This window comes from Kribbella sandramycini (assembly GCF_013131805.1).
In the GTDB taxonomy this organism is placed as follows: Bacteria; Actinomycetota; Actinomycetes; order Propionibacteriales; family Kribbellaceae; genus Kribbella; species Kribbella sandramycini.
The window spans coordinates 1,599,372-1,653,955 of record NZ_JABJRC010000001.1 but is presented as its reverse complement, the minus strand read 5'-3'; the positions used below and the strand labels follow the sequence as shown (position 1 = coordinate 1,653,955).

Here is a 54,584-nt window from a genome sequence, read left to right as displayed (position 1 = left end):
CCCCTGCCCTGCAAACAACCTGAGCGGAAAGGGTCCGGCCTCGCGCAGGGGGGACTGGGGCGAGTCCGCCTGAGCGAGGCCGGGACGGCCGCGGGGCGGGGCGGCCGGCTCCGTGTGGGCCCGGGACAGGGCCCACACGAGGTTTCTAGCGGTTGCGGATCTGGTTGCGGATCCAGATGCCGGCTTCTTTGAGGTTGGCGGTGCCGGTGAAGGAGTTGCCGGCGCAGGTGCCTTCCTTGAAGACGGCGCCGCTGCGCCAGTCGTCGGAGAAGTTCCAGTTGGTCCAGCCGATCTTCTTACTGGCCAGGAAGTCCAGGTACTTCTTCGTCCAGGTGAAGTCGTTCGCGCCTTCGCCGAGGAAGTTCTGGGTGCCGAACTCGGTCACGAAGAGCGGGATCTTCGACGATGCGCGGGACAGGGCGTCGAAGTACTCCTGGTGGTGCGAGGCGGCGTAGAAGTGGAAGGTGTACATGATGTTCGTCGCGTTGATCTGGTTGTTGATCACGTCGGCCTCGGTGCGCTGCATCGAGATGCCGAGCGACGACCAGGCGTGCGTCCCGATGAAGACGACGCTGTCGGGGTCGTTGGCGCGGATGGTCGGGATGACCTGCTCGGCGTACGACTTGACCTCCGACCACTCGACGCCGTTCGGCTCGTTGGCGATGTCGTAGATGATGTTGGGCTTGTTCTTGTGCCGGGCGGCGATCTCGGCGAAGAACGTCTTGGCCTGCTCGGTGTAGATGTTCGGGTCGCCCGGGGTCAGCTGGTGCCAGTCGACCAGCGCGTACATGCCGCGTTTGGTCGCCTCTTCGATGTAGCCGTGCACCATGTCGGTGAACTTGCGCGGGTCGCTCTCGTACCCGCCGTCCTCGCCGGCGACGTACATCGAGATCCGGATGATGTCGGCCTTCCAGTCGTAGGCCAGCGCGTCCAGCGACGACTTCTTGATGCAGTTGGCGAACCAGTTGATGCCGTGCGTGCTCATCCCGCGCAGCTGCACGGGCTGGTTGTTCTTGTTGCACAGCTTCAAGCCGCACACCCGCAGCTGCCCGTTGCGCGACACCGGGGTGTCCGCGGCCGGAGCTGCCGTGGCGGGGGTCGAAGGAACTACCAGTGCGGCGGCCAGCAGAGCGCCGGCCATCAGGGAACGAATCATGTCAGGAGTCCTCTACGAAGCGTGGGCGGCGGGATCAGAGGTTGCGGTTGATGATCCGCTCGCGGATCCACACCCCGGCCGGCTTGAGCTTCGACGTACCGGTGAAGCTGCTCCCCGCGCAGGTGCCCTCTTTGAAGACCGCTCCGGACCGCTCGTCGTCGGAGAAGTTCCAGTTCGTCCAGCCGATCTGCTTGCTCTTGAGGAAGTCCAGGTACTTCTTCGACCAGGTGAAGTCGTTCGCGCCCTCGCCGGCGTAGTCCTGGGTGCCGAACTCGGTGACGAAGATCGGGATCTTCGCGGCCGCCCGGCTCAGGGCGTCGAAGTACTCCTGGTGGTGCGAGGCCGCGTAGAAGTGGAACGTGTACATGATGTTCGACGCGTTGATCTTGTTGTTCAGGACGTCGGCCTCGGTGCGCCCGTCGGAGACGCCGAGGGACGACCAGGCGTGGGTGCCGACGAAGATCACGCTGTCCGGGTCCTTGGCCCGAATCGTCGGGATCACCTGCTCGGCGTACGACTTCACCTTCGACCAGCTGACGCCGTTCGGCTCGTTGGCGATGTCGTAGATGATGTTGTTCTTGTCCTTGTGCCGCTCGGCAATCTCGGCGAAGAAGGTTTTCGCCTTGGCGGTGTAGAGGTTCGGGTCACCCGGGTCGAGCTGGTGCCAGTCGACCAGCGCGTACATCCCGCGCTTGGTGGCCTCCTCGATGTAGCCGTGCACCATGTCGGTGAACTTGCGCGGGTTGGTCTCGTAGCCGCCTTCCTTCTTGGCGACGTACATCGAGATCCGGAGGATGTCGGCCTTCCAGTCGGTCGCGAGGGCGTCCAGCGACGCCTTCTTGAGACAGCTGGAGTACCACTGGATGCCGTGCGTGCTCATCCCACGCAGTTGCACGGGCTGGTCGTTCTCGTTGCAGAGTTTCAGCCCACACACGTGGAGCTGCCCGTTCCGGGAAACGGGGGTGTCCGCAGTGGGCGCCGCCTGGACGGTGGCGACCGGGACCAAGGTAGCTGCGGCGATCATGGCGCCGGCCACAAGGGAGCGGATCAAGGTACTGCCTCCAACTGCGTCATGGCGGGGACGAAGTGGGATCCTGCGCGGGCCGGGCTGCGGCCCGCGCAGGAGTGATGCTATCTCACAGGTTGCGGTTGATGATGCGATCGCGGATCCAGACGCCGGCGGGCTTCAGGGGGCCCGTCCCGGTGAAGCTGTTCCCCGCGCAGGTGCCCTGCTTGAAGACCGCGCCGGAGCGGAAGTCGTCGGAGAAGTTCCAGTTGGTCCACCCGATCTGCTTGCTCTTCAGGAAGTCCAGGTACTTCTTCGACCAGGTGAAGTCGTTGCCGCCGTCACCGGTGTAGGTCTGGGTGCCGAACTCCGTGACGAAGATCGGGATCTGGTTCGAGGCCCGGGACAGGGCGTCGAAGTACTCCTGCTTGTGCGACGCGGCGTAGAAGTGGAACGTGTACATCAGGTTCGTCGCGTTGATCTTGTTGTTGATGATGTCGGACTCGTTGCGGCCGTCGGAGACGCCGAGCGAGGCCCAGCCGTGGGTGCCGACGAAGATCACCGAGTCGGCGTCCTTGGCCCGGATCACCGGCACCATCTGCTCGGCGTAGGACTTGATCCCGGCCCAGCTGACGCCGTTCGGCTCGTTGGCGATGTCGTAGATGATGTTGTTCTTGTTCTTGTGACGATCGGCGATCTCGGTGAAGAACGTCTTCGCCCTGGACAGGTTGGCGTTCGGGTCGCCCGGCGTGAGCTGGTGCCAGTCGACCAATGCGTACATACCGCGTTTGGTGGCTTCCTCGATGTACCCGTGCACCATGTCGGTGAACTTGCGCGGGTTCGTCTCGTAACCGCCTTCCTGTACGTACATCGAGATGCGCAGGATGTCGGCCTTCCAGTCGTACGCCAGCGCGTCGAGGGACGCCGTCTTCAGGCAGCTGGAGTACCACTGGATACCGTGGGTACTCATCCCGCGCAGTTGCACGGGCTGGTTGTTCTGGTTGCACAACTTCAAACCGCAGACGTGCAGTTGCCCATTGCGGGATACTGGGGTGTCGGCGGCCGGTGCTGCGGCCGGAGCCTCCGCGACGGGGGCGGCGGTTGCGGTCGTGGTCAGCACGGGGAACAGCGCGGCGGCGGCGAGAAGTGCGCCGGCCAAGGAGCGAATCTGCATTCGGAGACCTCCTACTGCGTCGGGGCGGGGACGAAGCAGACAACTATTAGGAAAGTTTCCTTATAGTTTCAGAGGAACCTAATGTTGGCGCAGAGGGTTGTCAACGGGTCGCGCAAGGTAATCACTTTCGATCATGCGGTGGCGCGTTCCGGCCAGGCCCGCTTCAGTGTCGACAACGTCACCGCGATGGCCGGCCGGCGGGACGTTATTTCCCGCCAGACCGCGTAAATCCGCCGGCTCGGCGCCGGCTGCAGCGGGACGACGACCACTTCGTCCGGCACCGGTCCGCGACCGAGTCGCGGAATCAGCGCGATGCCGATGCCCTCGGCAAGTAACGCCAATTGGGTCTGGTACTCAGCCACTGAACAAGCCACATCCGGCTCGACGCCGACCCGCCGCATCGTGCGCACCAGCCAGTCGTGACAGATCGAGCCCGGCACCTGGCAGATCCACCGTTCGCCGACCAGGTCCTGCGCGCGGACGAACTCCTTCCCCGCGAGCCGGTGGGTGCTGTGGACGAGGACGTCGGCCGGATCCGACCCGAGCTTCACCCGGGTCAGCCCCTCCGGCAGCGTCAGGGGCGTGTCCTGCCAGTCGTGCACGATCGCGATATCGCTCTCACCCCGGCTGACGGCCGCGACGGCGTCGTACGGATCGGTTTCGGTCAGCCGGACGTCGAGACCCGGGTGATCGGCGATCAGCCGGCCGAGTGCGGTCGGCAACAATCCGCGCGCGGAGGTCGCGAACGCGGCGATCCGGAGCGTGCCGATCGCCTCGCCGCGGTGTTCCTCGAGGGTGAGCTCGGCGTCCTCGACGAGCTCCAGGATGCGCGCCGCGGTCGCCGCGAGCTCGCGGGCGGCGTCCGTCAGCGCGATACCGCGGCCCTGCCGCTCGATCAGCGTCGTCCGGGTCTCGCGCTCGAGTTTCGCGAGCTGCTGGGAGACGGCGGACGGCGTGTACCCGAGAACGTCGGCCGCCCGGTTGATCGAGCCGTACTGCGCGACGGCGTACAGGGCTCGCAGTCGGCCGAGATCCATCATGTAGCACTCCTACATCGAAGGCGGTAGCAATCGGTGCTGGTGCTTAAGTCTAAACCCGGCTCAGACTGGCCGCATGAATCCTCGTGACCTCCTCCTCGCGCTCACCGTCGTCACGATCTGGGGCGTGAACTTCGTGGTGATCGAGGTCGGGCTGGAGGATTTCCCGCCGTTGCTGTTCACCGCGTTGCGGTTCTTCTTCGCGGCCGTCCCGGCGATGTTCCTGCTCGGCCGGCCGCGGGTCGCCTGGCGGTACGTCGTCGGCGTCGGCCTGGCGCTCGGGGTCGCGAAGTTCGGCTTGGTCTTCTTCGCGATGGACCGCGGCGTCCCGGCGGGCCTGGCCTCGCTCGTCCTGCAGTGCCAGGTGATCTTCACCGTCGTCTTCGCGATCGCCGTCCTCCGGGAGCGGCCCCGGCCGGCCCAGCTCGCCGGGATCGCGATCGCCTGCGCCGGGATGCTGGTGATCCTGCTCGACCGCGGTCTGTCGGCCCCGGTCGGCGCGGTCGCGCTGGTGATCCTGGCCGGCGCCTGCTGGGGCGTCTCGAACACGATCACGCGCTCCGCGAAGCCCCAGGACACCTTGCGGTTCATGGTCTGGGTGAGCGCGGTCGCCGTCGTACCGCTGCTCGTCCTCTCGCTGCTCACCGAGGGTCCGCAGGCCGACCTCGACGCCCTCCGCGGGATCGACCTGACCGGAGTCGGCGCGCTCGCCTTCCTGGCCTTCGTCGCCACGCTGTTCGGCTTCGGCGTCTGGGGCTACCTGCTCCGTCAGTACGACGCCAGCACGGTCGCGCCGTTCTCACTGCTCGTCCCGGTCGTCGGAATGGCCGCGGCCTGGCTGCTGCGCGGCGAGGCCGTCGGCGTCCAGCAGGCCATTGCCGCCGCGCTCATCATCGGCGGCATGGCCTGCACCGTCATCCGACCCGCAGCGGCGGCATCTGCCAGCCCCGAGCCAGTGACGACTCGTACGCCGGAGCTCCACCGGCAAAGTACTCGGTGAACTTCATGATCAGCGGATCCCAGCGGAGCGGGTCGACGTACCGATCGCCGAGCAGCAGATCCTCCCGGACCTGAACCTGCTCGACCTTCATCGCCAGCGCGCACAGGTGGTTGCCCGGGTCACCGATCGGATGGATGGCCTCGATCTGTCCTTCGAGGGTGATCGGGCTCTCCTCGACGGTGTCCAGGCCGGTCAGCTCGCCGGGGGAGCGGGTCAGGCCGGCCGCGGTGAACTTGTCCGGCTCGTAGCGGTAGCCGCGGGCGCGTTTGGACGCCGACATCTGCTCGGAGCCGGTCAGCAGCGCGATCCGGTCCAGGGCCGCGACCATCGCGGGGTCGACCAGGTTGAGGACGAGTTCGGGCCGGTCGGTGAGGTTCTGGACCGTCTGCGAGCTCGTCCCCATTCCGAGCATGGCGTGGTAGCCGAGCCACCAGGCCGACGACATCGGTGCGAGGTTCGTGGTGCCGTCGGGGTTGCGGCTGCTGATCAGGACGACCGGCGTGCCGAAGTACAGGACCTTGGGCTCGACTGTGCGCTTCATACCCAGGGAACGGCCTGGGGCGGAGTTGTGTGAGGGCTACTCGTACTGGTTGGCGGGCGTGGGGATCGGGCTGACCGACGTGACGGTGAGGGCGGCGACGTCGCCGTCCGCGCGCTTGGTCGGCTCGGCCCACTCGCCGGTGACCTTGACCCACTGGTTCTTGGCCGGGGCGGTGCTCTGGCCGCGGGCCTCGACCATGAACGCAGTCGCGTCGGCGACACAGCAGTTCAGGCCCATCCGGGTGATGTACCAGCTGCCGTTCTTGCCGGGGGTGACGAAACCGGACAGCTCGAAGGAGCGGCCCTTCATGCTCTCCTTCTCCCAGACCGCCCAGACGGAGTAGTCGCGGACGGGGAGCTGGACCGGGCCGCCGGACGGGTTGTCGGCCAGCCAGGAGTTGCTCTTCGGCTGGATCGGTTTCGAGGCGACCGGGGACTGGCGCTCCGCGGCGGCCGCGCCGAGGGCGGGCGGGTCGACGACGAGCAGCGCGAAGATCGGGATCAGCAGCAGCCAGGCTGCGCGGGGCAGGCCGTGGTGACCGTGGCCGTCGTCCGCGAGACCGTGGTCGTGTTCGTCCTTCTTGCGGGTGTCCGCGAGGACGTCGGCGACCGCGAGTGCGATCAGGATGATGCCGGCGGCCAGCAGCATCCAGCGCATCCCGGGTTTGACGTAGCGCAGGTAGGTGTTCGAGACCGCGAGCTGGACCACCGCGGCGCCGACGAACACGATCACGAGACCGGCAACGTTGCGCTTCACAGCAACCACCACCCCACTCCGAGACTGACCAAGATCGCGATCGCGAACGTGGCGGGCGCGAACCGGATTGCGAACTTCGGGCCGAACGTCCCGGCCTGCAGGGCGATCAGCTTCACGTCGACGATCGGGCCGACGACCATGAAGGCCAGCCGGGCGGTCATCGAGAACTGCGACAGGCTGGCCGCGACGAACGCGTCGGCCTCCGAGCAGATCGCCAGCAGGACGGCGAGCAGGCCCAGCACCAGCACCGACAGCAGCAGGTTACTGGCGACGTGGTCGAGCCAGGCGCGCGGGACGATCACGTTCAGCGTGGCGGCCGCGGCGGCGCCGACCACCAGGAACCCGCCGGCGTGCAGGAAGTCGTGCAGCATCGAGGAGCGGAACACCTCGAGTTTGCCGGTGCCCTCGGCGTGCCGGTTCTTCGGGATCCGCATCCACGAGCCGCCCTTGCCGGTCATCAGCCACAACCAGCCGATGATCATCGAGATCGCCATCGAGGCGACCGCTCGCGCGACCACGACCTTCGGCTGTCCCGGGAACGCGACCGCGGTCGACGCGAGCACCACCGGGTTGATCGCGGGCGCCGACAGCAGGAAGGCGATCGCCGCGGCCGGCGTCACGCCGCGGGCCATCAACGCCGCCGACACCGGCACCGACGCGCACTCGCACCCGGGCAGGATCACCCCGGACGCGCTGGCCACCGGCACCGCGAGCGCCGGATGCTTCGGCAGCGCCTTCGCGAAGAAGGACGCCGGGACGAACGCCGTCAGCGCCGCCGACAGCAACACCCCCAGCACCAGGAACGGCAGCGCCTGCACGGTCACGCCGACGAACATCGTCGCCCACGTCCGGATCGTCTCGTCGGTGAACGCCCCGGCGAAGATCCGCCGCCCGAACAGCGCCAGCCCGACCAGCAGCACCAACGTCAACGTGAACACGACCGACGAGCCAAGCGGCTCTTTCGGCGTCTTCTCGGCCTTTTCCGCGACCCCCACAGGCGCACTCATGGGCGGAATCCTGACACAACGCAGCGCGCCCGGACGAGTACTGACCGCGTCAATAAAATGAAAACCACCGTCATCCCGCCAAATACTCGTCGTCTCAGCCATCTCCCGCGGCCGAAGGTTTCCCTTCCGGATCAGCCCTCCAGACCGTCGTTCCGGGCAAAGTCTGTGGTCGGGCGTGGCAGTGTGGTGGGTATGGATGCGGACGTGGTGAAGGCTGTGAACGAGCTGACCAGGCGGTGGGCGGGGAGCCTGCCGGAGGGGAACACGGTCGTGTCGGGGCTGGGGTTGTGGCCGTTGGTGGCGATCCTGGCGACGGCGGCGGACGAGCCGGGGCGCGCCGAGCTGGCTGCGGCGGCGGGCGTTCGGCCGGACGATGGTTCACAGGCAGCGGCCGCGTTGATCGGTGCGATCGACGCGTCGCCTGATCTGCATGCCGCGCTGGGGGTCTGGGTCAGCGAGCGGCTGAAGCTGGCGGAGTCCTTCAACGAAGTAATGCCGGCCCCACTCGTCGGGATGCTGACCGGCGACCCCGCGATCGACAAACCCAGGCTCGACGCCTGGGCCGCCGAACACACCGCCGGCCTGATCCGCGAGATGCCCGTCGACATCGACCCCGACGTCCAGCTCGTCCTCGCCTCCGCGCTCTCCCTGCGGACGACGTGGGCCCGCCCGTTCACCCAGCAGATCAAGCGCATCCCGTCCGGCGCCTGGTCCGGCTCCTGGCACTGGCTCGAACGCGCCGACCCCGACCTCGACTCCGTCCGCCGGTACGACGACGTCACCGTGATCACCGTCCGCGGCGACGCCGACGTCGACGTCCTGCTCGGCATCGGCTCCCTCGACGCGCTGCTCGACGCCGCCGCTCGACCGGGCGACGGCGTACCGGGCAGCGAGTTGATCCGGCGAGACGGCAAGGTAGCCCCCGGCGTACAGATCGGCCGGACGACGGCGCCCCAGCCCGACGTCCGGCTGTCGCTGCCGTCGTTCCGCGTCGAGGCGTCGCACGACCTTCTTGAGCACCGCGAGCTGTTCGGCCTCTCGACCGTCACCACCAACCCAGGCGAGCGCGGGCACTTCAGTGCGATCAGTCCGACGCCGCTCGCCATCGGCCAAGCCGAACAAGAGGTGCTCGCGCGCTTCTTCGCGACCGGTTTCGAGGCCGCCGCGGTAACGGCGATGGCGATGACCCGGGCCGCGATGATCACCCAGCACGAGCGCCGGCTGGACGTCGTCCTCGATCGCCCGTTCGCGTTCACCGCCGTACTCCGGGAGTCGCGGCTCCCGATCGTCGCCGGCTGGATCGACGCGCCTACCGAGGGAGCCTGAACAACCGATCGAGCAGCCGGGACGCCTCGTCGACCTGCTCCCGATCGCCGGTGAGGAGCAAGTCGTGCAGCAACCCACGCGCCGCGGCCAGGCCGAGCCGCGCGTACGCCGGGGCCTCGGCCGGATCGATTCCCGCCTTGACGCACAGCTCGACCAGCGGCGGCAGCCACACCTGCACGAGGTCGGGCGCCTTGCCGGTACGCATCGCGTACGCCGTCACCTCGAAGAACAACGGCCCGTAGATCAGCGTGGCCTCGGTGACCCGCCGCCAGAACTGCGCCGACTGCTCGGCGATCGGCAGCTCGGACGTACTCAACTCGGCGAGCAACTCACGCTGCTGCTGCTCGACTGCCCGGACGACCTCGGCCAGCAACCCCTCGCGGGAGCCGAAGTGGTAGATCAGCATCCGGTGACTGGTCCCGACCCCGGCCGCGATCGCGCGCAGGCTGGCATCGCCGATCCCGTGCCGCGCGAAGTGCTCGACCGCATCGGCCAGCAAGGTCTCGCGACTCACCCTTCGACGACCTCCTTGAGCCGGCGGACCTCCGTCGTCACATAACGCCGCGTCAACTCGGCGTACAGCTTCCCGAAGACCCAACCCAGCGGGCCCTCTTGAGTGACCGCCGCCGTGATCACGGTTCCCTCCGCGGTGGCGACCACGCGGTGTTCGCCGGTCGTCCGGATCCCCGGGACCGTCGAGACCCACGCGAAGTAGCTCCCGGCGTCCAGCTCGGTCACCTCCCAGACCGCGACCGGCAGCTTCGGCTGCCGAATCCGCGCCCGGGCCCCGACCCGCAGCGGCCCGTCGTCCAGCCGCTCGACCGACGTCACCGTAGGCGTCCACTCCGCCCACCGCTCGACATCGCTGAACACCTGCCACACCCGCTCCACCGGAGCCTGCGCCGTGACACTCGCCTCGAACCTCATGTACCAAACGGTACATGGACCGCCACCGCTGCACAATCGTGCGCGACCCCACGCGCGCACGCTCGCCGCGCCTTCAGATCAGCGATTGATCAGCGCTGCGGGTCCGCACTAGAGGTAGGGTCAGGGGCCATGGCACACCAGAACCTCCCGGAGAACGAGCAGGACCCGGGCGCGAACACCCAGATGTTCCGCGCCTTCGTCAGCGAGGGCGAGACCGCGGCCCAGCCGAAGTCCAATGGCCGCCTGTTCGCGATCCTCGGCGCCGCGGCCATCCTGGTCGTGGTCGTCGTCCTGATCGCGGTCCTCTGACCCTCGCCCTCCCCGTCGACGCCGTCCGGCTCCCCACCGGCCCGACGGCGCTTTCGGCAACCCCTCGACCATCCCCGGCGGCGCCCCGCTGACATCCGTTGACTCTGTTGGGGTGCGGATGGAGGATGAGTGCCTGTCGACTTCGGGAGGCTCTTGTGGCGGAGGTTGTGCGGGCGGCGTTGGTGCAGACTTCTTGGACCGGTGACAAGGAGTCGATGATCAAGGCGCATGAGGAGTACGCGCGGCAGGCGGCTGCGGCGGGGGCGAAGGTGATCTGCTTCCAGGAGCTGTTCTACGGGCCGTACTTCTGCCAGCTGCAGGATCCGAAGTTCTACGAGTACGCCGAGGCGGTGCCGGGGCCGACGACGGAGCGGTTCCAGGCGCTGGCGGCCGAGCTCGGCCTGGTGATGGTGCTGCCGATGTACGAGCAGGAGCAGCCGGGCGTGCTGTACAACACGGCCGCGGTGATCGATGCCGACGGCAAGTACTTGGGCAAGTACCGGAAGAACCACATCCCGCAGGTGAAGGGGTTCTGGGAGAAGTTCTACTTCCGCCCGGGCAACCTGGGGTACCCGGTCTTCGACACTGCGGTCGGGCGAATCGGCGTCTACATCTGTTACGACCGGCACTTCCCGGAGGGATGGCGGGCGCTCGGGCTGGCCGGGGCGAAGATCGTGTTCAACCCGTCGGCCACGAGCCGCGGGTTGTCGGCGTACCTGTGGCAGCTGGAGCAGCCGGCGTCGGCGGTCGCGAACGAGTACTTCATCGGCGCGATCAACCGGGTCGGCATCGAGTCCGACTACGGGGACAACGACTTCTACGGTACGTCGTACTTCGTCGACCCGGAGGGCAAGTTCGTGGGGGAGGTCGGGCACGACCACGACCCCGAGCTGATCGTCCGGGACCTGGATCTGGGCCTGCTCGACACCGTGCGCGATCGGTGGCAGTTCTACCGGGATCGCCGGCCGGACGCCTACGGAGACCTGACCAAGCCGTAGGGGGAGCGGACATGACGTTACTGGTCAAGGGCGGGACGGTCATCGGGCCGACCGGGACGCAGCGCGCGGACGTGCTGGTGCAGGGCGAGAAGATCGTCGCGCTGCTCGACCCGGCGTTCAGCGGCACGATCACTCCGGACGAGATCATCGATGCCGCCGGCAAGTATGTGATCCCGGGCGGGATCGACGCCCATACCCATATGGAGCTGCCCTTCGGCGGCACGGCCGCGAGCGACACGTTCGACACCGGCACCCGGGCGGCGGCGTACGGCGGGACGACGACGATCATCGACTTCGCCGTCCAGAAGACCGGCGAGGTCGTGCAGGACGGGCTGGCCGCCTGGCATGCCAAGGCCGAGGGCAACTGTCATGTCGACTACGCGTTCCACATGATCCTCGGCGGCGTCGACGACGAGTCGCTGAAGGCGATGGATCAGCTGGTCGGCGAGGGGATCACCAGTTTCAAGCTGTTCATGGCCTATCCCGGGGTGTTCTACTCCGACGACGGCCAGATCCTGCGCGCGATGCAGACCGCGCGGGAGAACGGCGCGATGATCATGATGCACGCCGAGAACGGGATCGCGATCGACGTCCTCGTCCAGCAGGCGCTGGCCCGCGGCGAGACCGGCCCGATCCATCACGGCATCACCCGGCCGGCCGCGCTGGAGACCGAGGCGACCAGCCGTGCGATCGCGCTCGCCGAGGTCGCCCGGGACTGCCCGCTCTACATCGTGCACCTGAGCGCGAGCGGCGCGCTGGAGTCGGTGGCGCAGGCGCGGGACGCCGGGCGCAACGTGTTCGCCGAGACCTGCCCGCAGTACCTGTACCTGACGCTGGAGGACCAGCTCGGCGCGCCTGGTTTCGAAGGCGCGAAATGGGTCTGCAGTACGCCGTTGCGCAGTAAGCACGAGTCTCATGCGAAGGACCTGTGGAAAGGATTGCGCAGCAACGATCTCGCGATCGTGTCGACCGACCACTGCCCGTTCTGTATGAAGGACCAGAAGGAGCTCGGCCTCGGTGACTTCTCCAAGATCCCGAACGGGATCGGCGGCGTCGAGCATCGCGTCGACCTGATCTACCAAGGCGTCGTCGACGGACAGCTGTCGCTGGAGCGCTGGGTGGAGACGATCGCGACGACGCCGGCTCGGATGTTCGGCCTCTACCCGCAGAAAGGCATCATCGCCCCCGGCTCGGATGCCGACCTGGTCGTCTACGACCCGAACGGCCGGACCCGGATCTCCGTCGACACCCACCACATGAACATGGACTACTCGGCGTACGAAGGGGTCGAGATCCAGGGCCGGGTGGGCACGGTACTGTCGCGCGGCGAGGTGATCGTGGCTGACGGCAACTACCATGGCCGGAAGGGCCGCGGCCGGTACCTGCGGCGCGGCCTGTCGTCGTACTTGGTCTGAGGGGGCAGCTGTGGACTTCGGAGTGGTGTTCCAGTGTGATCCGCCGGCGTCCGCGGTCGTGGAGCTGGCGGTCAAGGCGGAGGACGCCGGGTTCGACTACGTGTGGACGTTCGACTCCCACCTGCTCTGGCAGGAGCCGTTCGTCATCTACAGCCAGATCCTCGCGAACACCCGCCGGGTGATCGTCGGCCCGATGGTGACCAACCCCGGCACCCGGGACTGGACGGTGATCGCCTCCCAGTTCGCCACCCTGAACGAGATGTTCGGGAACCGGACGGTCTGCGGGATGGGCCGCGGCGACTCCGCGCTCCGGACGCTCGGCGCCCAGCCGGGCACGATCGAGGAGATGAAGCAGAGCGTCGAGGTGATCCGCGCGCTGGCCCGCGGCGAGACCGTGACGTACCGCGGCAAGGAGCTGAAGTTCGCCTGGGTCGACGACGGCGCGCTCGAGGTGTGGGTGGCGGCGTACGGCCCGAAGGCCCTGGCCGCGACCGGGCAGGTCGGCGACGGCTACATCCTGCAGCTGGCCGATCCCGATATCGCGGCCTGGATGATCGGCGCCGTTCGCCGCTCCGCCGAGGAGGCCGGCCGCGACCCGGATGCGATCACCTTCTGCGTCGCCGCCCCGGCGTACGTCGGCGACGACCTCGCCCACCAGCGCGACCAGACCCGCTGGTTCGGCGGCATGGTCGGCAACCACGTCGCCGACATCGTCGCCCGCTACGGCGCCGCCGGCAGCGGCGTCCCCCAAGCCCTCACCGACTACATCGAAGGCCGCAAAGGCTACGACTACGCCCAACACGGCCGCGCCGGCAACACCCACACCGACTTCGTCCCCGACGAGGTAGTAGACCGCTTCTGTCTCCTCGGCCCCGCCGAGAACCACCTCGCCCGCCTCCAGGAACTCCAATCCCTCGGCGTCGACCAGTTCGCCGTCTACCTCCAGCACGACGCCAAAGACCAAACCCTCACCGCCTACGCCAAAGACATCATCCCCACCTTCCGCTCGGCGTAGACGATACGGTCAGTAGGTTATTTTGGTGGGTGAGCTGAGAGATCAGTCTTCATCCCGAGGTCGAGACTTGGTTTCTCGCCTTGTGCGACACCGAGCCCGAGACGGGTGACATCGAACGAGCCCTCGACCTCTTGGCCGCCACTGGACCGAGCATCGGGCGACCGTTGGTTGATCGAGTAAAGTCCAGCCGCTTCCACGACATGAAAGAACTGCGTCCGCCGTCATCGGGCCAGAGCGAGATCCGGATGATCTTCGCCTTCGATCCGGCGCGTGAGCCGATCATCCTGGTTGAAGATCGAGAGCGGTGAGGTCTCCGGGATCGACGTCATTCGCGCGTATGTGGCTGCCCTGGGCGGCACTGTCGAGCTCGTGGCGACGCTGGGCGACCGCACCTGGAAGGTTGCGTGAGGTCAGGGGTGCCAGGGGAAGGCGGCTGGGAGTAGGTCGGTGACGAGGGCCCAGCCGGGGCCGGGGAGGATGACTCGGATGGTGGGGTGGTAGTCGAGGAGGATTTGGCGGTCGCGGCCGCAGAGGGCCTGGACGCCGCGGTTTTCGTTGCCTACGGCGACGATGGTGGTGAGCTCGCGGGCGCCGGCGGCGCGGGCGTGGCCGAGGGCGACCAGCTCGGCGCAGGGGCCGCCGGTGAAGTGGTAGAGGTTGATACCGGCGTAGGTGCGGCCATCGGCGCCGCGGACCGCGGCGCCCATCGTGTAGATGCCGTCAGGGCCGTCGGTGTTGGCGTCGACCGTACGCCGGGCCAACTCGATCAGCTCGTGGTCGTCGGCGGTGAGCGGGTGCAGCTCCATCAGCCGGCGATCCGTTTCAGCTCGGCCTCGACGACGGACTTGACCGCCTTGATCTCGGTCGCCGGGTCGGAGCCGCTGCGGATGATCCGGTTCAGGGCGTCGGTGTACGCCGTCCCCGACTTGGGCGACCAGAGGACGGGCGACTGGGCGTGCCCGTTCTCGTTGACGAACTTCACCGCGTCGGCGCCGACACCAGATTTCAGCTTCTCGGCCTTCGCGGCCAGGCTCTTGCGGGCCGGGATGTGGAAGCCGTACGACTGGGCGAAGTCGAGCTGTTTGTCGGTCTGATCGACCCACAGCCATTTGACGAACTTCTTCGCGGCGTCCACGTTCTTCGACTTGGCGTTGACGCACGCGCCGTACGCGCCGACGGGGACGCTCGGGGCACCGGTCGTCGCGTTCAGCTTGGGCCAGGGGAGGACACCGAAATCGTCCTTGAGGGCCTTCTCGATGGCCGGCAGCGTCCACAGGCCGGTGAACTGCATCGCGGTCAGCCCCTGGGTGAACGCCGCCGGATCGGACCAGTCGGTCGGGGCGCCGAGCAGCAGTGTCTTCGACGTGAACAGCTCGCGCAGCTTCTTCAGCGCCTCCGCGGCCAGCGGGTCGTCGAAGCCGAACTTACCGTCCTCGGTCAGGTAGTCGAGCCCGGCCGACCACAGGGCCGGGCCGCCGAGGATGCCGACGCCGCCGTCGTTGCCGACGAAGAGACCCTTGACCTTGTCGGTGGTGAGCTTCTTCGCCGCGTCGAACAGCTCGTCGAACGTCTGCGGCGGCTGCAGACCGGCCGCGCTCAGCAGGCTCTTGCGATAGACGAGCAACTGCATGTCGGTGACCTGCGGAATCGCGTACAGCTTGCCCTGGTAGGACATCCGGGCGATCAGCGACGGCGTGAAGTCGGCCTTCGCGTCACCGGGCAGCTCGCTCAGATCGACCACCTGGCCACCCTTGATCATGTCGATCGTCGGGCCGTTGCCGTACTCGAACACATCCGGACCCTGGTCGGTCAGCAGCGTCGTCGAGACCTTCTTGTCGTAATCGCCCGGCGACCAGTCGATCGTGACGGTCGCGTCGGGGTACTCCTTGGCGTAGCGCTGGACGGCCTGCTGCGTGCCGGCTTCGCCGTACTGGTGGTACCACTGCGAGAGCGTTGCTTTACCGCCGCCGCTGTCGGCCGGACGCCCGGTGTTGGAGCCACACCCCGCCACGGCCAGCGCGGCCAGCCCGCCGCCCACCGTCAGAACCTGTCGCCGACTGAATCCCGTCATCTTGCGCCTCCGTCACACCCTGCGAACACCTGACCACCAAGAGACTATTGGTTTTCAGGGGCCCAGCGACGGGGTTTTCCACAGGTCAGGCAGGAGCGGGAGCGGGACCGTTGTCGGCGGCCGGGCGAGCGCCCGCGATCCGGGCCACGGCCGCGTCGGGTTTGCGGCCGGCGCGCCGGGCGGCCTCGACATGCAGGCGGGCCAGCTCCACGGCTTGGCGGGAGACCTTCACGGTCTTCTTCTCAGCCATGTTCACCGTCTCCTTCGACGACCTCGATCTCGGCGTCCGCAATCTCAGCGTACGCGGCCGCGCCGACCCGGTCGATCGCCACGGCCGCGGTCAGCGCGGCGACCAGGTCGTAGTCCTCCGGTTGTAACAGCTCCGACCGCATCAGTGAGCGGAGCGTGACGACACCGGCGTCCGTACCCGCTTCGTCGCCCTCGAGAATCTGCTCGACGGCCCAGCGGACCATCCGCATCGTCTCCTCGCGATGCCGCCAGGTGTCGAGCTCGCGATCGGACTTGCGGGTCAGATAGGCGCCCAGGATGACGCCGCCGAGCGCGAGCAGCGGGCTCAGCACGGTCATCACCACGCCGACCACCGAGATCCAGACGGGAATCACGCCGACACCTCACAAACCATCACGTTTCCTCACCGCTGCGTGCCGTTGACCGGTCGATGATGTTACGTAGGAGCATTCCATCCGGCACCGACAGGTTCGCGCGCCCCCGCGAGTCAGCATGACAAGGAGCGAGGTCACCGTGAACGACGAGACGTACGACGTATTCGTGCAGGGGACCGTGTTCCTCGACATCGTGCTCACCGGCCTCGAATCCGCGCCGACCACCGGCACCGAGATCTTCGCCGAGGGGATGGGCTCGTGCCCCGGCGGCGTCGCGAACTTCGCCATCGCCGCCAGCCGGCTCGGCCTGAAGAGCGGGCTCGCCGCGGTCTTCGGCGACGACGTGTACGCCGACTTCTGCTGGCGCACCCTGGCCGACCAGGAAGGCGTCGACCTCTCGCACTCGCGCCGGATCGGCCACTGGCACTCACCGGTCACCGTCTCGATGTCGATCGATCGGGACCGGGCGATGGTCACCCACGCCCACGAGGCCCCCGGCAACCCGAGCAAACTGGTCGGTCCCGGGCTGAACACCCGCTCCGCGATCGTGCCCGTCGCCGACGAGTTGCCCGACTGGACGCTGGAGGCCAAGCAGTCCGGCGCGCTGCTGTTCGGCGACGTCGGCTGGGACCCGACCGACGAGTGGTCGCCCGCCGTCCTCGACGTCCTGGACGGCTTCCACGCGTTCACGCCGAACGCCTCCGAGGCGATGGCCTACACCCGCACCGACACCCCGAAGGCCGCCCTCCACAAACTCGCCGACCGCGTCCCGCTGGCCGTCGTCACCAACGGCGCGGACGGCGTCCTGGCCATCGACTCGGCCACCGGCGAAGAGGAGCACATCCCGGCCCTCCCCGTCCGCTCCTACGACCCCACCGGCGCCGGCGACGTCTTCCTCGCCTCCCTCGTCCTCGGCACTCTCCGCGGCTGGCCCCTGGCCCACCGCCTCGCCTTCGGCAACCTCTGCGCCGGCCTCTCCGTCCAGCACTTCGGCGGCTCCCTCGCTGCCCCCGGCTGGGGCGACATCATCGACTGGGTCCGCGACCACAGCCGCCACCGCCCCGGCGACGTGGACCCCGCCATCCTCGAGCACTACACCTTCATCGGCGACGTCCTCCCCGCCGGCCCCGTCCCCATTGTCCGCCGAGCCTCCGCCACCATCGCCCGCCTCTCCGACGCCTGATCCCGGGCCGGTCAGTTCAAACTGCCCCGCGGCGCGATCCACAACTGCGGCTGCCCTGTCACGGCGGCGATGTGCTCGAAATCGGAGTCGTAGTGCAGCACTGTGGCGCCGTGCTGCTCGGCTACCGCGGCCGTCATGAGGTCGACGATGCCGGCGGCGCGGAGCTGACCGCGAGCGGACATCCGGGACTGCACTTCTCGCGCCCGCTCGGCGGCCGACTCCGTCATCGGCAGATTGACGTACAGCGCTCTTCGGCGCTCGGCGACCCGTTGGAACTCTTGGTGATTCCGCCCCGAATAGCCGACCTCCAGATCAACCGTTACGCAGGTGGCAGCGGCACGATCCACCACCAGCCCCGCAATCACCGCGCGAACCGCTGCGTGTTTGCTGCGCGCCAAGGCCGAGGTGTCGATCAGGTACAGCTTGCCGATGGTGGCGACTGCGCTCAACGACGCGCCCCGCGCATGATGTCGGGATCGTCGATATCGCCGCCGACACCGAGCCCGTAGGGATCGTCGAGCAGAGCTTCGATCCGCTCCCGGCGCCGGGCGACGAACTCCAGCGCGGCATTGACGGTGTCCTTCTTCGTCACGGTCCCCAACTCCTTCGCCGCGAGCTCCAGTGCATGGTCGTCCAGATCGATCACCGTCTTCATGAGACCGACGGTATGTCTCTGTATATATACGTGACCACTCCTGGATATACAAATTCACCCAATCGTTGCAGACCGCTCGAAGTGGTCGGCGGCGCGCCGTTGGCCCCCTAGACTTAGCGCGGCCGCTTCGGTGGCGTACGGTGCACCTCGTGGTTACCGCTGCGTCGCTCCCTGTTCCCGACCACGGCCGGATGAACCCGTGATCCGCTTCGAGAATGTTTCCAAGACGTACGAGGGCCAGTCCAAGGCCGCTCTGCTGAACGTCAACGTCGAGATCGAGAAAGGCGAGTTCGTCTTTCTGGTCGGTACCTCCGGGTCCGGCAAGTCGACGTTCCTGCGGCTGGTGCTGCGTGAGCACCGGACGTCCAAGGGTCACATCATGGTGGCCGGCAAGGATCTGAACCGGCTGGCCAGCTGGCGGATCCCGCAGATGCGCCGCCAGATCGGAACCGTGTTCCAGGACTTCCGGCTGCTGCCGAACAAGACGGTCGCGGAAAACGTGGCGTTCGCGCTGCAGGTGATCGGCAAGCCGCGGTCGCACATCCGCAAGACGGTGCCCGAGGTGCTGGAGCTGGTCGGCCTGGAGGGTAAGCAGGACCGGCTGCCCGACGAGCTGTCCGGCGGTGAGCAGCAGCGGGTCGCGATCGCGCGCGCGTTCGTGAACCGGCCGATGATCCTGATCGCCGACGAGCCGACCGGAAACCTGGACCCGGCGACGTCCGAGGGCATCATGAAACTGCTCGACCGGATCAACCGGACCGGGACGACCGTGGTGATGGCCACCCACGACGTCTCGATCGTGAACCAGATGCGCAAGCGCGTGATCGAGCTGGAGAACGGTCATGTCGTCCGCGACGAGTCGCGCGGCGTCTACGGCTACCAGCACTGACCGCCGCCGAGTACAGGCCAATCACAGGGACTGACTGAACAATGCGTTTGAACTACATCCTCTCCGACCTGGGCATCGGCCTGAAGCGGAACCTGTCGATGACGATCGCGGTCGTCGTCACGATCTGGGTGTCGCTGTCGCTGTTCGGCAGCGCGCTGCTGGCTCGCGAGCAGGTCGAGCTGATGAAGGGCAACTGGTACGACAAGATCCAGATCTCGGTCTTCATGTGCACCAAGGACTCCGGCGGCCGCGGCTGCTCGGGCGCCGAGGTGACGGCTGAGCAGAAGAACCGGATCCGCCAGGTGATCGAGTCGAACCCGGACACCGCGCCGGACGGCGTCTTCGGCGAGTCGAAGAAGGAAGCGTTCACCCAGTTCAAGAAGCTGTACAAGGACTCGCCGATCGTCTCGACGGTCACCGAGGACCAGATGCAGGAGTCGTTCCGGGTCAAACTCCGAGATCCGCAGCGCTACCAGAACCTGGTCAGCGCGGTCGCCGGCTTACCCGGGGTCGATACGGTCCAAGACCTCCGGCAGTACCTCGATCCGTTGTTCAAAGCCCTCGAAGGTCTTCAATTCGGCGCCTACATAGCCGCGGCGCTGTTGCTGATCGCGGCGCTGATGCAGATCTCCAACACGATCCGATTGGCGGCGTACGCCCGGAGACGAGAGATAGGCATCATGCGCCTGGTGGGCGCCTCGAACTTCTACATCCAGCTACCGTTCCTGCTCGAAGCGGTGCTGGCGGCCCTGATCGGCGCGGCGTTTGCCTGCGGCACCCTTTGGCTCGGGGTGTACTTCGTGGTGATGCGGCGCGCCCAGGAGACGTTCCGGGTCTGGGAGTGGGTCGGCGCGACCGAAACCTTCCGCGCCACGCTCATCATGGTGGTCGTCGGCCTGGTGCTGGCCGTGGTCCCGACATTCCTGACAACCCGGAAATACCTCAAAGTCTGAGCCGGGTGACTTATCGTGCAGTAGAAGTCTCACTGCACGAACCCAACTCAAGACGCAAGGGGTCGACCTGTGGTCCCGCACTTCCCCGGTGCGAACCCGCCTGAGCGGGGGAGCATCAAGCGAGACGACAGCACCGGCACACCGACCACGCCGCACCCGCGTTCCCGCACGAGACCGCAGGGGCGGCAGACGGTCGTTGCCGCATGCTGCCTTGTCCTGTCCCTGTCCGCCGGAGTGCTGGCGGCGGTACCCGCTGCCCAGGCGGACCCGCCGGACCCAGCCGCCAAGAAGAAGCAGCTGGACGCCGAGCTCGGCAAGTCCAAGACCGAGCTCGCGGAGGCGTCCGACCAGCTCGGCAAGTCCGTTGCCTCCTACAACCAGGCGCAGGTCCGGTTCGAGGCCGTCCAGGTCCGGTACGCCGCCGCCCAGGGGCGACTCGCCGCCGCGAAGGCCGCGGACGTGGTTGCCGCGAGCAAGCTCGCCGCCGCGGAGCGGGCCCTTCGGGGCGCTGTCGCGGATGTCGAGGAGGGTGAGCGGCAGATCGCGGAGAAGCGCGCGCTCGCGGGCCGGGCGGTGCGCTCGGCGTACCAGCAGCAGAACAGCCTGGTCGGGTTGAGTATCGCGCTCCGCGGGGCCTCGCCGGCGGATGTTGCCACCGGCATCCAGGTGCAACGGAACGTGTTCGGCATCCAGAGCAACGCGCTGGCCAACCTGAACAACGCCCAGGCGCAGCTGGCCAGCAAGCGGGTCAAGGTCGCCGCCGCCGAGAAAGCGGCCGCCGCCGCGCGCGCGGAGTCCGCCAAGACGGTCAAGCAGGTCACCGAGCTGACCAAGCAGGTCGCGGCGGACAAGGCCGAGGCCGACGCGATCCGGATCGAGAAGCTGACGCTGTACAAGCGCGCCGAGCGGGAGAAGAACTCCGAGCAGGCGCAGTACAACGCGTTGCTTGCCGAGCGCAACCGCGTCGAGCAGCTGCTGATCGCGCGGGCCCGAGCCGAGAAGGCCGCCGCCGAGCGCCGCAAGGCCGCCCGGGAGAAGGCGGAGCGGGAGAAGGCCCGGCGCGAGGGCCGGCCGCCGCGCCAGATTCCGGACGACCCGGACGACGGCGGCGGGCGGCTGAGCCGGCCGGTCGACACCTACATCACCTCACCGTTCGGGATGCGGTTCCACCCGATCCTGCACTACTGGAAACTGCACGACGGCACCGACTTCGGCGCCGGCTGCGGTACGCCGATCCGCGCCGCGGCCAGCGGACGGGTCACCGACCGTTACTACAACGGCGGCTACGGCAACCGGATCTTCATCTCGCACGGCGTGATCGGCGGGCACTCCGTCACCAGCGTCTACAACCACCTGTCCCGCTACAAGGCGCGCGTCGGCGAACGTGTCACCCGCGGCGAGATCATCGGGTACGTCGGCACCACCGGCTACTCGACGGGCTGTCACCTGCACTTCATGGTGTACCAGGACGGTCGCGTGGTTAATCCGATGAAGTGGCTGTAGGCGGTCTGAGATACTGGTCGGATGGTGAAACAGACCGGCCAGAGCAAGCCGATCGCGCAGAATCGCAAGGCGCGACACGACTACCACATCGATGATGTCGTGGAGGCCGGGCTGGTGCTGACCGGGACGGAGGTCAAGTCCCTGCGGCAGGGCCGGGCCTCCCTCGTCGACGCCTTCGCGGCCGTCCGCGGCAGCGAGCTGTGGCTGCAGGGTATGCACATCCCCGAGTACAAACACGGCACCTGGACCAACCACGAGCCCCGCCGGACCCGCAAACTGCTGCTCCACAAAGAAGAAGTCCAGAAACTCATCAAAGCCGTGGAGCAACAGGGCGTCTCCCTCATCCCGCTCTCCCTGTACTTCAAGGACGGCTACGCAAAAGTCGAGCTCGCCACCGGCCGCGGCAAGAAGGACTACGACAAACGCCACGCCCTCGCCGAACGCCAAGCCTCCCGCGAAGCCCAGCGAGCCCTCTCCGACCGAACCCGCCGCAACTAGCCGGACGCCCCGCACTTAGCGGGTTTTGAATAGGGCGAGGGTTCGGAGGCTGTCGGCTGTTTCGAGGATGGTTTGGGGGGCGGGGCGTGGGGTCCAGCTGAGGTCGGTGCGGGCTCGGGTGTTGTGGATGACTGGGCGGGGGAGGTCTGGGCCGGGGGCTTCGGTGGTGGGGGCTTGGGTGGCGCCGCGGTGGGTGCGGAGGAGGGTGGCCAGCTCGAGGAAGCTGGTGGCTGGGTCGTCGGAGACGGCCAGGTAGCGGTTGCCGGCGGCTTGGGGTGCGGCCATGGCCAGGAGATGCAGGTCGGCGACGTCGCGGACGTCGACGACGCCGAAGCGGGCGCGTGGGGCGACGGGCATGCCGCCGTCGAGCATGAGTTTGATGAGCTGGGCGGAGGAGCCGAGCTTGGTGGTGAGAGTCGGGCCGAAGATGCCGGTGGGGTTGACGGTGACGAGTTCGGTGTCGGCGTCCCGCATGAAGTCCCAGGCGGCGCGCTCGGCGATGGTTTTGGAGCGGGGGTAGGCGGCGAGGCCGGGGGTGTCCGGGTCGGTCCAGTCGTCCTCGGTGAACTCGGCGCCGGGTTTCGGGGTGTAGCCGACCGCGGCGAACGACGAGGTGAGGACGACGCGCCGGACGCCGGCGTCGCGAGCGGCTCGCAGGACGCGGAGGGCCCCGTCGCGGGCCGGGCGGATCAGCTCCTCGGGGTCGTCCGGAGCGACGATCGGGATCGGGGAGGCGACGTGATGGACCTCTTCGACGCCTTTGACCGCGAGCTCCCAGCCGTCGTCCGCGGAGAGGTCGGCGACGACGAGTTCGAGACCCGAGTCGTCGGCGTCGCCTCGGCGTACGGCGGCGCGCAGCTCGGCCTCGCGGTCGAGGGAACGGACGGTTGTGCGGACGTCGCGCCCCGCGCGCAGCAGGGCCGCGATGACGTGGGTGCTCAGGTAACCGGATCCGCCGGTGACCAGGGTGGGACTCATTTGACTGGCTCCAATCGGGTGATGACCGCCAGGACGCGTTCGGTGGCGGTTGCCTCCGCGGCGGCGTCGCCGCGCTCGCGTGCGTCCCAGAGCGCCGCCTTCTGGCGGAGGTACTCCAGGCGTACGTGCTGGGCCGCGATCTCGGCCTCGATCCGCTCGGCGTGCCGCAGCAGCAGCTCACGCTGTTCCGCCGCGGCTGCGCGGCCCCGGGCGCGGTTCGCCTGGTAGGTCCGCATGTCCTCGATGCCGACCCCGGTCGCCCGCAGGCAAGCCAGCGACTCCAGGGTGTGCAGGTCCGCGTCGTCGTACCGGCGGTGGCCGCTGCTCTCGTCACGCTGGATCGGGCCGATCAGCCCGACCTGTTCGTAGTACCGCACGGTCGGCTCGCTCAGCCCGGATCGGCGGGACACGTCCTGAATGGTGAACATGCACCCAGGGTGACAAACTTCAAGCGCTTGAAGTCAAGGACGCGCTTCCGGGTCGGCTCAGGGGCACTTCCGGGGCGCACCCGATGGGGTGGACGGCGTTCGGCGGCGACAGTGGATACATGTCCACTTCAGAGCTGCTGGTGACGCCGGAACAACGGGATCGCGCCGTCGAGATCCTGAAAGAGATGTACGCCGACGGCCGCATCGACCACATGGAGTTCGACACCCGCGTCGACCTCGCGCTCAAGGCGCGCACCCGGGCCGAGCTGAACGGCTCGTTCGACGGCGTCGTCGCCCGCCCGGTCCCGACGTACGTCCCGGCGGCCTTCACCCGCCCGGCGCCCGTCCAGCGCTACACCGGCGACGGCCGCGGCATGGGCACTGTCGCGCACTGGCTCGGCTACCCGACCTTCTTCGTCGGCCCGGCGATCGTCGTCGCCAGCGCCGGCAAGCAGAATCCCGCCGTCCGCCGGCACGCCGTCGAGGCCCTGAACTTCCAGCTCACGGCCTTCCTCGCCTTCGCCGCCGCCGGGATCGCCACCGGGATCGTCGGCTCCTGGCTCGGCTTCGTCTTCCCGATCCTCGGCATCATGTGGTTCATCCTCACCGGCGTCGGCGGGATCGCCACCGCGGCCGGCTCGAACTTCCGCTACCCGTTCACCCTGCGCCTGATCAAGTAGGGAATCCCAGGTGCGCCCAGCTTGTTGGACTTGATAGTGTGGATCTTCCACCCGAGGTCTGGGTGGGAGTTTGACAACTCAACAGGGGGTGAACGGTTTCGACTTTGGACGTTAGTTCCAAGAGAAGCGGGCCGAGGATCCAGGGTTATCTCGTAAACGATCTCTGGAAACCAATAACTGCCAACGCTAAGTCGCGCAGTAGCTTCGCTCTCGCCGCCTGACGGCCTGAGCACTTAAAGAAGCGGTCAGCCCGGGGATGCTTCCGACCCGGTTCCTGGCCTCAGCTAGGGAGCTCGCTGCATTAGCCCGGTCACGGGGTTGATGTGGGACATTCACAGTGACTGAGTCTGTCAGCGACATGTCTGTATGAGCGCTGGGACTGAGAAAACGACTTAACAGACTGCGCCCGGAGAAGTCTTGGAGCGACGCTGAAGGACGCGGGTTCGATTCCCGCCACCTCCACCCCTTGGAGTTAGGCCGGCCCCTGTGGGGGCCGGCCTTTTGTCGTCTTCAGGCGACCTGCCAGCTGAAGGGGTGGTTCTTCCAGAGTTCGGCGGTGAGTTTGGTGCCGGCGGGGAGGGTCGGGGGGATCTGGAAGAGGAGGATGCCGCTGCCGGGCGGCATCGGGTTCTTGGTGTTGGTCAGGGGTTTGGAGTCGCTGACGGGGTTGTAGTCGTTGGGGAGGTAGGCGGCGTTGGCGTCCTGGTCGTACTCGGTGCCGTCGGGGGCGACGAGTTTGAAGTGGTCCTGCCAGAGGGTGAAGGGGTCCGCGGTGATCAGAGTGCGGATGTCGGCGCTGGCGTAGACCTTGCCGGGGTCGGGTTTGATGTGGGCGGGGATGCCGGGGACGGTCTTGGTGATCCGGAAGGATCGCAGGGTGATGGTCGCGGCGGACCACTTCGGTGTCTCGTCGTTGAAGGGCTTGAAGGTGCCAAGCTCGTAGACCTTGATCGAGCCGCCGACCTTGGCGACCGCGGGCTCCGGCGTCGGGGGTGCGTGCGGGGTCAGGGTGGGCTTGGTCGGGCCGGCCGCGGGGGTGTGCGGTGTCACCGGTGCGTTCGGGTCGAACTGCGGGACCTTGGAGCAGGCCGAGAGAACGGTGACCGACGCAACGATCAGCGAAATGGCTGTGCTGGCAACGACTCTGCGCGACATGACGGGAACCTACCGTGCACGGGGGTTACGGGAGCTGCCAGGTGAAGGGCTGTCCGCTGACAACCTCACCGGTGATGACGGAGCCCTTGGGGAGGCCCGATGCGGGGATGGAGTACAGCAGGACGCCGGAGCCGCCGGTCAGGCTGGTTGCCTCGTCGAGTACGACGAAGGCATCCTTACGGGCGCGGAAGTTCTTGTTGACGTCGTACTCCGTACCGGAAGGTGACTTGAGCTTGAGGGTGTCGACACTGAGCCCGAACGGCGCCCGGTGGAGCGTCGTGTCGACGGTGACGACGGCGAACATCGTGCCTGGGTTGGGCAGGACCTTCGGGTACGCCGGGTCGACGCGCAGCGTTCTCACCGAGGTGATCGTGATGGTCGCGTTCGGCCAGAGCGGGTTGGGATCGTCCCACTTCACCTTGCCCAGCTGGTGGATCTTGATCGGCTGCCCGACCTTTGCCACCGCGGGCTGCGGGGCCGGCGGCTTCGGCGGTTGCCAGGGAGTCGCGGTGGACGGCGTACTCGGGCGCGGCGTCGTCGGCTGCGTGCTCGGCGCGTTCGGGTCGTACCCTTCGGCCTTCGCGCAGGCAGACAGCGGCAGGGCGAGAACGATGATCGAGGCAACGAACTTCCGGGGCATGGGCCGGAATCTATCGGTGCCGAGGGTTACCGGCGGATCAGTTGCTGAGGGCGATACCACCGAGGGTGATCGGGGCCTCGCCGGGGCGGAGGGTGAGGGTGGCGGTCTTCAGGCCCTTGGGGAGGTGGCCCTTGAAGACGATCGTGGTCTCCTGGGTGCTGCCGGGCGGGAAATCGCCGGGCCAGTTGCTGCGGCCGGGGTCGGCGCGGACGGTGTTGCCGTCGGCGCTGGTGAAGGTCGCGTCGGCGTCCAGGGGGAGTTGGGCGGTGTCGTTGCCCTTGTTGACGATGACGAGCTCGACGCGGGTGAAGTGGCTGGTGTAGGTCACGTTGCTGACCGTGAAGGTGAAGCCGGCGGCGGTCTTGCCGACGGGTTTCACGAGGCGGTCCTCGCCGGACTCGTTGCCGCTCAGGTAGCCGGCCGTGTACTCCGCTCCGGCGGTGAGCGCGAAGCCGCCGACGCCGACGCCGAGCAGGACGACGGCGATCGCGACCACGACCGAGACGTCGAGGCGGCCGGGCTCGCGGTCGGCGGGGTTGAGCGCGTCGAGGAGTGCGACGACCATCGCGGTGATCAGCGCGATGGTCGGCGCGACGAGCCAGCGGAGCAGGCTGTTCGGGCCGTCGGTGGCGAACGTGACGATCAGGTTGACGACCAGGCCGAGCAGGAGCAGTGCGCCGGCGACCGCAAGCACCCGGGGGAGGCGGACGAGGCCGACCTCGGTGTCGTCGGGTGTGTCGGTACGTCGTACTGGGGTTTCGCGCTCTTTGCGGTCTTTGGTGGGGCGGTCCGGCGTACGGGGCTCGTCGTCGTCGGGGATGTTCCAGTCGGCGACCTGAGGCTCGGGCTGGGTGATCTGGGGGCGCTCGGCCGACCACGGGGATCTGGCTGACTCCAGGTAGTCCGCCGAGGGGTAGCCGGGCCAGGCCGCGCCTGGGCCGTCGGGTTGGCGGGCGTCTGCTGGTGCGAAGGGGGAGTCGGCCGGTACGTCGTCCGCCCGGTTGGCCGGTGTCGTGCTGCCCTGGGGCGGGTTTGCCGGGCCGGCCGGGGACTTCGCCTGGGCCGGGTAGTCAGCGGCCGGATAAGGGCGGGGGGTGTAGCGGTCTGCCGATCCCTGGCTGGGGGTGCGGGTGCCTGGGGGTGGGGCCTGGGTGGCTGGGGGTTGGGCTTGGGTATCCAGCGAGCCTGTCGTTGGATTGATACGACCTGAGTTCGCGTCGGTGCTCGGGCCTGCTGTTTCCGTGCCCGCACCCGCGGTACCTCTCCCCGGGGAACCCGCGCCTCTCGGCGTTTCCGCGTCTGGAGGGCTTGCTGCGGCGGCCGGAGACTCTGTCTGGGCTGGGTGGTCAGCGGCCGGAGAAGTGCGAGGGGCGGACGGGGCGGACGGGTCTGGGGCGGGGGTTGGGTTGGCCGGGGTGTGTGGGGTGTCTGGGGCGAGCGGTGTGGTCGGGGTTGGCCTGGGAGTAGTCGGACCGGAGCCGGCGGGTGGGGGCGGGCTTGGAGTAGCTGCTGGGCCTGGGGTGGCGAGTGCTGCAGCTGCAGTGCCTGCGGCCGCCGTGCTTGCACCTGCGCCCGACGAACCCACGCCTGATGTACCCGCGTTCGGTGTACCCGCGTTCGGCGTACCCGCGTTCGGCGTACCCGCGTCTGCCGTGCCCGCGCCCGGTGTGCCTGCACCTGGCGTGCCCGCACCCGCGCTCGAAGTGCCCACGCCTGGGGTGCCTGCGCTCGGCGTACCCGCGCCTGCCGTCCCCGCGTTCGGCGTACCGGCGCCCGACGTACTCGCGCCTGGTGTGGCCGCGTTCGGCTGGGTGGGGGTGAAGGTTAGGACTGAGCGGCCGATGTGGATTTGGTCGTGGGGGTTGAGGGGGGTGGGGGCGGTCAGGCGGCGGCCGTTGAGGCCGGTGCCGTTGCGGGAGGCGTCGTGGAGGGTCCAGGTCGCGCCGTCGCGGGTCAGGCGGGCGTGGATGCGGGAGATCTGGTCGTCGGCGGGGAGGCGGACGTCGGCGTTGGAGGCGCGGCCGATGGTGATCTCGTCGGCGGTCGAGGGCAGGGGCCAGTGCTGCGTGCCGAGAGACAGCGCGAATTCCGTTTCCACCAACACCCCACCCGGCAGCCAACTCCGTTGGCGCGATTCTGCCTGCCTTACCCGCGCCCGGTCCAGGGGCCTTGCCCTGATGAGATTCCCAACACTAACGGAGGACGGCGGCCACGCGCAGGTGGCCGCCGTACCGAGACCCTTGAGTTCAGTAATTAACCAAGTGTCATACGGGGTTCGCCGTTGCTCAGGCCGGTGCCGGCGATACCGCAGGTGCCGCCGCGGTTCTGGAGGTAGGTCTGGCGGACGCAGGAGCGCAGCGCCAGTTGCGCCCAGTAGTTGGGGTGCAACGATTCCTGGATGTAGTAGTTCGAGCCGATCGTGGTGACGGTGCGGATCTGGTTGATCCATTCGGTCTTGTCGACGGCGGTGGGCTGGGTCCAGGAGTTCAGGCCGACTTCTTCGTACAGGCCGACGGTCTTCTCACACAGGCGGCGGCCGTTGAAGGCGGACTGGAGTTCGAGCAGACGCGCGTTCGTGAGGCCGGACTGGGTGATCGCGGCCCGGACGGTGTTGTTGATCGTGAGGAGCGCCGAGCTGTTGGCCCAGTCGGCGTCCGCGTTCCAGAAGCCGCAGCCGCCAACACTCTGCCGGGTGTAGCCGGTCTGGACGTAGCGGAAGCCGCTCGCGGCCGGGATCGGCGAGGGGTAGGTCTGGACGACGAGCGTCCAGGCGTTGTCGGCGTACCCGGCGTTCCGCATCGCGGTGCGGACGTTCTGGTACGCCGTGGCGATCTTGGCCCGGACCGTCGTCACATTGGCCGTGGTGAAGTTGTTGACGACCGACGAGTCGTCCTTGCAGTAGTCGGGCGCCCAGGACGGCGACAGCAGGAAGTTCTGCACGCACTGCGTGACGATGGCGGCGAAGTTGAAGTCGTTACCGCCGATCGAGACGACGACCTGGCGCACGTTGTGCGTGGTCGCGAACTGCTGCAGGGCTTTCGCCTGCCCGACGCGACCCGCGCCGTTGTCGTAGAAGTCGATCCCGGGTTTGAAGTCGTCGCCGGCGCTGGTGGTCGCGCGGGCGCCGGAGCAGGCCAGGTTCAGGCCGCCGACGCCGCCGCCGATGAAGGCCTCGGCCGACCGGCTGCGGTGGCATTTCGGGATCGCCTCGGCGGTCCCGCTCGCGTTGTCGTGGTAGGCGTGCGCGCCGAGCGCGTCGGCGGGCGCCTCGGAGTTGTTCGAGCTGCCGGCCCAGCGGCCGGCCTCGCCCGAGATGTAGGAGTCGCCGACGGTGACGACGTACGGCGTCCCGGTGCCGGGACCGTCGGCCCGGGCGGGAGTCGCGACCAGGCAGAGCCCGATCAGAGTGAGACTGAGGACGGCGGGGAGCCGGAGGGGCGGAGTTTTCACCGGTTACCTCTCTTGCCGGAGGTCGGCGACCGTCAGGCCGCCGCCCCCATGTACTCACAGGTAACCGGCAAGGTACAGACCGAGAGTGGTGGCACGTTTGCGTACCGTCACCGCTGTGTCACGTCCCGGGAAGGTCCAGCGGCTTGGGGTAGCGCTCGTCCCACCAAGACTGCCAGGCCGCGTCGAGCTGGTCGCGGTCGACGTCGCCGTACAGGGTCAGGACCGCCATCGTCGCGCCGTCCGGTTTGGCGTCGCCTGGCGGGATGTGGCTGAGTACGAGCAGACCGTTGCCCCAGGCATCTACTGTGACGCCGACCTGGTGTTCGGAGGTGTAGAACACCTCGCTGTGCACCCGCCCGCCCGGCAGCTCCAGCTCGGACGCCGGGATGCCCAGCTCGGCGATCGGATCGACGTCGCCGGTGCCGGAGTAGAACAGCGTCCGCCGCGGCTCGCCGGGGTGGCGCTCGACGGCGAACCGCAGCTGGTGCATGAAGGTGATCCAGCCCTCGGTGATGTCGTCGTAGTAGGCGTCCCACTCGGGGTTGCCGGCCAGCGGACCGCGGGTCAGCGTGACCCGGCTGCCGCCCTCGACCGGCTCGACGACGATCTCGTCACCGCTGCCCATGGTCAGCGTGGTGCCTTCTTCGGCGGTCTGGGTGAAGTAGATCAGGTCGATCTCTTCCTCCAGGCCGCCTTGTGGACCTTCGAACTCCCAACCGTGCCAGTGCCGGATCTTGTCGCGGTCGCGCAAGGCGTCCCAGACGGCGTCCACCGGAGCGGCCACGGTCACCACGATCTTCGGTCGGTCTGTGCTCATGATTCTCCTTCGGTACGCCGGGGCGCCGGGTGACCGCCGGCGATCACCCGATAGGGCCGACCCTCGGCGGTGTCGAACTGCTCGACCGTCTGCCGGACGGCTTCGGTCAGCGCATCGGTGAACCGATGGACGTCGCCCGGTTCGGCGAAGCGGACCTCGGCCTCGAGCGTGAACGTCAGCAGCCGCTTCCCCTCCGCGCCTGCCGCGCTCTGCATCCGCGCGACCTCGCGGACCGTCCCGGCGGCGACGTCGATGAGGTGCTCGGCGGCGTACTGGTCCTGGATGCCGGTGAAGGCGTGGCCGACGACCGCCGGGTCGACCACGAGTGTGGCGGCCCGCAGGATGCGCTCGGTGAAACCGCGGCGTTGCCGTTCTTCGACCAGCTCGAGCAGGCCTGCCTTCTCCAGCTCGCGGAGGTGGTAGTTGATCCGCTGCCGCGGCAGCTCCAGCGTGGCCGCCAGTTGCGTCGCCGACGCCGGCTCCCGCAACAGCTCCAGCAACCGCCGCCGGATCGGCGACAGTGCCACCCGAACCTGGTCCGGTTCCTCCACATACCCGAGCATGAGCACAATCTGCCACTGGACAAGAAAAATTGTCAATACGGTCGATGGCGCGAACGACAGGAGGTGAGGCTGATTTCGGCGCGATCGGCGAGCGGTCTGAGCGTGGCGGGTGGATGTAGTAGGCGTCTACGTCCTGTTCTTCGTGCGTGGTCCGGCGGCGGGGGAGGATGGCGGCATGGTTGAGGGTCCGCGGTTGCCGGAGGGGACGCAGGTGGTGCTGCGGGGTGTGCTGGCAGACGATCGGGGTGGTGTGGCGCAGCGCGGGGCGACCGGTCGAGTGGTGGCGATCACGGCTGACGGGCGGTACGGCGTCCGGCTCGCGGACGGGCGGGAGACGATCGCTCGTCGCGACGAGTTGAGCCTGCGGACGGCGTACCAGCGCGAAGCGCTCGAGCTCGAACAACCCGACGGCGATCGGCTCGTCCGGGAGCACACGATCTACGCCGCGGTCGTCGGCTCCCGCGCGTTCGGGCTCGACACCGACACCTCGGACACCGACACCCGCGGCGTGTACGTCGCGCCGACGGCCGACTTCTGGGGCCTGGTGAAGCCGCCCACCCACGTGGACGGCCCGGATGAGGAGTGGTTCTCCTGGGAGGTCGAGCGCTTCTGCGAGCTCGCCCTCAAATCGAACCCCAACCTGCTCGAAGTCCTGCGCTCACCGCTCGTCGTCCAGCAGACCCCGCTCGGTCAAGAGTTGGTCGACCTCAGCGACGCCTTCCTCTCCCAACTCGCCTACCAGACCTACTCCGGCTACGTCCTCAGCCAGTTCAAGAAGCTCGAGGCCGACTTCCGCCGCGACGGCGCACCCAAGTGGAAGCACGTCATGCACCTCCTCCGCCTCCTCCTCTCCGCCCGCACCCTCCTCCTGGAAGCCAAACTCACCGTCGACGTAGGCCCCCACCGCGACCGCCTACTCGCCGTCAAACGCGGCGAACTCCCCTGGCCAGAAGTCGAGCGCTGGCGCCTGGACCTCCACACCCAACTCGACGAAGCCCTCCGCCACACCCCCTTGCCGGCCACCCCCGACGTCACCCGAGTCAACAACTGGCTCCACTCGGTCCGAAGAAGAGGTCTCGATGACGCGTGACATGCGAACCCTCGACTTCGCCGAGCTGCGCGCCATCGTCGGCGAGCAGCCGTTTCCGTTGCTGTTCGCGACCGTGTCGGGGGCCCATCTCTACGGCTTCCCGTCCCGCGACTCCGACGTCGACCTGCGCGGCGTACACGTACTGCCCCCGGCCGAGGTTGTCGGCCTGCGGATCGGTCCGCAGACTCTCGATCGGACCTGGTTCGAGAACGAGGCCGAGGTCGACCTGGTCACTCACGACCTGGGGAAGTTCGCCCGGCTGATGCTGCGGCGCAATGGATACGTGCTCGAGCAGGTGCTTTCGCCGCTCGTGGTCGTGACCACGCCGGAGCACGAGGAGCTCAAGGCGCTGGCGGCCGGGTGCATCACCCGGTGGCATGCGCATCACTACCGCGGTTTCGCGAAGACCCAGTGGGCGTTCTTCGAGAAGTCGGGTGAGTTGAAGCCGCTGCTCTACACCTTCCGGGTGCTGCTGACCGGCATCCATCTGATGCGGTCCGGGGAGGTCCAGGCGGATCTCCGGCAGTTGCTCGACGAGGCGCCGGAGTACCTGCCGGAGCTGATGGCGGCGAAGGCTGAGGCTGAGCACAGTGCGCTGGACGGGCCGTCGGTCGAGGTGCTGACGGCCGACATCGAGCGGCTGCGGCAGGAGTTGGACGAGGCTGAAGCGGGCAGCCGGCTGCCCGAGAGCTCGGTTGCCGACGCCGGGTTGCACGACCTGCTCGTCCGCGCCCGGCTCGGACGCTGATTCCGTCGTTGTAGACGGGGTGGGCGGAGCTCTATGGTACTTACTTAACTTCGTGAAGCATTGACATCCGGGCTGGTGGGGTAAATAGTTCCGTCACGGAATCAATCAGAAAGCAGAGTGAATCAACAGTGTCGAACATCGAGGTGCTGCAGCTGCGTGCTGCTGGGGTCAGCTTGGTGCTGGACTGCTCGGGGCCGGCGCTGCCGTCGGTGCTGCACTGGGGTGCGGATCTGGGGGAGCTCGGCGGGGAGGCTCTGCTGGAGCTGCGCCGGGGGGCCGGGGCGGTGCAGGACGGGAACGGGCTGGACGAGAACCGGCCGATCGCGATCGTGCCGGAGTACTCGTCGGGGTGGTTCGGTCTGCCGGGTCTCAACGGGCACCGGGACGGGCAGAACTTCTCGCCGAGTTTCGCGCTGACCAGCGTTGCGCAGACCGGTAACACGGTCGTCGCGGACGCGGCGGACGCCGAGGCCGGGCTGAGTATCCGCCTGACCGTCGAGCTGACCGCCTCGGGGCTCGTGCGCGCGAAGGCGGAGCTGACGAACACCGGCGGTACGGCGTACAACGTCGACGGTCTCGTGCTCGCGCTGCCCGTGCCCACCGAGGCGACCGAGCTGCTCGACCTGACCGGCCGCCACATCGGTGAGCGGCACCCCCAGCGGCACGCGTTCACCCAGGGTGCCCACGTCCGCGACAACCGGCGCGGCCGCACCGGCGCCGACGCGACACTGCTGCTGATCGCCGGCGCCCAGGGCTTCGGCTTCACCGAAGGCGAGGTCTGGGCTGTCCACACCGCGTGGAGCGGCAACCACCGCTCGTACGCCGAACGCGGCATGAGTGGGTACGCCGTCATCGGCGGCGGTGAGCTCCTCCTCCCGGGCGAGGGTCGCGTCGAGCCGCAGGGCACCTACAGCAGCCCCTGGATCTACGGTTCGTACGGCGTCGGCCTGGACCGGATCTCGACCCGCTTCCACGAGTACCTGCGCGGTCGCGCGAGCCACCCGAAGACCGACCGTCCGGTCGTCCTGAACACCTGGGAAGCGGTCTACTTCGACCTCGACCTGGAGAAGCTGAAGGGCCTGGCGAACGCCGCCGCCGAGGTCGGCGCCGAGCGGTTCGTGCTGGACGACGGCTGGTTCCGCGGCCGCCGCGACGACCACGCCGGCCTCGGCGACTGGTACGTCGACGAGGGCATCTGGCCCAAGGGCCTGCACCCGCTCGTCGACCACGTCCGCGGCCTCGGCCTGCAGTTCGGGCTGTGGGTCGAGCCCGAGATGGTCAACCCGGACTCCGATCTGGCCCGCGAGCACCCGGACTGGATTCTTGCCACCGGCAACCGCCTGCCCCCGACCGCGCGCCACCAGCAGGGCCTGAACCTCGGCGTCCCGGCAGCGTACGAGTACATCCTCGAGCGGCTCGACAGCCTGCTTACCGAGTACGACATCGCGTACCTGAAGTGGGACCACAACCGCGACTTCATCGACGGCGGCAACCAGCAGACCGGTACGGCGGGCATCCACGCGCAGACCCTGGCTGTCTACCGGCTGATCGACGAGCTCAAGCGCCGGCACCCGGGCCTGGAGATCGAGTCCTGCTCGTCCGGCGGCGCCCGCGTCGACCTCGCCATCCTGGAGCGCACCGACCGGGTTTGGGGCAGCGACAGCAACGACGCGCTCGAGCGCCAGACGATCCAGCGCTACACGCAGCTGCTGCTGCCGCCGGAGCTGATCGGCTGCCACGTCGGCCCGCCGAAGGCGCACACCACCGGCCGCACGCAGGCGCTCTCGTTCCGCGCGATCACCGCGCTGTTCGGCCACTTCGGCATCGAGTGGGACATCTCCCTCGCATCGGACGAGGAGCGCGCCGAACTCGCCGGGTGGGTTGCCCTGCACAAGGAACTGCGGCCGCTGCTGCACACTGGCAGGGTGGTTCGCGCCGACCGTGGTCCGAGCGACTTCCTGCTGCACGGAGTGGTTGCCCAGGACAACAGTCGAGCGGTGTACGCCGCCGTTCAGCTGACCCAGTCCGTCACCTCTGCGGTCGGCCGGGTCCGGTTGCCGGGCCTCGACCCGCAGCGCACCTACCGGGTCAGCCGCATCGCCACCCCGGGCCCCGAGCCCCGTTCGCTGCCGTCCTGGACCGAGCCCGTCGAGCTGAACGGCGCCGCGCTGGCCGCGGTCGGGGTGCAGATCCCGGCGCAGTGGCCCGAGCACGCGCTCTTGCTGGATGTGACGGCGATCGGCTGACCCCCCAGCCGATCGCAGACCGACAAAGGAGATCCCCGTGACTGCCGCAACCAACGCACCACCCGATACCGCACGAAGTCACGGGGAGCAGGCGCCGAAGCCGGCCAAGCGACGGCGCCTGGGAGACCTCAAGGTCGCGATGATCTTCCTGGCCCCGGCAACCCTCGGGTTCGTCGTCTTCTACATCTGGCCGACGCTGCGCGGCGCCTACCTGAGCTTCACCGAGTACAGCTTGCTCGAGGCCCCCAAGTTCAACGGGCTCGACAACTACGAGCGGATGATCCACGACAGCTTCTTCTGGAACGCGCTCGGCGTCACCGTCGAGTACGTCGTGATCAACATCGGACTGCAGACCGTGCTCGCGGTCGCGATCGCGATGCTGATGTACCGGCTGACCAAGTCGATCACCGTCCGGGCCGCGATCCTGTTGCCCTACCTGGTCGCGAACGTCGTCGTCGCGCTGGTCTGGTACTGGATGCTCGACTTCCAGGTCGGCATCGTGAATCAGGGCCTGACCTGGCTCGGCATCGACCCGATCGCGTTCTTCGGCGACTCCAACTGGGCGATCCCGACCGTGGCCGGGATCAACGTCTGGCGGCACATGGGCTACACCGCGCTCCTGGTGTTCGCGGGCCTGCAGACGATCCCGTCGTACGTTTACGAGGCCGCCGAGGTGGACGGCGCGGGGGAGATGAAGACCTTCTGGCGGATCACGCTGCCGCTGCTGCGCCCTGTTCTGGTGATGGTCCTGGTGGTCACCATGATCGGGTCGTTCCAGGTCTTCGACACCATCGCCGTCACGACCCAAGGCGGGCCGATCAACTCGACCCGGGTCATCTACTACTACATCTTCGAGCGGGCGTTCACCCGCTTCGACTTCGGCTACGCCTCGGCGATGGCGATGGTGCTGTTCGCGATCCTGGCGATCGTCTCGCTGCTGCAGCTGCGGCTGCTGCGCGCCAAGGAGAGTGATCTGGCATGAAACGCCCACTGAACCCGGGCCGGATCGTCGCCTGGGCCGTGCTGATCATCCTGCTGATCGTCACGCTGTTCCCCTTCTACTGGATGCTCCGGACTGCGCTGTCGAACAACACCCAGCTCGCCGGCCACCCCAGCTCGCTGCTCCCGGTCGAGACGACCCTGGGCGCGTTCAAACGCGTGCTCGGGTTGTCCACGATCGAGGAGGCGCAGGCCCAGGGCGGCTCCGGCGCGTCGGTGAACTTCTGGCTGTACCTGCGCAACTCGTTGATCGTGGCAACGATCACCACCGTCTGCCAGGTGTTCTTCAGCGCGATGGCGGCGTACGCGTTCGCCCGGCTCCGCTGGCCCGGGCGGGACAAGGTGTTCGCGCTGTTCCTGGCTGCGCTGATGGTGCCGCCGATCTTCACCACGCTGCCGAACTTCGTGCTGATCAAGAACCTCGGCCTGCTGAACAGTTTCGCCGGCATCATCCTGCCGGGCGCGTTCATGACGCCGTTCGCGATCTTCTTCCTCCGGCAGTTCTTCCTCGGGATCAGCCGGGAGCTGGAGGAGGCCGCGATGATCGACGGCGCCGGGCACGCGCGGCTGTTCTTCGGGATGATCATCCCGATGAGCGCGGCCCCGATCGCGACGCTGGCGATCCTGACCTACATCAACTCCTGGAACGACTACTTCTGGCCGTTGCTGGTCGGGCAGCAGGAGAACGTCCGCGTGCTCACGGTCGCCCTCGGCGTCTTCCGCTCGCAGACCCCGCAAGGCGGACCCGACTGGGCCGGTCTGATGGCCGCGACACTGATCGCGGCGCTGCCGATGATCATCTTGTTCCTGGCCTTCGCCAAGCGCATCACCAACTCCATCGGCTTCTCGGGGATCAAATGACGAACCTCTCCCGCAGGACCTTGCTGAAAGCCGGCCTCGCCGCCCTCGCCGTCCCGTCCCTGGCCGCCTGTAACAACGGCGCCGCGGCGCGCGGCGAGGGTGAGGTCATCTACTGGCTCTGGGACTCCGCGCAGCTGCCGATGTACACCGAGTGCGCGAAGGTCTTCCAGCAGCAGAACCCGCAGTACAGCGTCCGGATCGAGCAGTACGGCTGGGGCGACTACTGGTCGAAACTCGTCACCGGGTTCATTTCCGACACCGCGCCGGACGTGTTCACCTCGCACTCGGCGAAGTACCCCTTGTTCGCGGACAAGGGCCAAGTGCTGGCGATCGACGACTTCGTCGCCCAGGACAACGTTGATCTCGGCATCTACCAGAAGGGGCTGGCCGAGCGCTGGATCGGCGCCGACGGCAAGCGGTACGGCCTGCCGAAGGACTTCGACTCCGAGGTGTACTTCTACAACAGCGCGTTCACCGAGGCGGCCGGGATCAGCGTCGAGCAGCTGAACTCGATGACCTGGAACCCGCAGGACGGCGGCACCTTCGAGCAGATCGTGCGCCGGCTGACGGTCGACGCCAAGGGCCGCCGCGGCGACCAGCCCGGGTTCGACAAGACCAAGATCAAGGTCTACGGGCTCGGGTACGGCGATGCCGGTGGCTCCGATGGCCAGACCAGTTGGAGCTGGTACGCCGCGTCGAACGGGTGGAAGTACTCCGAGGGCGAGCCGTGGGGGACGAAGTTCTTCTACGGCGATCCGAAGTTCACCGACACCATCGGGTGGTGGCGCGGGCTGATCACCAAGGGGTACATGCCGACGTACGCGCAGGCCAAGTCCGGGGTCGACGTGACGACGTCGTTCGGCGCGGGCAAGTACGCGATCACGCCGAACGGGTCGTGGATGCTCGGGACCTACAAGACGCTGAAGCAGGTGCCGACGAAGCTGGCCCGGTTGCCGGTCGGTCCGATCGGCAAGCGGGTGTCGATGATGAACGGGCTCGCCGACACCATCTGGGCCGGCACCACGCGGCGCGAGGCGTCGTGGGCGTGGGTGAAGTTCCTCGGGTCGCAGGCGGCGCAGGACATCGTCGCGAAGGCCGGCGTCGTGTTCCCGGCGGTGTCGGCGAGTCTGCCGGCGGCGAAGGCGAAGTTCGCGGCCGACGGCTGGGACGTGACGCCGTTCCTGGAGACGGTCGAGGCGGGTGACGTGTTCGCCTACCCGGCCAACCCGAACGCCGCGGACGTCACCGCGGTGATGACGCCGGCGATGGACGCGGTGATGTCGTTCGAGGCCGAGCCGTCGTCGTTGGCGGATGCGAACGACGACGTCAACCAGATCCTCGCGGCCAGCGCTTGATGAGCTGCCGGGGCCCCGTCGTACCCGGGGCCCCGGCGATCCGCTCGGGGTTTGCCCGGGGGTGAGGTACTCCGGTGGGAGTACGGCGCGCTACGTCGTGCGGGCTGTGGTGCGCCGGACGGGGTAGGTGCGGTGCCGCCGCCTGGGCGACGCGATGGAAGGTGCTTCCGGGACACGATCGGTGCAGTTGAAGAACTGCGAACCGAGGAGTGTCATGAACGATCCGATCCGTATCGGAGACAGTGAACGTGAAGAGGCCGTTCGCCGATTGGGTGAGCACTACGAAGCGGGCCGCCTGACTGCCGAGGAACACGCCGAGCGCGTCGAGACCGCGCTTCAGGCGAAGACCGCGCCCGAGCTGACCGCGCTGTTCGGCGACCTGCCGGGGGCTGACGGTTGGGTGGGCACGGGACGAGCGAGTGGACAGGGTGCTGGTGAGGCGCCCTGGGTAGGTGGAGCCGGCGCGGGTGGGCCGGACGGGCAGCCGCCGTGGGGTCGTGGTCCTGGGAGATGGTCTGCGGCGCCGTTCGCCAAGCGCGGGCCGCTCGGCTGGATTCCGCTTCCGCTGCTGATTCTCCTTGGGGTTCTGGGGGTCGTTTGCGCGGTGGTCGGTGGGCATCCGCCGGTCCTGCTGGGGGTGGCGCTGGTGGTTGGGTTGGTGCTGTTCGTGCGGAAGCGGCGAGTGGTGTGAGGACGGCGTACCGGGTTGTGGCGCTGGTGATCTCGGTGGCGGTGGGGCTGCAGGTGGCCTCGATCGCGCTGGCGGGGTTCACGGTGGCGAAGGACGCGGGCGACGGGGTTGCGATCGGGGCTGACTACACGAACCTCGGGCAGAGCTACCACAGCATCGCGGGGACGGCGATCGGCGTGCTGGCGTTGGGGTTGCTGGTGGTGTCGTTTCTGACCGAGGTGCCGCGGGGGCGGGTGCTGGCGGGGGTTGTGGTCGGGCTGGTGGCGGTGCAGTTCGCGCTGGCGGTGGTGTCGTTCGGGCTGCCGGCGTTGGGCGTGCTGCACGGGCTGAACGGGTTGGCGATCGCGGCGGTAGCCGGGGCCGCCGCTGGGCGGGCCGCCCGGCAGGCCGGTGCGTAAGGGGAGGCTGGTCGCTCTGGGGATCGTCCTCGCGGTGCTCGCGCCGCTGGGCTACCTCTGGGCGACCAGCCTCGTCCCGTCGACGTACAACGCCGCCGAAATGGGGCACGCCGATTACGGCGGCGGCCCGTCGGGTGGGCACGAGCACCACCACCGGAGCATCGCCGACCTGACCGGCCCCAGGACCGGTACGCCGGACGTCGCGGTGACGCTGACCGCCCGTCAGGAACGCAAAGACTTCGCGACCTACACGCTCAACGGCAGCTCACCCGGACCACTGATCCGAGCCGAGAGCGGTGATCTCGTCGAGGTCACGCTGGTCAACGAGTCGGTCCAGGACGGCGCCACCCTGCACTGGCACGGGATCGACGTCCCGAACGGCGAGGACGGCGTCGCCGGGGTGACCCAGGAGGCCGTACCGATCGGGGGCAGGCACGTCTACCGCTTCCGCGCGGAGGAGGGCGGCACGTACTGGTACCACTCCCATCAGGTGTCGAGCGAGGTGGTCAAAGGCGGCCTGTTCGGCCCGATCGTGATCGCGCCCAAGACGCCGGGTGAGGTGATCGCGACCATCCACACCTACGACGGCAAACGCACGATCAACGGTCGTGCCGGTGTTCAGCGCGTCGATCTGCCCACGGGGACGACGGCGCGCGTCCGGGTGATCAACACCGACAACGCGATCCTCCGGGTCGGGCTGAGTACGCCGTACCGGGTGGTCGCGGTGGACGGGCGCGAGGTGGACGGGCCGACGACGGTCACGAGGGCGTACGCGCTGGCTGCGGGGGGACGGGTGGATCTCGAAGCCGTGGTGCCGGCGGGTGGGATGCGGTTCGTCGCGGGGACGAGCGCCCTGTCGGTCGGGATCGGCCCGGTGGACGCGCAGCCCGCCGAACTGCCTGCCGAGACAGTTGATTTGTTGTCCTACGGGACGCCGAAGCCGATCGGGTTCGATCCGGCGAAGGCGGATCGGCGGTTCGAGTACCGGATCGGCCGGCGGCCCGGCTTCCTCGACGGCATGCCGGGGTTGTGGTGGACGATCAACGGCCACAAGTTCCCCGACGTCCCGATGTTCATGGTCGCGGAAGGCGACGTCGTCCGGATGACGATCGCGAACACCAGCGGTCAGGCGCATCCGATGCACCTGCATGGCCACCACGCCGTCGTACTGAGCCGCAACGGCCACCCGTCGACCGGCGCGCCCTGGTGGACCGACACCCTCGAGGTCGGCAACGACGAAACCTACGAGATCGCCTTCGTCGCCGACAACCCCGGCATCTGGATGGACCACTGCCACAACCTCCCGCACGCCTCCGAAGGCCTGATGACCCACCTCATGTACGCCGGCTACACCACCCCCTACCAAGTCGGCGGCCACGCCCACAACGAGCCGGAATGACGGAACCTCCGCGGTGATCACGGCGTCCATCCAGCATGATGTTCCGATGAACGAGACCGAGGAGGAAGACGACCTGCGGGGGATGCAGCTCGTCTTCCTGCTGGTGTTCTTCGGCGCCGCCGGCGGCCTGCTCTACCTGATCAGCTGGCTGGCCCGCCCGAACTTCCTCTACGACAGGCCGTACCTCTGCTTCGCGCTCGCCGGCGGCCTCTGCTACCCGGCCCGCTACCTGGTCGAACGCTTCGACTGGTGGAACCGCCTGGAACAACGCCGCCGCGCTCGCCCGCCCCGGAAGGGCGCCGGCACCGCGATGCGGGTCATCCGGGTGTTGATCGGCGTGCCGATCGCGCTGTTGGGGGTCGCGGCCGTGCCTCTGGGGATCCAGAGCAGCCGCGCCGACGAACGGTTGGCGGCGGCGGGCCCGGTGGTCACCGCGCAGGTGATCGCGATCGAGTCCGACCGGTGGTCGGAGGCCGAGCACGTCACCGTGAAGATCGCTCGGCCGGGCGACGGCATATCCGTCGAGCTGAGCGATGGCGACCTGATCGAGCCGCTGCCCGCGGTCGGCGACCAGGTCAACGTGGTGGTCGACCCCGACGACCCGTCCTACGTGCTGGCTGTGGACGTCGACCGGAGCTGGAGTTGGTGGGAGTACCCGCTGATCGGCCTGGTCGCACTGTTCACGCTCGCTGTCGGGCTGTGGATCGCGTTCCCTTGACCGCTGAGTTCGGCGATCAGGGTGCAGGCGGCGGCGAGGGCTGAGGACTGGGACGGGTAGGAGCCGTGCCAGAGGGGGTTGTCGGGCTGGGGGAACAGCTCGTCGTCGATGTCGGCGTACCACTGGCCGGCTGTGCGGAACACCCTTGCGTGCAAGTGCGATTCGGTCACCGCGTCACTCCTGGAAGTGAGACCTGTGTACTTCTCCAGGATGTGACGGCGAGCGGCCGGAACCGCACAGCGACACGCGGTCAGGTGACGAGGACGGTGAGCCGCTGGGCGGTGTTGTTGGCGAAGCCGCCGCGGTTCCAGGGGGCTTCGATCGGTTGCTCTCGGCCACTGGCGTCGATCGCGCGGACGGTGAGGACGTGTTCACCCGGCGTTGCCGCCCAGTCGTGGGTGAAGGAGCGCCAGGAGAGGTCATCGTTGCCAGCGGCATCCAGTTCGGCGGTCTGCCAGCTGACGCCGGCGTCGGTGCTGACCTCGACGCGCTCGATCGGCGCCCAGCCGGACCAGGCCCGGCCCTGGAGCGTGACGGTGCCGGCGGCAACGAAGCGGTGCCGGCTCATGAAGTCGGGGAAGCCGGGCGGGATCAGCAGCGCGCGCGGCTCGATCCGGGTCACCGGGGCGCCGAGCTCGTCGGCCTCCTGGCGGATCCGGTAGGCGACGGCGTTCTGGAAGCCGCGGAACTCGTGGTCGATCAGCTCGATCGAACGCAACCACTTCACGCTCGCCATGCCGTACCAGCCGGGGACGACGAGGCGCAGCGGGAAGCCGTGTTGCGGCGGCAGCGGGTCGCCGTTCATCTCCCAGGCGACGATCGCGCCGGAGTCCATTGCCTCGGTCAACGACAGGCCGCGCTGGTAGTCCTGTTCGACGCCGCGCTCGATACCGTGGTCGGCGCCGGTGAAGACGACGTCGACGGCGTCCGAGCGGATGCCCGCGTTGCGCAGCAGGTCGGCGAGGAGGACGCCCGTCCACTCCGCCGTGCCGACGGCCTCGTTCAGCCAGGGCTGGCTGATCGGGCGCGGTTGCAACGACGCGCGGCCGTTGCCTGCGCACTCCAACGTGACGCGGACCGTACGCCGTCCCATCGCGCGCAGCTCGGTCAGCCCGATCGACAGCGGTTGTTCAACGCAGCCGTCGACCTCGAGCCGCCAGGTCTCCGCCGTACCGACCGGGATGTCGTAGTGGACCAGCACGTAGTGCAGGCCGGCGGGCGTCACGTCGTACCGCAAGGCCTCCAGCGGGATCCCGTGATTACGCGCCGCGAGTTGTAGCTCGTCCCCGGTGATGCCCTCCCCGGTGTCCGCCAACCGCCCCCGTACGCTGAACTGCTCGATCGACATGCCCTCACACTAAGTCGGGCCGGACGTCAGAGCCAGCCGTTGTCGACCGCTATTCGCGCGGCCTCGGCGCGCGTCCGGGCGCCGGTCTTGCCGATCGCGGCGGACAGGTGATTACGCACGGTGCCCTCGGACAGATGCAGCTCGCGGGCGACGTCGGCGACCGTGCCGCCGGCGCGCGCGGCCCGCAGTACGTCGGACTCCCGGCCGGTCAGCGGGCTCGTACCCGCGACCAGGGTCTCGGCGGCGAGTGACGGGTCGACCACGCGCAGCCCTTGGTGCACCCGGCGGACGGCGTCCGCGAGCTGCGCCGCCGGGGTGTCCTTGACGACGAACCCGGCCGCGCCGGCCTCCATCGCGCGGCGCAGGTACCCGGGCCGGCCGAAGGTGGTCACCATCAGGATGCGGACGGCGGGCACGGCCTTGCGCAGCGCGGCCGCGGCCTCGATCCCGTCCAGGCCGGGCATCTCGACGTCGAGCAGCGCGACGTCCGGCGTACTGGACTTCGCGGCGGCGACCACCTCGTCGCCGCGGCCGACCTCGGCGACGACCTGCAGATCGGGCTCCAGATCGAGTAACGCGGCCAGCGCGCCGCGTACGAGCGCCTGATCATCGGCGATCAACAGTCGAATGGTCACGGGGTCACCTCCACAGCGAGTCGGAAGCCGCCGCCCGGCGCCGGGCCGATCTCGACGGTCGCGCCGGCGGCGTCGGCGCGTTCGCGCAGGCCCATCAGGCCGTGGCCGGTCGCACCCGGGGCCGGGCCGCGGCCGTCGTCCAGGACTTCGATACGGCGGGCGGAGAACTTGATCGTGCAGCGCTTGGCGCCGGAGTGCCGGACGACGTTCGTGACGCCCTCGCGGATGACCCAGGCGAACAGCTCGCGGTTCGCCTCGGGGACCTCGTCCATCGTCGTCGGCAGCTCGGCCTTGATCTCGGCCGCCTGCAGCGCGGCGCGCGCCGCGACCAGCTCACCGGCGAGGCTCAGCTCGCGGTACCCGGCGACGGCGGCGCGGACGTCGGCGAGCGCGGCCCGGGCCAGGCTCTCGACGTCGGCCACCTCGGTCGCGGCCCGCTCGGGATTGGCCTGGATCAGCCGCCCGGCCAGCTCGGCCTTGACGGTGATGACGGTCAGCGAATGGCCGAGGATGTCGTGCAGGTCGCGGGCGAACCGGTTCCGCTCCTCCTGGACGGCGAGTTTGGCCATGTCCTCGCGGGCCGCGGCCAGCTCGGTGCCGCGTTGCATCGCCCGGCGCATCCCGAACACGGCGAGGCCGCCGAGGAAGATCGCGAGGCCGTAGGTGCCGTCGTCCGACCAGCCTGGCACCAGCCGCATCGACAGCTCGGCGCCACCGAGCAGGAGGGCGACGATCACCACGCCGAGCCGGATATCGAGCGAGACCATCGCCGTCGCGCCGATGTAGACCAGGCAGGTGAGTGCGGTCTGGCCGGCGGTGGTGATCAGCAGCAGCGCCAGAGCGAGCATCGCGCCGAGGTAGGTCAGCCGCTGCCACAGCGGGGACGCGTTCGGCCGGAAGCCCTGCCAGCGCAGGAGGAAGAAGTACCCAAGGTACGACGCCGCGAACACCAGCAGGTTGATCAGACCGAGCACCCGGGTGACGCCGTGCTGGGTCTGGGCGATCTCCTGCAGCGGCTGGCCGAGGTAGAACAGCCAGACCCCGACGGCCAGAAACCCCAGCCGGCCGCGCCGCTCCGAGTATTCGGGCTCGGCGGCCGGTGGGAGCTTCATGAAGGCCACGCTATGCCACGTCCTCAGGCTCGCGCGGTGTCCGCGCGGAAGCGGCGTAGGGCGATGACGCCGAGCACGACCGTCCAGGCGAGCACCACGAGCAGGGCTTGGGTGTCCACGCCGGCGGCGGTCAGCGCGCTGCGCGACGTCTGGCCGGTCCAGTACGCCGGGGTCAGCTGCGCGATGTGCTTCATCAGCGAGGGCATCTGGTCGACGGGCAGCCATAGTCCGCCGAAGGCCGCGATCAGCATGGTGCTCAAGCCGGTGATGGGCTGCACGCTGTCCGGTTTGGCGACGTACCCGATCACCAGGCCGATCGCGGCGAACGGGAGCGCGCCGAGCCACGAGACCAGCGCGACGGTGATCCATTGGGTGGCGTCGAGGTGGACGTGGCCGGCGACGCGACCGAACAGGAAGACGATCAGCAGCGGTGGCACCGCGAGCAGCAGGGAGAGGATCACTTTGCTGGCGACGTACGCCTGGGGTGTGAGCGGGGTCAGGCGGAGCGTCCGGTTCCAGCCGCCGTCGCGTTCGGCGGCGATCGCGCCGCCGCTGCTCATCGCGGCCGACATCGAGCCGAACATCGCCATACTGACCATCACGTAGGCGATCGCGGAGATCCCGCCCTCGCTCGCGCCGTCCGGGATGGTCAGACCGAAGATCGCGAACAGGACCACCGGCATCAGGACCGAGAACAGCAGTACGCGTTTGTTGCGCAGCGTGCGGCGGATGTCGAACATCAGGTAGGTGCGGTTCATGCCAGGGCCTCCTGTTCCGCGCTGATCGCGAGGACGGCGTCCTCGAGGTCGGCCGAGGTGACTTCGATGTCGTGCGCGCGGGTGCTGGCGAGCAGATAGCGCAGGGTTGCGTCGGAGTCCGCGCACTGGAGGAGGACGACGTCGCCGCGGGTCTCGACACTGCGCACGCCGTCCAGGGCAGCGAGGGCGGCGAGGTTCGCGCCGGGGATGGTGGCGCGGATGGTGCGGCCGGAGACGCTCGCCTTGATCTGCGCGGCGGTGCCGTCGGCAACTATTTTCCCGTTGCGCATCAGCACGACGCGATCGGCGTACGCGTCGGCCTCTTCGAGGTAGTGGGTGGCGAACAGCACGGTCCGGCCGCGCGCGGTCTCGGCGTGCATCGACGCCCAGAAGTCGCGGCGAGACTCGACATCCATCCCGGTCGTCGGCTCGTCGAGCACGATCAGCTCCGGCTGCGGCACGATCGCCATCGCGAACCGCACCCGCTGCTGCTGGCCGCCCGACAATCCCTTCAGCTTCCGGTCGCGCAGATCCGCGATCCCGGCCCGTTCCAGTGCTTCGCCGACCGGCATCGGCTCCTTGTGCAGGCCGGCCACCAGATTCAGCAGCTCCCCGACCTTGGCGTCCTCGATGATCCCGCCGCTCTGCAGCATCACCCCCACGAGCCCTTTCGCGATCGCCTCCGCCGGGCTCCCGCCGTACACCCGCACCTCGCCCTGATCAGGCCGCGCCAACCCCAGCAACATCTCGATCGTCGTCGACTTGCCGGCCCCGTTCGGCCCCAGCAGCGCCACGACCTCCCCGGCGCGGATCTCCAGATCCACCCCCGCCACCGCTTGCACCGCCCCGTACTTCCTCGTCACACCCCGCAGGCTCACCGCACTGGTAGTCATGAGAAAACCCTGTCCCAGCAGGCCGCCCGTGCCCGCACCCAACCGTCACGACAATCCCATGACATCCGTCAGGTGGTGCTCAGGGTCAGGGCTCAGGGGTCTGCCACCAGGGGATCCGCGGCCGGGTGTTCTGATCGCCGTTGATCATGGTGATCACCCGGATCGCCAGGAACGCGGCGATACAACAGAAGACACTGCTCACCGTGGCGCACACGGCGGCCGCGTAAAGGCCGGACACGACTTCGGATCCGCGACCGCTGACGGCGCCGTTGGCGATCATCGCGGCCAGCCAGCCGGTGATGGCCTGCAGGAGCCAGAACACCCACCAGCTCGTGACTTCCGGCGATTTACGGGTGTGCAGCCAGACGCCGCGCGGCGAGGTCCAGGGATCACTTGCCACCGCGATGTCGCTGACCACACGCCGCGGAATGAAGAACGACGCGATCGGAACGCACCAGCCGCCGATCAGCCAGCCGCGGCCGTGCTGGTGCTGAGCATCGCAGAAGAACTCCGCGTTCCGGCGGGCCCGCCACAGCCAGATGACGAACAGAGTGCCGGCGATGAGCAGCAGCCCGAGATTGACGCCAGTGGTGAGGAGGGTGAACCGGTCGACCGCCTCCAGCCGGCCATCGTCGATCCGGTCGGCGGCGAACTGCTGCACGGCGGACGCCGTCCGCCAATCGGCCACGGTCGACACGACGTTGGCGGCCGCGGCCAGGACGATCGCGACGGACGCAGCGACGCCGTACCCGGGATCCGCCCGGAAGCGCGGCTCGTTGGCTGCGTGCGGTTGCGTTCCAGCTGGATGCATGCGACCAGCTTGAGTTGAATCCGGCCTGCTTGGAGGTCACCGACCGCTTGTTGCCATCCAGCCTGAGGCCCGGGGATCGGCTGATCCCCGGGCCGGCGTTCGATCAGGCGGGGAGGGTCCAGATCTGGTTGGCGCTGGCGGCGCAGGTCCAGATCTGCAGGCGGGTGCCGTCGGCGGAGGATTGGCCGGTGGCGTCGAGGCACTTGCCGGAGGCGGGGTTGCGGAGGTTGCCGTTGGACTGTGCCTGCCAGGTCTGGGCACCGGTGCCGTTGCAGTCGTAGAGCTGGGTGACGGTGCCGTTGGTGGTGCCGGCGGCGGCGACGTCGAGGCACTTGCCGAGGGCGCGGATGGTGCCGTCGGTGCTGACGGTCCAGGTCTGGCCGGAGCCGGAGCCGCAGGTCCAGAGCTGGACGGCGGTGCCGTTGGCGCTGTTGTTACCGGCGACGTCGACGCACTTGCCGGCGATGCCCTTGATCTGGCCGGTCTTACCGGTCGGCGGGTTCTGGGTGCCGCCCGCGGCGTCGAAGATCGCGCTCAGCAGCGAGAGGCTGCCGGTCGCGTCCTGGGACAGCTCCCAGTTCATGATGCCGCCGGCGTTCGCGACCGCCCACTGGGTCTTGCGCTTGATCGTGGGGATGCCGTTGTAGCACTGCGTCCCGCCGTTCTGGTAGCAGTCCACGTTCGCGTTGGCCGGGTTCTGCGCGACGATGTCCTTGTACGCGACGTACGTCGGGCGGCTGTAGAACGGGACGCCGAAGACGGCCTTGGCCTTGGGCAGGCCGCGGTTCTTCCAGAAGTTCATGGCGTTGACCGACCAGTCGTAGTTGGCGTGCGGGCTGCCGCCGTCGTACGCCATGATGTTCAGCCAGTCGACGTAACCGAAGACCGCGGGCTGGACGCCGTTCGCGGTCCCGCCCTCGGAGATGACGGCCGCGGTGAGCAGCTTGCCGTTGTTGTGCAACGTGGTGCTCAGCTGCTGCATGAGCAGCGTGAACCGGTCGCCCGAGACACCCGGATCCGGGTACTCCCAGTCGATGTCGACGCCGTCCAGGTTGTACTGGTTGATGGCGCCCATGACGGCGTTCACGAACGTCGTCCGCGAGCTCGCGTTGGCGGCCAGCGCCTCGAACGCGGAGTCGTTGCCGTTGTTCCAGCCGCCGATCGCGAGCGAGACCTTGACGCCGTTCTGGTGCGCCAGGCTGACCAGCTGGTTCAGCTTCCCGGGGTCGGGGATCGCCTGCAGACTGCCGTTGGAGTTCGGCAGCGCGAACGAGTAGTTGATGTGGGTGAGCTTGCTGTACTGGATCGCGGTGACGCTGCCCGACCACGACGGCATGTAGCCGACGCTCTTGAAACCGGCGGGCAGGGCGTTCACCGCAGTGACGGCCGTGGGGGCGGTCACGGCGGCCGGGGCGGCCTCGGCTTTCGTCGTCGCGAGGGTGCCGACCAGTCCGGCGGTGCCGGTGACGAGGGCCAGCGCCGCGACCGCGAGCCGACTTCGGGTGAATGACTTCATGGGGGCGGATTCCTTTCGGAGGGGTCCCTCGCACCGCACCCGACCGCCCGTCCGAGGGCAGGCAGCAGCCGTCGAACGGTCGTCTCGGCACCTTCTCGTGGGGGCGGCTTGTTGCGAAGGTGAATATAGAAAAGATCTGACCGAAGTGCCGTTAGTTTGCTCGCCGGTCACAGTCGCGTCAAGGTGTCGTGACATACGAGAATGCGCATTCTTGCCCGCCCCGGAAACCCCCGCTGGGAAAGCGGTACCGGTTCCGGAATTTTCCGGACAACGCTTGCCGATCCCGAACTGGTCTCATCCTGAGCCGGGCGTTTCGGCCTGGATCGAAGGGAGTGAGTGGCGGCTCGATGCTTCCTACAGTGAGCCGACCTGCATCTACATCGTTGGAGGAACGCGATGCGAATCTCGGCACGACTCGGCGCGGTGGTCTCGGCGGTCGCCCTCGCCCTCACACTCCCGGTCGCCGGCGCCACAGCGGCCCCGGCGGCCCCGCTGGGCGAGAGCGGATCGGTGGTGGCGGCCGGTACGGCGGGCACGTTGTTCCATGTGACGCTCACCAATCGCGCCACGGGGCGATGCCTCGAGGATCGGAGCGGCGCGATCAAGACCGGCACCGGGTGTGGCAACAGCTTCCAGCGCTGGGATTGGCAGCCGCAGTCCGATGGCTGGGTGATCATCAAGAATGTCGGCACCGGGCGCTGTCTGGATGCATCGGCCAGTGGCGGCGTCTACATGCACAGCTGCAACGGCGGGTGGAACCAGAAGTGGTCGCAGGCGGGCGACGCGACGATCTCGAACGCGACCATCTCCCAGGTCGTGCTGGACAGCAACAGCAACGGCGACGTGTACATGCACAACTGGAACGGCAACAACAACCAGAAGTGGAACAGGTGACCTGCTGATCACCTGAGCCCGGCTCCGATGGGGCCGGGCTCAGTTCTGGCTGAGGGTTTTGAGGCCTTGCCAGAGGAGGTCTTGGAGGGTGCGGGCGACCTTCTGCGGGGTTGGGGGGTTGGGGGTGCGGGAGCGCCAGATGGCGAGGCGTTCGGTGGCGCCGGAGATGGAGTGGGCGAGGATCTCGATCTCGTCGGCGTCGGTGGGGCGGTCCGGGGGGAGGTTGAGGCGGACCATGGTGGAGATGAGGTCGATGAAGGCGTTCCGGACCTCGTCGGTGGCGGCGGCCATCGGGCCGGCGGCGAGCATGCCCTCGTCGATCAGGACCGACCAGGCCTGCGGGTGGTCGTCGAGGAACTGGAACCAGGCGACGAAACCCGCGTAGAGCGCGTCCTCGACGTCGGCGGCCGCCATGACGGCGTCCGCGACGTACTCCAGGAGCTGGGTCCGCAGGCTGGCCAGGCAGGCGAGGAACAGACCGTCCTTGGAGCCGTAGTACTGGTAGATCAGGGGTTTCGAGACCCCGACCGCGGCGGCGACGTCGTCCATCGAGGTGCCCTGGTAGCCGCGTTCGCCGAAGATCCGCTCGGCCGCGGCGAGGATCTCCCGCTCCCGCGCGGCGCGGTCGCGCCGGCGTTTCGGGCTCTGTTGCTCGGTGGTGGACGTCACTTGCACATCGTAACTGACTATGAGTAACTTACCGGGAGTAAGTTCGTCCGCGAGGAGGTCCTGCCATGGAGAACAAGCACCGGATCGTGGTCATCGGCACCGGGTTCGCCGGGATCGGGATGGCGATCCGCCTCAAGCAGGCGGGGTACGACGACTTCGTCGTCCTCGAGCGCGCGGATGACGTCGGCGGCACCTGGCGGGACAACACCTACCCCGGCTGCCGCTGCGACGTCCCCTCGCATCTGTACTCGTTCTCCTTCGCCCCGAATCCGGACTGGTCGTCCACGTTCTCCCCGCAGCCCGAGATCGAGCAGTACCTGCGCGACGTCACCGACCGGTACGGCGTCCGCCCGCACATCCGCTTCGGACACACCGTCGAGAAGGCGGTCTGGGCGGATGGCGAGTGGCGGATCACTACCGACCAGGGGGACTTCGTCGCCCAGTTCGTCCTGTCCGGGATGGGCCCGCTCGCCGAGCCGTCGGACCCGAAGCTGCCCGGGATCGAGAACTTCGAGGGCGAGATCTTCCACTCCGCCCGCTGGAACCACGACCTCGACCTGGCCGGCCGCAAGGTCGCCGTGGTCGGCACCGGCGCGTCCGCGATCCAGTTCGTCCCGGCGATCCAGCCCGAGGTCGAGGAACTGCACCTGTTCCAGCGGACGCCGCCGTGGGTGATGCCCCGGCCGGACCGCAAGATCTCCGCCGCCGAGCGGGCCGTCTTCCGCCGGTTTCCCCTGGCCCAGAAGGCGATCCGGACCGGGATCTACTGGGCGCGAGAGTCGTTCGTCCTCGGTTTCGCGAAGCTGCCCGCGATCATGAAACAGGCCCAGAAGGTCGCCAAGACGCATCTCGATCGGCAGATCCGCGATCCGGAACTGCGTGCCAAACTCACGCCCGACTTCACGCTCGGCTGTAAGCGCATCCTGCTCTCCGACGAGTACTACCCGGCGCTCGCGCAGCCGAACGTCGACGTCGTCACCGACGGGATCGCCGAGGTCACCCCGACCGGTATCGTCGACACCGAAGGCGTGAAACACGAGGTCGACACGATCATCTACGGCACCGGCTTCAAGGTCACCGACCTCCCGGTGATGGACATGCTCTACGGCCGTGAGGGCCGCTCGCTGCGCGAGGCCTGGTCGGAAGGGATGGAGGCTCATCTCGGCACGGCGGTCGCCGGCTTCCCGAACTTCTTCCTGCTGATCGGCCCGAACACCGGCCTCGGCCACAGCTCGATGGTGTTCATGATCGAGTCCCAGATCGCGTACATCCTGGATGCGCTGAAGACGATCGACAGTCAGGGGCTGCGCGAGGTCGAGGTCCGGCCGGAGGTGCAGCGGCAGTTCGTCCATGAGGTCCGCTCGTCGATGAAGAACACGATCTGGACCCGAGGTGGCTGCACCAGTTGGTACCTGGACGCCGAGGGCCGCAATACCACCCTCTGGCCGACGTTCACCTTCCGGTTCCGGCAGCTCACCCGGCACTTCGACGCGGACGAATATCGAACTCTCGCTATGTGACATCGTGCGTGTTACATTCGATCGGTCAGATACCTGATCGGAGGGTGCCGGCGTGCTGGAGCTCTTGGTGCCGATGCACGGGATCGGCGGGCGTGGTGATCTGCCGGTGCCGCTCTGGCTGGCGATCTACTCGGCCGGCGCCGCGGTCGCGGTCTCGTTCTTCGCGCTCGCGGCCTTCTGGTCCCGTCCGCGGTTCGAAGCGGTGGGCGGTACGCCCCTCGCCGTCCTGACCAAGGTGGTCGACGCCCGTGCGACGCGGTGGGCGCTGCGGCTGCTCGGCGTACTGGCTCTGGCGCTGCTGATCGGCGCGGCCTGGTTCGGCAGCTCCTCCCCGGCGGAGAATCCGGCGCCGACCTGGTTGTACGTCTGGATCTGGGTCGGCATCATCCCGCTGTCCCTGCTCTTCGGCCCCGTCTGGCGGTTCGCCAACCCGTTGCGCACGATCGCCGGGCTGGTCCGGCGGACGTCGTACCGGGCGCTGCCGGAGCGGATCGCGTACTGGCCCGCGGTGGCTGGGCTCGCCGGGTTCGTCTGGCTCGAGCTCGTCCACCCCGAGGCCTCCGAGCCGCTCGTGGTGGCGGCGTACGTGACGGCGTACGCCGTGCTCAACATCGCGGCCGGGATCGTCTACGGCCCGGCCTGGTTCGCGATCGGCGACACGTTCGAGGTGTACGCCGAGGTCCTGGCGCGGCTCAGCCCGTGGGGCCGCGACGACGCCGGGCGGATCGTGCTGCGCAACCCGCTGGCCGGGCTCGCGACCATGCCGCAGCGGTCGGGTCTCGTCGCACTGCTCTGCCTGCTGCTCGGGTCGACGGGGTTCGACGGTGTCTCGCGCTGGTCGGTGTGGACGAGCCGGACGAGTGACCTGAGTCAGGGTGGGCATCTGCTCGTCTACACGCTCGGTCTGTGCGTCGCCGTCGCGCTCGTGACTGCGCTCTTCGTGCTGGCGGCGCGGACCACCGGATCGGCCGAGATCCGGCCGGGTGCTGTCGGCGCCGCGGGGCTGCCGGGGGCGTTCGTGCACTCACTCGTCCCGATTGCGATCGGCTATGCGGTCGCGCACTACTTCTCGTTCGCGATGTTCCAGGGGCAGGACGGCGTGCTGCTCGCCACCGATCCGTTCGGCCGGGGTTGGGATCTGCTCGGCACCAGCGGGATGCGCATCGACTACGCGTTCCTGGGTACTGGCCTGATCGCTGGAGTTCAGATCGGCGCGATCGTGCTCGGACACGTACTCGGGGTCGTGTCCGCTCACGATCGCGCCGCCGGTCTGTTCCGGCGCCGGCAGTTGCGGCAGGCGCAGTACCCGATGCTGGCCGCGATGGTCGCCTTCACCGCCGGCGGGATCGCGCTGGTGACGGCCTCATGATCGTCCTGCACATGGGCGGTATCCCCGAGACCGCGATGGTGCTCGGGCCGATCCTGCTGATCATCGCGTTCATCCGGATCGCCAAACGTCACGAGGCCGAGAATCCGGACCCGGCGTACGACGACTGGGACGCCGACCTCGGCGACCTGCCGCCCGCCGATGCCCCGAAGGTTGCCCGTCCGGGCCGATAGTTGCCGAGGGCCCAACCCCGGACGGCGGTGCGCCGTCTGTCTGTTCGTCAACCAACGAACAGCTCGGGGGAACCACTCATGAACAAACTCATCAAGGGGCTCGCGGCAACGATCGCGGCCGGCGGCGTCGTCCTCGGCGGCTCGGCGCTGTCGAGTACCGCGAGCCCGGTCGCGCAGTCGCAGCAGGCGCCGGTGAAATTCGTCAAGCGCAGCTGGGACTGCTTCGGTCACGTCGGCTGTCTGGCGAGCGCGCAACTGCCGAGCACCTGGCGGCACGTGAAGGTCGACGACTTCCAGAACCGCTTCGTCGACAAGCAGGGCCAGCTGGCGTGGTTCGACACGGCGTACGGCGCCGAGGTGACGACGGCGCAGGCGCTGAAGCGCAAGCAGAAAGCGCTCAAGGGCGTATCCGGACTGCGGGTGATCAGTACGGCGACGACCACGATGAAGTCGGCGACCGGGCAGGGGCCGCTGACCGTCAGCACGATCGTCTACACGTACAAGAAGGGCAAGACCACCCGCTGGGTCGCCACCCGCTACATCGGGAACTGGGGCTATCCGGACGCGGCGATCGAGCTGACCGTGGCGGGCTCGCCGAAGAACTCGAAGTTCCTCGGCACGGTCCTCCTGAAGGGGACGACGACGCTGACACAGGGCTCCAACTAAATCGCCGGACCGTGCGTCTAGTTCCGCGTCGGGCCACGAGGAGCCCGGCGCGGAGCTGAGGGGGACCACATGAACAAGAAGCGTTTCGGCGTACTCGCGGGCGTCGGAGCCGTGCTCGGATCGGGCGGGCTGCTCGCGGCGACGATGCTGCCGAGCTCGGCCGACACCAGCAAGACCGAGCAGCCGACCGCGCAGACCCAGGCGACCGCGATCAGCTACGGCTACCGGTACTTCCAGTGCTCGCAGCCGAAGGAGTGCCACGCGACCGCCGTCCTGCCGAAGACCTGGAAGCACGTCTACCAGGGCGGTACCAAGACCGCCTTCAACGACCCGACCGCCAACCGGATGATCCGCTTCAACACCTGGCTCGGCGACAAGCCGCCGTCCACCGAAGCGGCCGCCCGGAAGAAGGTCGCCGACCTCAAGGGCGTCTCCGGTCTCAAGATCCAGAACGTCTACACGGCCCGCATGCAGTCCACCAACAGCCAGGGCCGGCTCACCATGACCACCGTCGTCTACACCTACAAGAGCGGCAAGACCACCCGCTGGGTGGCCACCCGCTACCTCGGCCAGCACGGCGAGAACAAGGCCCAGACCGAGATCACCGTCGGCGGCGTCCCCGCCGACTACAAACTCCTCGGCACCGCCCTCCTGAAGGCCACCCAGTCCTTCGCCCTCGCCGGCTGACCCAAGCTCTCAGCTCCAGGCCCGGGGACTCGCTCCCCGGGCCTGTGTCATATCTCAGCGAGGTAGAATGGTGGAACGATTGAGGTAGAAAGGTTGCCGGGTGAGCCTGAACATCAAGAACGAAGACACTCATGGACTTGTTCGCGAGCTGGCGCGGTTGACCGGCGAGTCTCAAACGACGGCGGTCGACACTGCCGTCCGGGAGCGTCTTGCCCGGGTTCGGCGCCTCCGTGGGGCTGGGCTGGCGCACCGGCTGC

Annotated in this window: 63 protein-coding genes and 1 other RNA gene (2 of these 64 cut by a window edge); 33 read left to right on the top strand and 31 right to left on the bottom strand. The window is 68.3% G+C overall.

Translation table 11 applies throughout. The annotated features are described in order from the left end of the window. A protein-coding gene (locus HPO96_RS07445) for a helix-turn-helix transcriptional regulator (protein ID WP_171672119.1) crosses the window boundary here: on the top strand, positions 1–23 show its end. Its footprint begins 835 nt before the window's first position; 23 of the gene's 858 nt are visible here — the last part of the coding sequence; its start codon lies beyond the left edge, outside the window; the stop codon is at positions 21–23. Between the two features lie 122 nt (positions 24–145). Here HPO96_RS07445 and HPO96_RS07440 read toward each other — a convergent pair whose 3' ends face one another. The 4 genes from HPO96_RS07440 to HPO96_RS07425 form a co-directional block, all read right to left on the bottom strand. Beyond that, on the bottom strand, positions 146–1,156 hold the full coding sequence (locus HPO96_RS07440; RefSeq protein ID WP_171672118.1) for a glycoside hydrolase family 5 protein: 1,011 nt from the start codon (positions 1,154–1,156) through the stop codon (positions 146–148). A gap of 34 nt (positions 1,157–1,190) precedes the next feature. Beyond that, positions 1,191–2,207: a glycoside hydrolase family 5 protein gene (locus HPO96_RS07435; RefSeq protein ID WP_238354712.1), complete on the bottom strand. Its 1,017-nt coding sequence runs from the start codon at positions 2,205–2,207 to the stop codon at positions 1,191–1,193. An 85-nt stretch (positions 2,208–2,292) separates the two neighbouring features. After that, on the bottom strand, positions 2,293–3,336 hold the full coding sequence (locus HPO96_RS07430; RefSeq protein WP_171672116.1) for a glycoside hydrolase family 5 protein: 1,044 nt from the start codon (positions 3,334–3,336) through the stop codon (positions 2,293–2,295). Positions 3,337–3,467: 131 nt separating this feature from the next. Next, positions 3,468–4,376, bottom strand: a complete 909-nt coding sequence (locus HPO96_RS07425) for a LysR family transcriptional regulator (protein WP_171672114.1) — start codon at positions 4,374–4,376, stop codon at positions 3,468–3,470. A gap of 73 nt (positions 4,377–4,449) precedes the next feature. On the opposite strand from HPO96_RS07425, the gene HPO96_RS07420 reads away from it, so the two are divergent. Beyond that, positions 4,450–5,373 (top strand): EamA family transporter, encoded by a 924-nt coding sequence (locus tag HPO96_RS07420; protein ID WP_171672113.1) that lies wholly within the window; start codon positions 4,450–4,452, stop codon positions 5,371–5,373. Here HPO96_RS07420 and HPO96_RS07415 read toward each other — a convergent pair. The 3 genes from HPO96_RS07415 to HPO96_RS07405 are packed head-to-tail and all read right to left on the bottom strand — an operon-like array spanning position 5,288 to position 7,677. After that, positions 5,288–5,914 (bottom strand): flavin reductase family protein, encoded by a 627-nt coding sequence (locus tag HPO96_RS07415; RefSeq protein WP_171672111.1) that lies wholly within the window; start codon positions 5,912–5,914, stop codon positions 5,288–5,290. The two genes, HPO96_RS07420 and HPO96_RS07415, sit on opposite strands and share 86 nt — an antisense overlap. A 36-nt stretch (positions 5,915–5,950) precedes the next feature. Further along, complete coding sequence (locus HPO96_RS07410; RefSeq protein ID WP_171672109.1) at positions 5,951–6,670, bottom strand: TIGR03943 family putative permease subunit; 720 nt, start codon at positions 6,668–6,670, stop codon at positions 5,951–5,953. Next, positions 6,667–7,677, bottom strand: a complete 1,011-nt coding sequence (locus HPO96_RS07405) for a permease (RefSeq protein ID WP_171672107.1) — start codon at positions 7,675–7,677, stop codon at positions 6,667–6,669. Before HPO96_RS07405 ends, HPO96_RS07410 begins: the two co-directional genes overlap by 4 nt. Positions 7,678–7,869: 192 nt before the next feature. On the opposite strand from HPO96_RS07405, the gene HPO96_RS07400 reads away from it, so the two are divergent. Beyond that, entirely contained in the window at positions 7,870–9,003 is a 1,134-nt protein-coding gene (locus tag HPO96_RS07400) for a serpin family protein (RefSeq protein WP_171672105.1), read from the top strand. Here the strand turns inward: HPO96_RS07400 and HPO96_RS07395 are convergent. Together HPO96_RS07395 and HPO96_RS07390 are read right to left on the bottom strand one after the other, a co-directional pair. Next, complete coding sequence (locus tag HPO96_RS07395) at positions 8,987–9,517, bottom strand: TetR family transcriptional regulator (protein ID WP_171672103.1); 531 nt, start codon at positions 9,515–9,517, stop codon at positions 8,987–8,989. The two genes, HPO96_RS07400 and HPO96_RS07395, sit on opposite strands and share 17 nt — an antisense overlap. Continuing rightward, on the bottom strand, positions 9,514–9,930 hold the full coding sequence (locus HPO96_RS07390) for an SRPBCC family protein (RefSeq protein WP_171672102.1): 417 nt from the start codon (positions 9,928–9,930) through the stop codon (positions 9,514–9,516). The genes HPO96_RS07395 and HPO96_RS07390 overlap by 4 nt, the downstream gene beginning before the upstream one ends. A 129-nt stretch (positions 9,931–10,059) precedes the next feature. Between HPO96_RS07390 and HPO96_RS07385 the strand changes: the two genes are divergently transcribed. From HPO96_RS07385 to HPO96_RS07360, 6 genes are all read left to right on the top strand, one after another. Then, a complete protein-coding gene (locus HPO96_RS07385; RefSeq protein ID WP_171672100.1) occupies positions 10,060–10,239 on the top strand; it encodes a hypothetical protein in 180 nt (59 codons plus the stop codon). 155 nt (positions 10,240–10,394) lie between these two features. Then, positions 10,395–11,237 carry a nitrilase-related carbon-nitrogen hydrolase gene (locus HPO96_RS07380; RefSeq protein ID WP_171672098.1) on the top strand — a complete coding sequence of 281 codons (843 nt, stop codon included), beginning with the start codon at positions 10,395–10,397 and terminating at the stop codon, positions 11,235–11,237. An 11-nt stretch (positions 11,238–11,248) separates the two neighbouring features. After that, positions 11,249–12,652 (top strand): dihydropyrimidinase, encoded by a 1,404-nt coding sequence (gene hydA, locus HPO96_RS07375; protein WP_171672097.1) that lies wholly within the window; start codon positions 11,249–11,251, stop codon positions 12,650–12,652. Positions 12,653–12,662: 10 nt separating this feature from the next. Next, positions 12,663–13,667: a TIGR03842 family LLM class F420-dependent oxidoreductase gene (locus HPO96_RS07370; protein WP_171672095.1), complete on the top strand. Its 1,005-nt coding sequence runs from the start codon at positions 12,663–12,665 to the stop codon at positions 13,665–13,667. Positions 13,668–13,747: 80 nt separating this feature from the next. Then, on the top strand, positions 13,748–13,975 hold the full coding sequence (locus tag HPO96_RS39855) for a type II toxin-antitoxin system RelE/ParE family toxin (RefSeq protein ID WP_202885525.1): 228 nt from the start codon (positions 13,748–13,750) through the stop codon (positions 13,973–13,975). Beyond that, a complete protein-coding gene (locus HPO96_RS07360) occupies positions 13,938–14,075 on the top strand; it encodes a hypothetical protein (protein WP_171672093.1) in 138 nt (45 codons plus the stop codon). The genes HPO96_RS39855 and HPO96_RS07360 overlap by 38 nt, the downstream gene beginning before the upstream one ends. A 2-nt stretch (positions 14,076–14,077) precedes the next feature. Here HPO96_RS07360 and HPO96_RS07355 read toward each other — a convergent pair whose 3' ends face one another. The 4 genes from HPO96_RS07355 to HPO96_RS07340 form a co-directional block, all read right to left on the bottom strand. Next, positions 14,078–14,473: a cytidine deaminase family protein gene (locus HPO96_RS07355; RefSeq protein WP_171672092.1), complete on the bottom strand. Its 396-nt coding sequence runs from the start codon at positions 14,471–14,473 to the stop codon at positions 14,078–14,080. Beyond that, on the bottom strand, positions 14,473–15,738 hold the full coding sequence (locus HPO96_RS07350; protein WP_171672090.1) for an ABC transporter substrate-binding protein: 1,266 nt from the start codon (positions 15,736–15,738) through the stop codon (positions 14,473–14,475). The genes HPO96_RS07355 and HPO96_RS07350 overlap by 1 nt, the downstream gene beginning before the upstream one ends. Positions 15,739–15,823: 85 nt before the next feature. Next, positions 15,824–15,988: a hypothetical protein gene (locus tag HPO96_RS07345; RefSeq protein WP_171672088.1), complete on the bottom strand. Its 165-nt coding sequence runs from the start codon at positions 15,986–15,988 to the stop codon at positions 15,824–15,826. After that, on the bottom strand, positions 15,981–16,361 hold the full coding sequence (locus tag HPO96_RS07340) for a hypothetical protein (protein WP_337796538.1): 381 nt from the start codon (positions 16,359–16,361) through the stop codon (positions 15,981–15,983). Before HPO96_RS07340 ends, HPO96_RS07345 begins: the two co-directional genes overlap by 8 nt. 118 nt (positions 16,362–16,479) lie before the next feature. Between HPO96_RS07340 and HPO96_RS07335 the strand changes: the two genes are divergently transcribed. After that, positions 16,480–17,544, top strand: a complete 1,065-nt coding sequence (locus HPO96_RS07335) for a carbohydrate kinase family protein (RefSeq protein WP_171672086.1) — start codon at positions 16,480–16,482, stop codon at positions 17,542–17,544. Positions 17,545–17,555: 11 nt separating this feature from the next. Here the strand turns inward: HPO96_RS07335 and HPO96_RS07330 are convergent, their stop codons facing one another. After that, entirely contained in the window at positions 17,556–17,993 is a 438-nt protein-coding gene (locus tag HPO96_RS07330; protein WP_202885524.1) for a PIN domain nuclease, read from the bottom strand. After that, the gene (locus tag HPO96_RS07325) at positions 17,990–18,199 is read right to left on the bottom strand and encodes a type II toxin-antitoxin system VapB family antitoxin (protein WP_171672084.1); all 210 of its coding nucleotides are present in this window, start codon (positions 18,197–18,199) and stop codon (positions 17,990–17,992) included. The genes HPO96_RS07330 and HPO96_RS07325 overlap by 4 nt, the downstream gene beginning before the upstream one ends. 199 nt (positions 18,200–18,398) lie before the next feature. Between HPO96_RS07325 and ftsE the strand changes: the two genes are divergently transcribed. From ftsE to smpB, 4 genes are all read left to right on the top strand, one after another. Further along, entirely contained in the window at positions 18,399–19,088 is a 690-nt protein-coding gene (ftsE, locus tag HPO96_RS07320) for a cell division ATP-binding protein FtsE (RefSeq protein ID WP_171672083.1), read from the top strand. 41 nt (positions 19,089–19,129) lie between these two features. Next, entirely contained in the window at positions 19,130–20,041 is a 912-nt protein-coding gene (ftsX, locus tag HPO96_RS07315; protein WP_238354711.1) for a permease-like cell division protein FtsX, read from the top strand. A 234-nt stretch (positions 20,042–20,275) separates the two neighbouring features. Then, positions 20,276–21,544, top strand: coding sequence for a M23 family metallopeptidase (locus HPO96_RS07310; protein ID WP_337796537.1), 1,269 nt, complete (start codon positions 20,276–20,278; stop codon positions 21,542–21,544). A 21-nt stretch (positions 21,545–21,565) separates the two neighbouring features. After that, positions 21,566–22,042, top strand: a complete 477-nt coding sequence (gene smpB, locus HPO96_RS07305) for an SsrA-binding protein SmpB (protein WP_171672079.1) — start codon at positions 21,566–21,568, stop codon at positions 22,040–22,042. Positions 22,043–22,057: 15 nt separating this feature from the next. Here smpB and HPO96_RS07300 read toward each other — a convergent pair whose 3' ends face one another. After that, complete coding sequence (locus HPO96_RS07300) at positions 22,058–23,020, bottom strand: SDR family oxidoreductase (RefSeq protein WP_171672077.1); 963 nt, start codon at positions 23,018–23,020, stop codon at positions 22,058–22,060. Next, complete coding sequence (locus tag HPO96_RS07295) at positions 23,017–23,448, bottom strand: MerR family transcriptional regulator (RefSeq protein WP_171672075.1); 432 nt, start codon at positions 23,446–23,448, stop codon at positions 23,017–23,019. The genes HPO96_RS07300 and HPO96_RS07295 overlap by 4 nt, the downstream gene beginning before the upstream one ends. Before the next feature lie 119 nt (positions 23,449–23,567). On the opposite strand from HPO96_RS07295, the gene HPO96_RS07290 reads away from it, so the two are divergent. Together HPO96_RS07290 and ssrA are read left to right on the top strand one after the other, a co-directional pair. Next, a complete protein-coding gene (locus HPO96_RS07290; RefSeq protein WP_171672074.1) occupies positions 23,568–24,128 on the top strand; it encodes a DUF1707 and DUF4870 domain-containing protein in 561 nt (186 codons plus the stop codon). Positions 24,129–24,212: 84 nt separating this feature from the next. Next, positions 24,213–24,593, top strand: a transfer-messenger RNA (tmRNA) gene (gene ssrA / locus HPO96_RS07285). A gap of 45 nt (positions 24,594–24,638) precedes the next feature. Here the strand turns inward: ssrA and HPO96_RS07280 are convergent. The 6 genes from HPO96_RS07280 to HPO96_RS07255 all read right to left on the bottom strand — a co-directional run bounded on the left by HPO96_RS07280 (position 24,639) and on the right by HPO96_RS07255 (position 30,753). Next, the gene (locus tag HPO96_RS07280) at positions 24,639–25,283 is read right to left on the bottom strand and encodes a hypothetical protein (protein ID WP_171672072.1); all 645 of its coding nucleotides are present in this window, start codon (positions 25,281–25,283) and stop codon (positions 24,639–24,641) included. Positions 25,284–25,308: 25 nt separating this feature from the next. Continuing rightward, positions 25,309–25,923 (bottom strand): hypothetical protein, encoded by a 615-nt coding sequence (locus HPO96_RS07275; RefSeq protein WP_171672070.1) that lies wholly within the window; start codon positions 25,921–25,923, stop codon positions 25,309–25,311. Positions 25,924–25,960: 37 nt separating this feature from the next. Then, on the bottom strand, positions 25,961–28,021 hold the full coding sequence (locus HPO96_RS38975; RefSeq protein WP_171672069.1) for an FHA domain-containing protein: 2,061 nt from the start codon (positions 28,019–28,021) through the stop codon (positions 25,961–25,963). 155 nt (positions 28,022–28,176) lie between these two features. Continuing rightward, positions 28,177–29,373, bottom strand: coding sequence for an SGNH/GDSL hydrolase family protein (locus HPO96_RS07265; RefSeq protein WP_171672067.1), 1,197 nt, complete (start codon positions 29,371–29,373; stop codon positions 28,177–28,179). Positions 29,374–29,491: 118 nt separating this feature from the next. After that, complete coding sequence (locus HPO96_RS07260) at positions 29,492–30,190, bottom strand: SRPBCC family protein (protein WP_171672066.1); 699 nt, start codon at positions 30,188–30,190, stop codon at positions 29,492–29,494. Continuing rightward, positions 30,187–30,753, bottom strand: coding sequence for a winged helix-turn-helix domain-containing protein (locus HPO96_RS07255; RefSeq protein ID WP_202885523.1), 567 nt, complete (start codon positions 30,751–30,753; stop codon positions 30,187–30,189). The genes HPO96_RS07260 and HPO96_RS07255 overlap by 4 nt, the downstream gene beginning before the upstream one ends. A 175-nt stretch (positions 30,754–30,928) precedes the next feature. On the opposite strand from HPO96_RS07255, the gene HPO96_RS07250 reads away from it, so the two are divergent. The 10 genes from HPO96_RS07250 to HPO96_RS07205 all read left to right on the top strand — a co-directional run bounded on the left by HPO96_RS07250 (position 30,929) and on the right by HPO96_RS07205 (position 41,258). Continuing rightward, positions 30,929–31,843 carry a nucleotidyltransferase domain-containing protein gene (locus HPO96_RS07250; RefSeq protein ID WP_171672064.1) on the top strand — a complete coding sequence of 305 codons (915 nt, stop codon included), beginning with the start codon at positions 30,929–30,931 and terminating at the stop codon, positions 31,841–31,843. Further along, positions 31,833–32,591, top strand: coding sequence for a nucleotidyltransferase domain-containing protein (locus tag HPO96_RS07245; protein ID WP_238354710.1), 759 nt, complete (start codon positions 31,833–31,835; stop codon positions 32,589–32,591). The genes HPO96_RS07250 and HPO96_RS07245 overlap by 11 nt, the downstream gene beginning before the upstream one ends. A 128-nt stretch (positions 32,592–32,719) precedes the next feature. Beyond that, positions 32,720–34,837, top strand: a complete 2,118-nt coding sequence (locus HPO96_RS07240) for an alpha-galactosidase (RefSeq protein WP_171672062.1) — start codon at positions 32,720–32,722, stop codon at positions 34,835–34,837. Positions 34,838–34,874: 37 nt separating this feature from the next. Then, positions 34,875–35,819 (top strand): carbohydrate ABC transporter permease, encoded by a 945-nt coding sequence (locus tag HPO96_RS07235; protein ID WP_337796536.1) that lies wholly within the window; start codon positions 34,875–34,877, stop codon positions 35,817–35,819. Further along, positions 35,816–36,697, top strand: coding sequence for a carbohydrate ABC transporter permease (locus HPO96_RS07230; protein WP_171672060.1), 882 nt, complete (start codon positions 35,816–35,818; stop codon positions 36,695–36,697). Before HPO96_RS07235 ends, HPO96_RS07230 begins: the two co-directional genes overlap by 4 nt. Continuing rightward, positions 36,694–38,052 carry an ABC transporter substrate-binding protein gene (locus tag HPO96_RS07225; protein WP_171672058.1) on the top strand — a complete coding sequence of 453 codons (1,359 nt, stop codon included), beginning with the start codon at positions 36,694–36,696 and terminating at the stop codon, positions 38,050–38,052. The genes HPO96_RS07230 and HPO96_RS07225 overlap by 4 nt, the downstream gene beginning before the upstream one ends. Positions 38,053–38,266: 214 nt before the next feature. Then, entirely contained in the window at positions 38,267–38,743 is a 477-nt protein-coding gene (locus tag HPO96_RS07220) for a DUF1707 SHOCT-like domain-containing protein (protein ID WP_171672056.1), read from the top strand. After that, positions 38,740–39,141: a hypothetical protein gene (locus HPO96_RS07215; protein ID WP_171672055.1), complete on the top strand. Its 402-nt coding sequence runs from the start codon at positions 38,740–38,742 to the stop codon at positions 39,139–39,141. The genes HPO96_RS07220 and HPO96_RS07215 overlap by 4 nt, the downstream gene beginning before the upstream one ends. Beyond that, positions 39,134–40,540 (top strand): multicopper oxidase family protein, encoded by a 1,407-nt coding sequence (locus HPO96_RS07210; protein ID WP_337796535.1) that lies wholly within the window; start codon positions 39,134–39,136, stop codon positions 40,538–40,540. Before HPO96_RS07215 ends, HPO96_RS07210 begins: the two co-directional genes overlap by 8 nt. 46 nt (positions 40,541–40,586) lie before the next feature. After that, positions 40,587–41,258 carry a DUF3592 domain-containing protein gene (locus HPO96_RS07205; protein ID WP_171672053.1) on the top strand — a complete coding sequence of 224 codons (672 nt, stop codon included), beginning with the start codon at positions 40,587–40,589 and terminating at the stop codon, positions 41,256–41,258. A 250-nt stretch (positions 41,259–41,508) separates the two neighbouring features. On the opposite strand, the gene HPO96_RS07200 is transcribed toward HPO96_RS07205, so the two are convergent. The 7 genes from HPO96_RS07200 to HPO96_RS07170 all read right to left on the bottom strand — a co-directional run bounded on the left by HPO96_RS07200 (position 41,509) and on the right by HPO96_RS07170 (position 48,331). Further along, the gene (locus HPO96_RS07200) at positions 41,509–42,606 is read right to left on the bottom strand and encodes a sulfite oxidase (RefSeq protein WP_171672051.1); all 1,098 of its coding nucleotides are present in this window, start codon (positions 42,604–42,606) and stop codon (positions 41,509–41,511) included. Positions 42,607–42,632: 26 nt separating this feature from the next. After that, positions 42,633–43,241: a response regulator gene (locus HPO96_RS07195; RefSeq protein WP_171672049.1), complete on the bottom strand. Its 609-nt coding sequence runs from the start codon at positions 43,239–43,241 to the stop codon at positions 42,633–42,635. Continuing rightward, positions 43,238–44,353 carry a sensor histidine kinase gene (locus HPO96_RS07190; RefSeq protein ID WP_171672047.1) on the bottom strand — a complete coding sequence of 372 codons (1,116 nt, stop codon included), beginning with the start codon at positions 44,351–44,353 and terminating at the stop codon, positions 43,238–43,240. Before HPO96_RS07190 ends, HPO96_RS07195 begins: the two co-directional genes overlap by 4 nt. A gap of 23 nt (positions 44,354–44,376) precedes the next feature. Continuing rightward, positions 44,377–45,111 (bottom strand): ABC transporter permease, encoded by a 735-nt coding sequence (locus HPO96_RS07185; protein ID WP_171672045.1) that lies wholly within the window; start codon positions 45,109–45,111, stop codon positions 44,377–44,379. Beyond that, entirely contained in the window at positions 45,108–45,974 is an 867-nt protein-coding gene (locus tag HPO96_RS07180; protein WP_337796534.1) for an ABC transporter ATP-binding protein, read from the bottom strand. The genes HPO96_RS07185 and HPO96_RS07180 overlap by 4 nt, the downstream gene beginning before the upstream one ends. Before the next feature lie 115 nt (positions 45,975–46,089). Next, positions 46,090–46,815: a DUF4328 domain-containing protein gene (locus HPO96_RS07175; RefSeq protein ID WP_171672042.1), complete on the bottom strand. Its 726-nt coding sequence runs from the start codon at positions 46,813–46,815 to the stop codon at positions 46,090–46,092. Positions 46,816–46,918: 103 nt separating this feature from the next. Beyond that, positions 46,919–48,331, bottom strand: a complete 1,413-nt coding sequence (locus HPO96_RS07170) for a glycosyl hydrolase family 18 protein (RefSeq protein ID WP_171672040.1) — start codon at positions 48,329–48,331, stop codon at positions 46,919–46,921. A gap of 396 nt (positions 48,332–48,727) precedes the next feature. Between HPO96_RS07170 and HPO96_RS07165 the strand changes: the two genes are divergently transcribed. Continuing rightward, on the top strand, positions 48,728–49,225 hold the full coding sequence (locus HPO96_RS07165) for an RICIN domain-containing protein (protein WP_171672038.1): 498 nt from the start codon (positions 48,728–48,730) through the stop codon (positions 49,223–49,225). Positions 49,226–49,264: 39 nt separating this feature from the next. Here the strand turns inward: HPO96_RS07165 and HPO96_RS07160 are convergent, their stop codons facing one another. Then, on the bottom strand, positions 49,265–49,894 hold the full coding sequence (locus tag HPO96_RS07160) for a TetR/AcrR family transcriptional regulator (protein WP_337796533.1): 630 nt from the start codon (positions 49,892–49,894) through the stop codon (positions 49,265–49,267). 65 nt (positions 49,895–49,959) lie between these two features. On the opposite strand from HPO96_RS07160, the gene HPO96_RS07155 reads away from it, so the two are divergent. The 6 genes from HPO96_RS07155 to HPO96_RS07130 form a co-directional block, all read left to right on the top strand. Further along, a complete protein-coding gene (locus HPO96_RS07155; RefSeq protein ID WP_171672035.1) occupies positions 49,960–51,414 on the top strand; it encodes a flavin-containing monooxygenase in 1,455 nt (484 codons plus the stop codon). 52 nt (positions 51,415–51,466) lie between these two features. Then, entirely contained in the window at positions 51,467–52,783 is a 1,317-nt protein-coding gene (locus HPO96_RS07150) for a hypothetical protein (RefSeq protein WP_337796532.1), read from the top strand. Continuing rightward, positions 52,780–52,974 (top strand): hypothetical protein, encoded by a 195-nt coding sequence (locus HPO96_RS07145; protein WP_171672033.1) that lies wholly within the window; start codon positions 52,780–52,782, stop codon positions 52,972–52,974. Before HPO96_RS07150 ends, HPO96_RS07145 begins: the two co-directional genes overlap by 4 nt. Before the next feature lie 78 nt (positions 52,975–53,052). Further along, positions 53,053–53,640 (top strand): hypothetical protein, encoded by a 588-nt coding sequence (locus HPO96_RS07140; RefSeq protein ID WP_171672032.1) that lies wholly within the window; start codon positions 53,053–53,055, stop codon positions 53,638–53,640. A gap of 69 nt (positions 53,641–53,709) precedes the next feature. Further along, positions 53,710–54,327, top strand: coding sequence for a hypothetical protein (locus tag HPO96_RS07135; protein WP_171672030.1), 618 nt, complete (start codon positions 53,710–53,712; stop codon positions 54,325–54,327). 100 nt (positions 54,328–54,427) lie between these two features. Continuing rightward, a protein-coding gene (locus HPO96_RS07130) for a type II toxin-antitoxin system VapB family antitoxin (protein WP_171672028.1) crosses the window boundary here: on the top strand, positions 54,428–54,584 show its 5' portion. It continues 98 nt past the right edge of the window; 157 of the gene's 255 nt are visible here — the first part of the coding sequence; the start codon lies at positions 54,428–54,430; the stop codon falls past the right edge of the window.

Bases quoted from the DNA above. Each gene is read 5' to 3' on its own strand.
- HPO96_RS07440 (WP_171672118.1), bottom strand. From the start codon at position 1,156: ATGATTCGTTCCCTGATGGCCGGCGCTCTGCTGGCCGCCGCACTGGTA.
- HPO96_RS07430 (WP_171672116.1), bottom strand. From the start codon at position 3,336: ATGCAGATTCGCTCCTTGGCCGGCGCACTTCTCGCCGCCGCCGCGCTG.
- HPO96_RS07425 (WP_171672114.1), bottom strand. From the start codon at position 4,376: ATGATGGATCTCGGCCGACTGCGAGCCCTGTACGCCGTCGCGCAGTAC.
- HPO96_RS07420 (WP_171672113.1), top strand. From the start codon at position 4,450: ATGAATCCTCGTGACCTCCTCCTCGCGCTCACCGTCGTCACGATCTGG.
- HPO96_RS07415 (WP_171672111.1), bottom strand. From the start codon at position 5,914: ATGAAGCGCACAGTCGAGCCCAAGGTCCTGTACTTCGGCACGCCGGTC.
- HPO96_RS07405 (WP_171672107.1), bottom strand. From the start codon at position 7,677: ATGAGTGCGCCTGTGGGGGTCGCGGAAAAGGCCGAGAAGACGCCGAAA.
- HPO96_RS07400 (WP_171672105.1), top strand. From the start codon at position 7,870: ATGGATGCGGACGTGGTGAAGGCTGTGAACGAGCTGACCAGGCGGTGG.
- HPO96_RS07390 (WP_171672102.1), bottom strand. From the start codon at position 9,930: ATGAGGTTCGAGGCGAGTGTCACGGCGCAGGCTCCGGTGGAGCGGGTG.
- HPO96_RS07385 (WP_171672100.1), top strand. From the start codon at position 10,060: ATGGCACACCAGAACCTCCCGGAGAACGAGCAGGACCCGGGCGCGAAC.
- hydA (WP_171672097.1), top strand. From the start codon at position 11,249: ATGACGTTACTGGTCAAGGGCGGGACGGTCATCGGGCCGACCGGGACG.
- HPO96_RS07355 (WP_171672092.1), bottom strand. From the start codon at position 14,473: ATGGAGCTGCACCCGCTCACCGCCGACGACCACGAGCTGATCGAGTTG.
- HPO96_RS07350 (WP_171672090.1), bottom strand. From the start codon at position 15,738: ATGACGGGATTCAGTCGGCGACAGGTTCTGACGGTGGGCGGCGGGCTG.
- HPO96_RS07345 (WP_171672088.1), bottom strand. From the start codon at position 15,988: ATGGCTGAGAAGAAGACCGTGAAGGTCTCCCGCCAAGCCGTGGAGCTG.
- HPO96_RS07335 (WP_171672086.1), top strand. From the start codon at position 16,480: ATGACAAGGAGCGAGGTCACCGTGAACGACGAGACGTACGACGTATTC.
- HPO96_RS07325 (WP_171672084.1), bottom strand. From the start codon at position 18,199: ATGAAGACGGTGATCGATCTGGACGACCATGCACTGGAGCTCGCGGCG.
- ftsX (WP_238354711.1), top strand. From the start codon at position 19,130: ATGCGTTTGAACTACATCCTCTCCGACCTGGGCATCGGCCTGAAGCGG.
- smpB (WP_171672079.1), top strand. From the start codon at position 21,566: ATGGTGAAACAGACCGGCCAGAGCAAGCCGATCGCGCAGAATCGCAAG.
- HPO96_RS07300 (WP_171672077.1), bottom strand. From the start codon at position 23,020: ATGAGTCCCACCCTGGTCACCGGCGGATCCGGTTACCTGAGCACCCAC.
- HPO96_RS07295 (WP_171672075.1), bottom strand. From the start codon at position 23,448: ATGTTCACCATTCAGGACGTGTCCCGCCGATCCGGGCTGAGCGAGCCG.
- HPO96_RS07290 (WP_171672074.1), top strand. From the start codon at position 23,568: ATGTCCACTTCAGAGCTGCTGGTGACGCCGGAACAACGGGATCGCGCC.
- HPO96_RS07280 (WP_171672072.1), bottom strand. From the start codon at position 25,283: ATGTCGCGCAGAGTCGTTGCCAGCACAGCCATTTCGCTGATCGTTGCG.
- HPO96_RS07275 (WP_171672070.1), bottom strand. From the start codon at position 25,923: ATGCCCCGGAAGTTCGTTGCCTCGATCATCGTTCTCGCCCTGCCGCTG.
- HPO96_RS07260 (WP_171672066.1), bottom strand. From the start codon at position 30,190: ATGAGCACAGACCGACCGAAGATCGTGGTGACCGTGGCCGCTCCGGTG.
- HPO96_RS07255 (WP_202885523.1), bottom strand. From the start codon at position 30,753: ATGCTCGGGTATGTGGAGGAACCGGACCAGGTTCGGGTGGCACTGTCG.
- HPO96_RS07250 (WP_171672064.1), top strand. From the start codon at position 30,929: ATGGTTGAGGGTCCGCGGTTGCCGGAGGGGACGCAGGTGGTGCTGCGG.
- HPO96_RS07245 (WP_238354710.1), top strand. From the start codon at position 31,833: ATGACGCGTGACATGCGAACCCTCGACTTCGCCGAGCTGCGCGCCATC.
- HPO96_RS07230 (WP_171672060.1), top strand. From the start codon at position 35,816: ATGAAACGCCCACTGAACCCGGGCCGGATCGTCGCCTGGGCCGTGCTG.
- HPO96_RS07225 (WP_171672058.1), top strand. From the start codon at position 36,694: ATGACGAACCTCTCCCGCAGGACCTTGCTGAAAGCCGGCCTCGCCGCC.
- HPO96_RS07220 (WP_171672056.1), top strand. From the start codon at position 38,267: ATGAACGATCCGATCCGTATCGGAGACAGTGAACGTGAAGAGGCCGTT.
- HPO96_RS07205 (WP_171672053.1), top strand. From the start codon at position 40,587: ATGAACGAGACCGAGGAGGAAGACGACCTGCGGGGGATGCAGCTCGTC.
- HPO96_RS07200 (WP_171672051.1), bottom strand. From the start codon at position 42,606: ATGTCGATCGAGCAGTTCAGCGTACGGGGGCGGTTGGCGGACACCGGG.
- HPO96_RS07190 (WP_171672047.1), bottom strand. From the start codon at position 44,353: ATGAAGCTCCCACCGGCCGCCGAGCCCGAATACTCGGAGCGGCGCGGC.
- HPO96_RS07185 (WP_171672045.1), bottom strand. From the start codon at position 45,111: ATGAACCGCACCTACCTGATGTTCGACATCCGCCGCACGCTGCGCAAC.
- HPO96_RS07175 (WP_171672042.1), bottom strand. From the start codon at position 46,815: ATGCATCCAGCTGGAACGCAACCGCACGCAGCCAACGAGCCGCGCTTC.
- HPO96_RS07170 (WP_171672040.1), bottom strand. From the start codon at position 48,331: ATGAAGTCATTCACCCGAAGTCGGCTCGCGGTCGCGGCGCTGGCCCTC.
- HPO96_RS07165 (WP_171672038.1), top strand. From the start codon at position 48,728: ATGCGAATCTCGGCACGACTCGGCGCGGTGGTCTCGGCGGTCGCCCTC.
- HPO96_RS07155 (WP_171672035.1), top strand. From the start codon at position 49,960: ATGGAGAACAAGCACCGGATCGTGGTCATCGGCACCGGGTTCGCCGGG.
- HPO96_RS07145 (WP_171672033.1), top strand. From the start codon at position 52,780: ATGATCGTCCTGCACATGGGCGGTATCCCCGAGACCGCGATGGTGCTC.
- HPO96_RS07140 (WP_171672032.1), top strand. From the start codon at position 53,053: ATGAACAAACTCATCAAGGGGCTCGCGGCAACGATCGCGGCCGGCGGC.
- HPO96_RS07135 (WP_171672030.1), top strand. From the start codon at position 53,710: ATGAACAAGAAGCGTTTCGGCGTACTCGCGGGCGTCGGAGCCGTGCTC.